Source organism: Hymenobacter daecheongensis DSM 21074, from assembly GCF_900141805.1.
Classification (GTDB): Bacteria; Bacteroidota; Bacteroidia; order Cytophagales; family Hymenobacteraceae; genus Hymenobacter; species Hymenobacter daecheongensis.
Map to the genome: position 1 here is coordinate 115,343 of NZ_FQYN01000008.1, position 55,628 is coordinate 170,970.

Consider the following 55,628-nt stretch of genomic DNA (forward strand, 5'->3'; position numbering starts at 1 on the left):
AGAATCCGCTGGGCTCGGGCGCAGGCTTCGGCTCGTCCTTCCCCATTGACAGGCAGATGACGACCCGGGAAATGGGGTTCGGCAGCCTGGCCGTGAGCAGCGTGGGGGCCCAGATGCTGCGCGGCAAAACCGAAAAAACCGTGGCCTTCGCCCTGGCCGGGGCCGCCGGTACGCTGGGCAAAATGGCCTACGACCTGGTGATGTACAACTCCCAGGATATGGCCTTCGTGGAGCTGCCCAAGGGGTTTACCACCGGCTCCAGCATTATGCCCCACAAGAAAAACCCCGACGTATTTGAGCTGATCCGGGCCCGCTGCAACACGCTCCAGGCGCTGCCCAACACGCTCATCTTGGCTACCAGCAACCTGCCCAGCGGCTACCACCGCGACTTTCAGATTCTGAAGGAGATGCTCTTCGAGCCCCTGGCCCAGTTTCTCGACATTCTGGACATGCTGCTTTTCGCCCTGCCCCAGCTGCGCATCAAGCCCGATCTGCTCAACCAGGCCAAGTACGACGCGGTGTTTTCGGTGGAGAATATCAACCAGCTCATCCAGACCGGCACGCCGTTTCGCACGGCGTATGTGGTAGTCGGGAAGGCGGTGGAAAATGGCTCCTACGTGCCTCACCGCGAGTTTTACACCACGCATTTGGGCAGCGTGCACAACCTGGGGCTGGCGGAGATTGAAGCCAAGATTCAGCGGCTGCGCGCGGCGGGTGGCGTGGTAAAGTAAACGGCGGCAACGCGTTCCGTCTGTCATCCTGAGCTTGCGAAGGACCTTCCTCTTCGCCACTGAAAAACGCCTTTCAATGCACAAAGCCCTTTACCAAGCGGATGGTAAAGGGCTTTGCTCATTTCAAAAGGCTTGTCACTTATTGGAGGAAGGTCCTTCGCTTTGCTCAGGATGACAGATGGAGGATGACAGACGGTTAGGTTCGCCCTCTCTACTTATTCTGCGCGCCCTGCTCAATCCAGCAGCGGATCAAGTCCCGCTCCTCCTGGGTCATGTTGGTTTTGTTGTTCTGGGGCATCGTTTTGGTCACCACCACGCGCTGCATGATCTTGTCTTTGAGGCGAATGATGTCTTCGGGCGTGTCATACTTCACGCCGTTGGGCGCTACTTTGAACACGTCGTCGGTGGGGCTGGAAGAGTGGCACTGCACGCACCGGCTTTGCACGATGCCCTGCACCTGGGCGATGCTCACGGGCTGGCAGGCGGCCGCGCCGGCGGCTTCGTTTTTCGGAGCCGTTACGAAGGCGACGGCCAGCAGAAACAGCGCCGAGGCGGGTAGCACCAGCGCGGTGGCCTGCTTCTTTTCGCGCAGGTTCATCCAGTGCTTCACCCCGGCCGTGCCCACCGAAATAGCCACCAGCACCAGCCACGGATAGGCGTGGCCGAAGGTGCTGGGAAAGTGGTTGCTGACCATCACGAACAGCACCGGCAAAGTAAAGTAGTTGTTGTGCAGGGAGCGGTTCAGGGCGTTTTTGGCCAGCTGCGGATTCAGCGGCTGGCCTTCGGTGGCGGCCTTCACCATGGCCTTCTGGGCCGGGATGATGACGAAAAACACGTTGGCCACCATGATGGTACCCAACATGGCCCCGAAATGAATGTAGGCCGCCCGCGCGCTGAACACGTGGCAGTAGAAGAACGCAAAAGCCGTCAGCAGCAAAGCGCCTACCACCATAAACCACCGCATTTTGGTCACGAGCGGGGTTTTGCACAGTCCGTCGTACACCAGCCAGGCGGCTACGAACGAGCCGATACCCAGGGCCACGCCGGCCAGCGGACTGAGGTCCAGAATCTGCGGGTCAATCAGCATGGAGCCCGCGTTGAAGTAGTACACCACGAACAGCAGGCTGAAGCCCGATAGCCAGGTGAAATAGGCCTCGTACTTGAACCAGTGCAGGTCGCGGGGAATCTGCTGGGGGGCCAACTTATACTTTTCGAGGTAATAGAAGCCGCCGCCGTGCACGGCCCAGAGGTTGCCGGCCAGCTCCTCGCGCACGTTGTGGGTGCGGTTCAGGGCATTTTCGAGAAACACGAAGTAGAACGAGGCCCCGATCCAGGCGATGCCGAAGGTGATGTGCATCAGGCGCACCACAATGTTCATCCACTCCAGCAGATGGCCTTCCCAGGGCGTGCCGCGCACCAGCACGTACGTCAGGCCCAGCAGGTAGGCCACGGCCAGCAAGATCAGGGCGTAGGAAAAGCCTTGCAGGGTGAGGCCGTTTTCGCCTACTTTGCCGCCCCCTTCGCGGGTTTTGGCCACGTGCTGCAGGGCATAGATAATGCCGAGCAGGAACAGGAATACCAGAAAAGCGGCACCAATGGTAAGCAGTCGAATCATGCGGAACGCGGGCAAAAGAGCGGCGCTAACCAGCGCGGACTCCGGGTTGGAAGAAAGTGGGTTTGCCGCAATTTATCCACCTTACCGCCGGAAGGTCGCCGGGCGCATCGGCGCGGGGCGGCTTTCCACTTTGCCCGGTCAGCCCGCGGCAACGAGCTTCCGTTGAGGAAAAAATCCGGGCGGCAACCACCCGAATCAGCCCCCAATTTACAGAGAAAAATGACAGACTTCGCCCTAAAAAGTCAGCGCGTTGTGACGCCCGACGGCACCCGCCCCGCCCTCGTGCTCATCGAAAACGGCCAAATCACCGACCTGCGCCCCATCGACGCGGCCGTGGAGTGCCCGGTTACCGACCTGGGAAATAAGGCCTTGCTGCCCGGCGTCATCGACCCGCACGTGCACATCAACGAGCCCGGCCGCACCAACTGGGAAGGCTTCGACACGGCCACCCGCGCCGCGCTGGCCGGCGGCCTCACCACCCTCGTGGACATGCCCCTGAACTCGGCCCCCGTGACAACTTCGGTGGCGAATTTTGAGCAGAAGCTGGCGGCCACCAAAGGCCAGCTGCACACCAACGTGGGCTTCTGGGGCGGCATCGTGCCCGGCAACGCGGCCGAAGTGGAGGGCCTGATTGGGCGCGGCGTGCTGGGCTTCAAAGCCTTTCTGACCCACTCCGGCATCGACGATTTTCCCAACGCCACGGAGGCCGACCTGCGGCAAATAATGCCCATTCTGGCCCGCCACGGCCTGCCGCTGCTGGTGCATTGCGAACTGACCACCGACGACGCCGAGTGGAAGCAGCGCGACCACCGCTCTTACCAAAACTATTTGGCCTCGCGCCCCAAACGCTGGGAAGACGACGCGGTGGCGCTGATGATCCGGCTCTGCGCCGAAACCAAGTGCCGCACCCATATCGTGCACCTTTCCTCCGCCGACTCGCTGGCCCAGATTGCCGCCGCCAAGGCCCAAGGCCTGCCGCTGACGGTGGAAACCGGCCAGCACTATCTGTTCTTCAATGCTGAGGATATTCGAGATGGCCAGACGCAGTTCAAGTGCGCCCCGCCCATCCGTGAGAAGACCAACAACGACCAGCTCTGGGCGGCGCTGCAATCCGGCCTCATCGACTTCGTGGCCACCGACCACTCCCCCGCCCCGCCCGCGCTCAAGCAGATTGAAAGCGGCGACTTCACCACCGCCTGGGGCGGCATTGCCTCGCTGCAGCTGGCCCTGCCCGTGCTCTGGACGGCCGCCGAAAAGCGCGGCGCTACGCTGAATGATTTGGCCAGATGGCTGAGCGAAAACCCGGCGAAGCTGGCCGGCCAAAGCCACCGCAAAGGCCGCATTGCCAAGGGCTACGATGCCGATTTGCTGGTGCTGGATCCGGAAAACAGTTTTCGCGTCACGGAAAGCCTGCTGCACCACAAACACAAAGTGTCGCCTTATCTTGGGCTCGAATTGCGGGGCGTGGTGGAGCAGACCTTCCTCGGCGGCCAGCTGGTGTATCAGCGCCCGGAATTCGTCCAACTCAATCAAGGCCAACTTTTAACCCGCTAACTGGGTGGAAAACTACATTGCCCGCGCCGAAAAAACTCTGGCCCGCATTCACGAATTAGCCGCCATCAGCGAAGATGCCGACGGTATCACGCGCACCTTCGGCACGCCGGCTTTTCTGCGCGGCAGCGCCTTGGTGCGCGGCTGGTTCGAGCAGGCCGGCCTCAGCACCCGCCTCGACAGCATCGGCAACGTGCGCGGCCGACTGGTGAGCCCCAATCCGGCGGCCAAAACCTTCGTCATTGCCTCCCACATCGATACGGTGGTGAATGCCGGCCGCTTCGACGGGCCGCTGGGCGTGCTGCTGGGGCTGGACCTGCTGGAAAACCTGCGCGAAGACCAGGCCGTGCTGCCGTTTCACGTCGAGCTGATTGCGTTCAGCGACGAGGAAGGCGTGCGGTTTCATACCACGTACCTGGGCAGCAAAGTCGTGGCCGGCTCCTTCGACCCCGACCTGCTGCCCAAAACCGATGCCGCCGGTATTTCCCTCGCTGAGGCCATAAAGACGATGGGCGGCAACCCCGCCACGCTGGCCGACGATGCTATTCCCGCCGACCAGTGGCTGGGCTACTTTGAGGCCCACATTGAGCAGGGGCCGGTGCTGTGGGAGCAGAATATTCCGGTGGCCCTGGTCACGGCCATTGCCGGGCAGCGCCGGGTCGAACTGACGTTCAAAGGCATGGCCGGCCACGCCGGCACCGTGCCGATGGACATGCGCCAGGATGCGCTGGCCGGGGCCGCCGAACTGGTGCTGGCCGTGGAAAAATTCGGCCTGACGCACAAGGCCGGGCTCGTGGCCACTGTGGGCAAGCTCGACGTGCGCCACGCGGCCAGCAACGTCATTGCCGGCGAAGTAACCTGCAGCCTCGACCTGCGCAGCGCCGACGCCACCCGCCTCGACGCAGCCTACGAAGCCCTCTACGCCCAGGCCGATGCCATTGCCACCCGCCGCCAGCTCAGCCTGCACTGGCACCTGGTGCAGCACACCGCGCCCGTGCTCTGCGACGCGGGCCTGAACGCGCTGCTCACTACCGCCATTGCCGACTGCGGCTACCCGGTGGTGCCGCTGGTGAGCGGCGCGGGCCACGATGCGGTGCCCGTTTCGACGGTGGCACCGGCCACTATGCTGTTTGTGCGCTGCTTTAAAGGCATCAGTCACAACCCCTTGGAAAACGCGGAGCTGCCCGACATTGCCGCCGCGCTGCAGGTGTCCGAGTGCTTTCTGAGCCTTCTTTTCAACCAGTACCAATCTTCTCTCTCCCGCCCGTAGCTTCATGGAAATATCTGCCCTTACCCGCTCTGTCGTCAAGCGCAACCACGCCATCATTGCCCCCGATGGCTATATCAACAGCAACGTGCCGGGCTGGACCAACTGCACGGTCAACGTCATTATCAACGAGCAGATGGGTGCGCGCCTGTGCCAGACGCTCGTGACGCTGCGGGCCGGCGGCCGGCTGGAAGGCCGCACCCAGGCCTCCCAGATCTTTTTTTACGTAGTGGAAGGCGAGTGCGAAGTCACCATCGGCGGAGTGCAGCAGAAACTGCTCACCCAGGGTCAGTTCGTGTACGTGCCCATCGAGCAGGAATATCAGTTCCGCAACCATTTCGAGGGCACCCGCATCCTGACCTTCCACAAGGTGTATGAGCCGCTGGCCGGCCAGGCGGTGCCCAACGTCATTTTCGGGGAGCGGGACCTTGCCAAAGCGCCCGTGTACATGAACGACGAGGCCCTGCGCATTCAGGAGCTGCTGCCCAATGAGTTGGGCTTCGATATGGCCGTCAACATCTTCACCTACAGCACCGGCGGCCACCTGCCGATGGTCGAGACCCACATCATGGAGCACGGCCTGATGTATCTGCAGGGCCAGGCCATCTACATGCTCGATAACGAGTGGTACCCCGTCAAGCAGGGCGACTCCATCTGGATGGCGCCCTACTGCCAGCAGTGGGCCACCGCCATGGGCCAGGAAAACTCGGTGTACATCTACTACAAAAACGTCAACCGCTTCCCGACGGCGATTTAATCACCTGTCATCCTGAGCTTGCGAAGGACCTTATGCCGGTTGAACGGATCGTTGGGACGAGTATGGTTCTCATCCCATAAGGTCCTTCGCTTTGCTCAGGATGACAGGCGTTTTTTTGATTCCCCATGACCCTCGACGAACTCAACCACCTCCCGCCCGCCGCCCGCGCCGAGGAGCTGCGCAAATGCTGCGGCGCCAGCGCCTGGGTGGCCGGCCTGAACGAAGTCTTTCCCGTCACGGACGTGGAAACGCTGCTGGATCAGGCCGACACCATCTGGAACCAGCTCTCGGAAGCTGATTGGAAGGAAGCCTTCACCCACCACCCCAAAATCGGGGGCAACGTGGCGGCGCTGCGCGAGAAGTTCGCCAGCACCAGTGCCTGGGCCGAGGGCGAGCAAGCCGGCGTGCGCGACACGTCGGAAGCCGTGCTCCAGGCCCTTTCCGACGGCAACGAGACCTACGAGCGGAAATTCGGCAACATTTTCATCGTGTTTGCCACCGGCAAAACCGCCGAGCAGATGCTGGCCTTGCTCGAAGCCCGCCTCCATAATACCCCCGAGGACGAAATCAAGCTGGCCGCCGCCGAGCAAAGTAAAATCACCCGCATCCGCCTGGAAAAGCTGCTGTCCCCCACCGCATGAGCCAAATCACGACCCACATTCTCGATACCACCCTGGGCAAACCCGCCGCCGGCGTCACCATCGTGCTTTCCGCCCAGCAGGGCGAAAACTGGACGGAGCTGGCCCGCGGCGTCACCAACGCCGACGGCCGCATTGCCAACCTGCTGCCCACCGACGAGCCGCTGCCGCTGGGCATCTACAAGATGAAATTCTTTACCAAAGAATACTTCGAGCAGCAGAGCACGCCCAATTTCTACCCCTTCGTGGAAATCGTATTCGACGTGGCTACTACCGCGCATTACCATGTGCCGCTGCTGCTGAACCCCTTCGGCTACAGTACCTATCGGGGCTCGTAAAACAGCTACGGCTAAAAAACCAAGATTAGAAAACTAGCTCCCCTCCTTTTTTCAAGGAGGGGTTAGGGGTGGTTACTAGAGCTAGAAAATCGTCCAACGACAACTAGTTCTAGCTACCACCCCTACCCCTCCTTGAAAAAAGGAGGGGAGCTAGTTTTAGTTTCGCAGCCTGCTTTCCAGTAGCTTGTTCGCCTTTCCCCTCTCAAATCCCGCCTCCTCCTTACCTTTCTCGATGAAACTCAGCATTCAGGACGCCGACAAAACCGCCCTGCTCGACCAGCTCGGCGCGGCCAACCTCAAATTTCAGCACACCTACCCCGGCGACAAGCCCGACCGCCAGCCGGTGCACACCGTGTACGGCGGGGCCAACCTATTCAAGGCCGATACCTGCGTACGCATGGGCGACATTGCCCTGAACAACCTGCGCACCTACGCCCCCAACTTCGTGGAGCTGGCCCGCGTGCTCCAGCTCAAAGGCCACGAGCACCTGCCCACCACCGAAAAGGACATTGCCGACCTCACCGCCCGCCTCGACGCCATGAGCCCCCAGGAGCGCAAGCAGGAACACGCCTGGCTGGCCTACTCGGTCTATAATAAGATTATCAAAAAGCTGGAGCGCGAGGCCGTGGAAGACTTCCGCATCGACTTCGAAGACGGCTTCGGCAACCGCCCCAACGACGAGGAGGACGCCACCGCCGTACAGGCCGCCCACGAGCTGGCCAAGGGCATGGCCGCCGGCACCATCTCGCCCTTCATCGGCATCCGCATCAAGCCTTTCACCGAGGATCTGAAAGCCCGCGGCGTACGCACCCTCGACATCTTCCTGACGGCCCTGCTGGAAAAAACCGGCGGCCGGCTGCCCGAAAACTTCGTGGTGATGCTGCCCAAAGTGACCATCCCGGAGCAAATGACCACAATGGTGCGCCTGTTTGAGTTGCTGGAAAAGGCCAACAACCTGGCCCCCGGCACGCTCAAGATGGAAACGATGGTGGAAGCCACCCAGATCATTATGGACGAGGACGGCCGCAACCCCTTGATGCGCATCATCCGCGCCAGCGAGGGCCGTTGCGTGGCCGCCCACTTCGGCACCTACGACTACACCGCCTCTGCTGGCATCACGGCCAAGTATCAGACCATGGCCCACCCCGTCTGCGACTTCGCCCACCACATGACCAAAGTGGCCCTCGGTGGCACCGGCATATTTCTTTCGGATGGTGCCACCAACGTAATGCCCATCGGCCCCCACCGCGGCGACAACCTCACGTTTGAGCAGCTGCGCGAAAACCGCGAGTCGGTGCACAACGCCTGGCGGCAGGGCTTCCACCACACCACCCACTCGCTCATCAACGGCCTCTACCAGGGCTGGGACCTGAACCCGGCCCAGCTGCCGATGCGCTACGCGGCCACCTACAGCTTCTTCCTAAGCAGCTACGACGACGCCCTGTTCCGTCTGAAAACCTTCGTGGAGCGCGCCGCCATCAGCACCCTCACCGGCGACATCTTCGACGACGCCGCCACCGGCCAGGGCCTGCTCAACTTCTTCCTCAAAGCCCTGAACTGCGGTGCCATCACCGAAGAAGAAGTGCTGGCTACTGGCCTCACGCAGGACGAAATCCAGAGCCGCTCGTTCTTCCGCATTCTGGAAGGCCGCCGCAAGCAGAAAGCATAGCGTATTGACTTGAGTTTGCCGCCGGAACGGTGTAGAGACGCGTCTTCGCGTCTCGTCGTTGAACAGCAATCGTTGTCACGGTTCCCACGATTGAGACGCAAGTATGCGTCTCTACACCGTTCAGACTTACCCCAACAAAGCGCGCCGCAACAGCCTCACAGCAGCTGTTGCGGCGCGCTTTGCTGTATTATTTTTTGTCGTGATTATAGCTTTAGCGGCGTCAGAACAAGCTTATTGCGCTCAATTAGTTGCGTCAATCAGTACCTTTAGCCCATGAACCGCAAACCGCACATCGCGCTTACTGCCTTGCAGCTTTTTGCTGAGAAAGGCTTTGAAAATACCTCCACCCAACTCATTGCCAAAGAAGCCGAAGTTTCGGAGGCCCTTATCTTCAAGTATTTCGGCAGCAAGGAACGCCTGCTCGATCATATCATCAAAAGCGGCTACAAGCGCGTAATTGAGCAAAACCGGGGCCGGCTGCTGAACAGCTCACCACTGGAGTTGGTCTACAAAATCATTGACCTGCCCTACGAGCTGGTGCGCGAGGAGCCGCACTTCTGGAAGCTGCAGTCGCGGCTGATTGACGTGGAAACGGCCCGCAAGCAGCACGAGCAGTTCCTGCAGCCCATGCCCGGCCTGCTCATCGAGTCCTTTCGCCAGTTGGGCTACGCGCAGCCGGAAATGGAAACGCGCTTCCTGCTGGGCTTAGTAGATGCACTCTGGAAAGGCCTGGCCAACCTGCGCCCTGAGTACACCCCGGAGATGCGCGACTTCATCAAAACCAAGTACCGGCAGCAATCCTGACAGGCCGTTTGCTGGCCGCCCAACGCAAAAGCCCGCCCCACCGAGCAGATCGGCGGGGCGGGCTTTTGCAGTCGGAAACCTCGCAGTTTTCGCCTGATTCTGCCGGCTGGGGTGGGAGCAACACCCGGCAGAGTAGATCGTGGGAATTGGCCTGGGGCAAAACCGGGGGGCTTTTTGCCGGGGCAGGTCAAAATTACCAAAAGATTCGCAGAGACTGGTAAGTGTTAGCTAACTTTTAGTAAGTGTACGCTCACCAATACCATTCAACTTCCATGTTATCAAAATATTACCAACTAAAGCCAGCAAAAATAAATTGAAGCCGTCATGGAATACGCCTGCCTTTAGTGTCTTGGATCTGGAGTCGGATACGCAGGTAAACTAACATTTGTTAGTATATTTAACCTGTTCATCCAGCCCTTGGCCCTACTTACTTTCGGCTACCCGGCGCATTCATGGCTAAAAAAACAAAGAGCAACAAGCGGCAGCTGATTCTGGAGGAAGCAGCTAAGCTATTTAAGGCCAGAGGATTTGGTGGCACCTCCATGCGCGATTTGGGCGCGCAGGTGGGCATGGAAGCGGCCAGCATGTACAACCACATCAACTCCAAAGACGAGATTCTGGAAATAATCTGCTTTCAGATTTCGGACACCTACATTTCGCAACTGGCTGAGATTGAGCAGACGGCTACGAGCTACGTGGAGAAAATCAAAGCCCTGATCCGGCTGCACATCCGGCTCATGATTGAGGATGGGGCGGCCGTATCGGTAGCCAACAACGACTGGAAATACCTGACCAACGACAAGCTCGAAGCCTTTAAGCAGGCCCGCAAAAACTACGAAAAGGGCTTTGCGGCCCTGATTGAGCAGGGCATTGCGGCCGGCGAATTGCAGCCCGTGAATGCCTCCGTGGCGCTGTTCACCATCTTGTCGGCGGTGCGGTGGGTGGAGCTGTGGTATCGGCCGGGCCGGGGCATCACGGCCGAGGAGCTGGAAGAAAACATCATCACCTTACTTCTGAATGGCCTGGCTAAGTGAGTTATCAGTTGTTCGTTGTCAGTTGTCAGTTTTTTCATTCATTGATAAAATAGCCAACAGCCGACTAACAACTGCCAACGAACAACCGACAACTAAAAACCATGAGATTTCATAAAGTCAAAATCAAGCGTATTCAGCGCGAGACGCCCGATGCGGTGGTCGTATCGCTGGAGGTGCCGGAGGCGCTGCGCGACACGTTCCGGTTCACGCAGGGGCAATACCTTACATTTCGGCGCGAGCATGATGGCGAGGAGCTGCGCCGCTCCTATTCCATCTGCAGCAGCCCTTTAGATAATGAGTGGCAGGTAGCCATCAAGAAGGTGCCGGAAGGGCGATTCTCGAGCCTGGCGGTGGACCGGCTGCGCGTGGGCGAAGAGCTGGACGTGATGCCGCCGGCCGGCCGCTTCTTCACGCCGCTCGACCCCGCCCACGCCAAGCACTACGTGGCTTTCGCGGCGGGCAGCGGCATCACGCCAGTGTTCAGCATCATCAAAACGGTGCTCATGACCGAGCCGCACAGCCAGGTAACGCTGATTTATGGCAACCGGGGCCGCAATTCCATCATTTTCAAGGAAGGCTTGGAGGCGCTCAAGAATAAGTTTCTGGACCGCCTGAGCGTGTACCACATTCTGAGCCGCGAGCAGGGCGACACCGATTTGCTTTTCGGCCGCATTGATGAGCAGAAAACCCGCCTTTTCCTGGATAAGCTTTTGCCCGCCAGCCAGATTGACGAGTGCTTTATCTGCGGGCCGGAGGAGATGATAAACGGCGTGAAATCGGCCCTAACCAGCGCCGGCGTGGCCCCGGAAAAGATTCACTTCGAGATGTTCACCTCGGCCGGCAGCGGGGCCAAGCCGGCCGGCCCGGCCAAAACCCACGTAATCGGCGAAGACGACAAGCACAGCCAGGTGACGGTGCAGCTGGACGGCACCACGCGCCTGCTGGAGATGTCGTATTATGGCAATACGATTCTGGATGCGCTGCTGGAAACCGGCGTGGATGCGCCCTATTCGTGCAAAAACGGCATGTGCAGCACCTGCCGCGCCCGCGTGACCGATGGCCAGGCGGAAATGGACGTGAACTACTCTCTCTCCGATGCCGAAGTGGCCAAAGGCTACGTGCTGACCTGCCAGGCCCGCCCCGTGACGGAGAAGGTGAAGGTGGATTTTGATCAGTAAAGCGGCGCGCGGGGCCGCTAAACCTTCGTCGGGGGCAGCGGGAGCAAAATTGCTCCAACCCTGCGCCCGGTTCCGTAGTTTAGGCAACTATGCTCGCCATTACCTCCGTGCTCAGCCCGCACTACGCGGCTCGCATCAACCGCCTAATCAAGAGCCTGGAAACGAAGTTCGGGCTCAACGACGTGCAGGCCACGCCCGAGCCGCACATCACCTACCAGCTGGCGGGGGTGCGCAAGCTTTCGGCCCTGCACGCGGCGCTGCGCCAGGTGGCGGCGGCTACCCCGCCGTTTGCGGTGCATACTACCGGCCTGGGCGTGTTTCCGGGTCCTAATCCGACCATCTATATTCCGGTGCTGCGCACTAATGAACTGAACCAGCTGCATCAACGCATTCTGGCCGCCACGGCCCCACTGGCTCTGCGCACCGACCGGTTCAGCGGGCCCGAGTGCTGGCTGCCGCACATTTCGCTGGCCCTGCACGACACCACGCCCGCGCTGCTGGGGCCGGTGCTGCAATACCTGAATCAACAGACCTTCAACCTAAAGCTGCCCGTGGACAACCTCACCATTCTGCGCCAGCAGGGCGACCTGTTTCTGCGCGAGGAAGTATTCGCCTTCCAGGGCGTAGCGGGGCCGGTGTAGCGGCGGGCCACCCCTATTTTGCGGGCCGTGCGGCAATGTGGCGGCCGCCTCCGACCTTTGCGCCTCAACCACCAACCTCTTTTCTGCTTATGTATTCCATCGTACTCGCTCTGCATTCCTGGTCGCGCTGGCTGGTGCTGATTTTCGGGCTCATTGCCGTTTTCCGCGCCTTCAGCGGCTGGCAGGGCCGCAAGCCCTTCGTGGGGGCCGATAATGGCATGGGTGCCTCCTTCGTGGGCTCCATGCACCTGCAGTTGCTGCTGGGCCTGATTTTGTATTTTGGGCTGAGTCCCTTTGGCGTGAAAGCCTTCGAGACGGCCGGCGCCGCGGTGATGAAGGACCCCATCGGGCGCTTCTGGGGCGTAGAGCATATTGCCATGATGGTGCTGGCCGTGGTGGCCGCGCAGGTAGGCCGCACGCTCTCCAAGAAGGCCACCGACCCAGTGTTGAAGCACAAAAAGGCCTTCACCTGGTTCGTGGTGGCCCTGGTGCTGGTGCTGCTCATGATTCCGTGGGGCATCTGGAACCCGGCCCGGCCGCTTTTCCGTTTCTAGCGCAGCTGGCCGCCGGGCGGCGGCCCTGGTCCTCACATAATAAGGGGAGGCCAGGGCCGCCTGCCGGCTGTGGGGGCGGCATTTGCGGAGCAACGCGCGGACGCGCGGCGGGATGCGTCGCTTTTTCGCCAAAACCTGCGTAGTATTAGCCCCCCGAACTGCCTTTTCACCCGCCCTCACCTTTTCGCAACGTGTCCAAACCGCTAGCCAAACCGCGCTTCTCCAGGGAAGAGTTCTGTGAGCTGATTGATGCGCGCCTGCACCAATTGGAAACCCATACCGAGGCCAAGCGGCGCTACGCCGCCGTGCTGGCCGCCATCCGCCAAAACCTTGATACGTACAAGCAAACCCGCAAAATGGCCTGAGCCGGCCCTGCCGCCCGCCTTTTCCGACTGCCGGCCCCGCGTGGGGCCGGCAGTCGGCGTTTTGAGTGGCAGTGCCCGGCTACAGCGAGTAGCCGCCCGAGGCCTCGATGCGTTGGGCATTCACCCAGCGGGCGGCCTCGGAGCACAGAAAGGCCACCACACCCCCAATATCGTCGGGCTCGCCGATGCGGCCCAGGGCCGTATTGCCCGCCATGTACTGCTCCAGCTGCGGGTGCGCCGTGCGGGCCGCGGCGGTAAAGTCGGTTTTGATGATGCCCGGCGCCACCACGTTGGCCCGGATGCCGCGGCCGCCCAGCTCCTTGGCCATGTACTTGGTCAGGGTTTCCACGGCTCCCTTCATGCTGGCGTAGGCCGCGTAGCCGGGCGTGGTGAAGCGGGCCAAGCCGGTAGAGAAGTTCACGATGCCGCCGCCGTCGGCCAGCAGGGGCAGCAGCTTCTGGGTGAGGAAGTATACGCCCTTGAAATGCACGTTCAGCAGGTTGTCGAAGTCCTCCTCGGTGGTCTGGGCGAAGGGCGAGGGCGCATCAATTCCGGCGTTGTTGATCAGGAAGTCGAAGGAGGCGCGGTTCCAGTGCTGCTCTAGGTGCTGGGCCAGGGTTTCGGCGAAGGCGGGGAACGACGCGCTGCGGCCCACATCCAGCGGCAGGGCCACCGCTTTGCGCCCCAGGGCTTCGATCTGGGCAACGACGGCCCGGGCTTCGGCCTCCTGCTGGCGGTAGGTGATGATGAGGTCGTGGCCGGCCTGGGCCAGGTGCAGGGCGCTGTTTTTGCCCAGTCCGCGGCTGCCGCCCGTCACGAGGGCTATCTTGTTTGTGGTCATAGTTTTCAGAAAGTGAAATGGATGACACAAAGGTGCCCGTTTGGGCGGGCCGGCGTATGGTGACTGGTTCAGTTTAAATGGTGACAGTTTCCGTTTTTTGCAGTCGGCGGGTTTCCCACTCCTGCTCCCGGTACTGCTTGGGGGTGCAGCCGGCAAAGCGCTTGAAGAACTTGGTGAAGTTGGAGGGGTCGAAGGTGAGGCCGGCGGCAATGGCCGCCACGGGCTGGGTGGAGTCGCGCAGCTGCTCGCGGGCCACCTCCATGATGCGGGCCTCGAAGAAATAGCAGGGCGAGTGTCCGGTGGTGAGCTTGAGCGTGTTGCTCAGGTGCGTGGGATGGATATGCAGTTGGTCGGCAAAATCCCGGATTTCGAGCATTTCGGTAGCGCGGCCGGCCACGATATCGGCCAGATGCTCGCTGACGAGCCGCAGGAAGTCGGCGGTAATTTCGTGCTGGCGGGCCAGGATTTTCTTGGGAATGGGCGTCGTTGGCATCGGGTAAATAAGCAGAAAGCCCGGGAATAGTTGGGGATGCGGACCGGGAATTTACGCCCGCCGGGTTTGGCACCGAAAACTGCTCGCCGGGAAAAGCTACCTTCGTAACACTGTTCTCCTCTCCCACCCAACCCCCTTTTCCCATGACGAATCCGCACGACCACGCCCACATTGGCGGCCAGCCGCTGCAGCCCGAAAGCCTGATGATGAGCTACGGCTACACCCCCGCCTGGAGCGAGGGCGCCATCAAGCCCCCGATTTTTCAGACCTCCACCTTCGTGTTTAAGAATGCTGAGGAAGGCAAGGCGTTCTTCGAGCTGGCCTACGGGCTGCGCCAGGCCAACCCCGACGAGGAAATGGGCCTGATCTACTCCCGCCTCAACAACCCCAGCCTCGAAATTCTGGAGCACCGCCTCACCCTTTGGGATGGGGCCGAGGAAGCCGCCAGCTTCGCCTCGGGCATGGCCGCCATCAGTACCACGCTGCTGGCCCTGCTGCAGCCCGGCGACGTGGTGCTGCACTCCGAGCCCGTGTACGGCGGCTCCGATTTCTTCCTGAAAAACGTGCTGCGCAAGTTCGGCATCGAGGCTCGGGGCTTTTTGCCCACCGCCACGCCCGCGGAGCTGCAGGCCCAGGCCGCGGCCATCGAGCCCGGCCGCCTGGCTATGATTTTTGTGGAAACGCCCGCCAACCCCACCAACCACCTCGTGGATCTGGAAGCCTGCGCCGCCCTGGCCCGCCAGTACGGCACCGCCGACAAGCCCGTGCGCCTGGTGGTCGACAATACCTTCCTGGGCCCCGTGTTCCAGCACCCGCTCAAGCACGGTGCCGATGTGGTGCTGTACTCGGCCACCAAGTTTCTGGGCGGCCACTCCGACCTGATTGCGGGCGCGGCCCTGGCCAGCAAGCCGCTGATGAAGGAAATCAAGGCCATGCGCACCTTCATGGGCACCATGTGCGACCCCAACACCGGCTGGATGCTGATGCGCAGCCTCGAAACCCTGAAGCTGCGCATGGAGCGCGCCGCCCACTCAGCCCAGATCATTGCCGACTGGCTGCGGGCGCACCCGCTGGTGGCGCGCACTTACTACCTCACCCACCTGGAGCACTCCCCCGCCCAGCAGGACATCTACCGCCGCCACTGCCTCTCGCCCGGCTCCATGATTTCGTTCGACATCAAGGGCGGCGAGGCCGAAGCCTTCCGCTTCCTCAACGCCCTCAAGCTAATAAAGCTGGCCGTAAGCCTGGGCGGCACCGAAAGCCTGGCCGAGCACCCCGGCACCATGACCCACTCCGACATCACCGTGGAAGACCAGCGCGAAATGGGCATCACGCCCCAAATGGTGCGCCTGAGCATCGGCGTGGAAGACCCACAGGATCTGATGCTGGATCTGGGGCAGGCATTTGAGGCGGTAGGGATGGTGAAGGAGAAGCGGCAGCCGGAAATGGCGTAGATATTATTTAATTTACAAGCCCTTTCGTCTATTAAATTTTCTCCTTCAATTCATCGTACAAGCAAATCGACCACAATCTTATTTCCCACATTTCTTTAATAATTTATGAAAATTTTGCTTTTAACTTTAGCATGGTCTTTCACATCCATATCACTCTGCTTTAGTCAAGACACAGATGTTACAGTCGCCCGTTCCTCAAAAGGCATGTTTATAGAAACCGAATACTATGGCAATGACATATCTTTTAGATTAGGGCCAACAGCTGCCACACAGCTCATTAAAGGCATGAAAAAGGCAAAAGAATGGAGTGCCATTAATCAACAATACAAAAAAGAATTCCGAAAGGAAATTGTCCGTTTCTGGGTTATGGATAAAAGCACTTTCCAATTTCATGGCTACATGCAACAATTCGCTAACACAGCTAAACTTATCTTTACTGGTCGTACTGACGGCACAAGTTCTTGTCTCATCAAAATCGAAGGATCGGTAATGGTTTCTAACTTTTTAGAATTCAATTCTTATGATGAAATGAACAATTTTCTTAAAATTTTGGAGGGCAAATCTGCCCAAAAAGAAGTTGACTCAATTTTCAAATAGTTTCCCTGCTGGCACGCATTTCTAACTTACGCCATCAGGTATGGAATCTCCCCAGTCGCTCGGCTATGCCGAGTGACCTCTACGCCGGAGCGGCTGTGTCGCGAGTTTCCCGCGCCGAGTAGCTGTTCTGGCAGCGTGGTGCAATTCGCAGCATAGCTGCTCAAAGCGTAGTCGTCACTCGGCCTAGCCGAGCGACTGCGCGGGGCAGTCACTAGGTCGCTAAACAGTTTCGGCCTAAACAATTTGAAATTGTTTAGGCCGAAACTGTTTAGCTTTCCTAAACCGCCTTACTCAAACAGCATGGATACCCGCGACCTCCGCACTCACTTCGGGCTTAGTCAGGAAATGATGGCTGAATGGCTGGGCGTGGCCCGGTCGAGCCTGGCCCTGACGGAGCGGGGCTACCAATCGACGGCACCGGCTACGGGGGTGCAGCAAGCGCGCCTAGAGCTGGCGGCTAAAGGGCTGGTGTACGACGGCGCGGGCGGCACTTTCCCGGCCCCGCCGCCGCTGCCCGAGCCCTCACCCGACGCGGAGGAGCTGGGGTTCCACCTGCGCATATGCCAGGGCCGGATTCTGGGCCTGGAGCTGCAGCTGGAAACGCTGCGCCGCCGGGCGACTCCGTACGCGGCGCGGCTGGCGGCCGCGCCGGCTCTGCGGGCCTACCCCGGCCCCGTCGAAAATCCGGAGGACGAGCAGAACTGGCTTACGCTGTTTGAGCGGGAAGCCCGCAAGCAGCTACGCACCACCTGCGGAGCCACCGCGAAACGGCTGCTGGAAGCGCGTTTGGCCGGGCTTCGGTGCGAGGCTGAACTGCTGGCTGAAGGGCTGGAAGAGTCCATGCTACCGCTCGACACAGTCGAGCGACTACAGGAAGAAAAGTAAGCGGCGTGCAGTAAGTTGGCTACCTTGTCGCACTAATCATCTAACCCAAATCACTCATGTATACATTTGAACGAACCGATGCTTTCGAAATCATTTTAGCTGAAGTGTACGAAGACGTATTTGTCCCGTTGGCAGTTAGTGTTGCCGAAAAAAACCCGAATATCTCCCTTCACTCGCATATCCTGACTGGCCCCGGTGTCCAGTCTTCTGCTACGGGAGATGATACGCAGATGGAGAAAAGCTCTATTGAACTGGAAGTATTCCGACATGGCAAACAGATATTGCAGTACAGCCTGACATATTCGGACACCTACATGGATGCTGATGAGGTATCCATCAACGCTGCTTTCTTCCGCAGCATCATAACCCATTTTTACGACACACAAGAAGCTGCTACTGCCGCTGCTCAAGAAGCTCTAATAAATTTTGACTTTGACGCTCCTGTTACAGCTGAGGACGAAGCAGCCTGGAACGCGTTGCGAGAATTTCCGATTGAGCCGCAGATTCTGAAAGCGGCAGTGCGCGAAGACCTCGTGGAACTGCTAGCTGAAGCCATATAAACGCATCTATCATACACAAACAGGCCCGCCGCTGACTATCAGCGGCGGGCCTGTTTGTGTTACACTTGCTCAATCAAGGCGGCCAGTTCTTTGTCTGAAATACTGGCAGTATCGGACTTATCGTAGATGTGAATCAATGCTGGCACAAACCTAGCTCTCATCCAAAAACGCCTGCAACGACTGCAGCGGCTCGTTTCGCTCCCCGGCGGCCTTCACTTCGCGCAGGCCATTGCGAATCCCTTGCAGCACCCGCACCTTCTGTTGCAGGCGGCTCAGCTTCTGTCGCATCTTCTCCCACTCCGCATAAGACACCACTACCGCCGTACGCTGCCCGGCTTCGTTGGCAATGTATTCAACCGTGTTTTTCATACTTGAAAAATAGCGCATCTACCCCGATAGTTCATCATGGCCCCATAATCTCCGGCTGCGGTCAGTTTTTTTGTACCCGCCAGCCCCGGCAGCATATCGTTTTTAAGGTATATTTCCGAAGCACTTTTAGCTCTCTTTCCCATGACTCGCTGCCGTCAATTCCTGCTGGCGCTGCTGCTGGCGGGCCTGCGCCTGAATATGGCCGGGGCCCAAACTCCGCAGCCGCCCGCGAAAATACCGGCGCAGCTGCTGGCCTACAATGCGGCCGCGCCGCTGGGCGTTACCCGGCTGAGCCGGCAGCGGGAAGGCGGGGTCGTCGTCGAGGACATCCGTTTTGCCAGCGTGGCCGGCAATCCGCCCATTGCGGCCTACGTGGTGCGGCCCGATACCAGCGCCGGGCCATTGGCCGGCGTGCTGTTCGTGCATTGGTTCGAGCCCTCGTCGCCGACCTCGAACCGCACCCAGTTTCTGGACGAGGCGCGGGCGCTGGCCCGACGGGGCACGGTAGCGGTGCTGGTGTCCACGTTCTGGTCCGATACGGTGCGCTACCGCAGCCGTCGCTGGCAGGACGACTACCGGAACACCATCCGCCAGGGCCAGGATTTGCGCCGGGCCCTCGACGTGCTGCTGGCCCAGCCCCAGGTAGATGCCAAGCGCATTGGCTACGTGGGCCACGACTACGGGGCCATGTTTGGGGCCCTGGTGGCGGGGGCCGACCCGCGCATCAAGGCTGGTGTGTTCATTGCCGGCACCGCCCGCTTCGCCGACTGGTATCTGTTCGGCTCGGCCAGCGGCAGGCCTACCGGCGCGGCCCTGCCCGCCTTCAAAAGTCAGCTGGCCCCGCTCGACCCGATTCAGGCGCTGAAGCACACGAAAGCGGCCCTGTTCTTCCAGTTTGGCGAGCTGGACGGCTACACGCCACGGCCCGATTTTCTGGCGCTGTACCAGGCCGCGCCTTCCCCCAAGCGCATTGCCACCTACCCCGCCCGGCACGCCATGGCGCTGCCCATCATCCGCTACGACCGCACCGACTGGCTGGCCGAGCAGCTGGGGCTGCCCGCGCCGCGGTAGTGGCCGCCGCTGCCCGCCGGGTGTCAGGGTCAGCAAGCGGCACGCGCTAAGCAGTAGACTTTTGGCCGGTATTTACTATTTTAAAGCCGGCTTCTTCACCTGGTCTCTCCCCCTGACGCACGCCTATATGCAATCTGCCTCTACCCTCACTCCCCCTGCTTCGGTGCCGGCTCCCGCCCCGCACGATACGCCTACGCCGGCGCTAACGCCGGCTCACCCCGCGGCGGCGGCGTGCCTGAACTGCGGCCACGCCGTGCCCGACCGGTTCTGCGGACGGTGCGGGCAAAATGCCCACCACACGCACCGCCTCACGCTAAGGGACATGCCCCACGACGTGATGCACTCCATCTGGCACGTCGATAAGGGCATTCTGTATACACTGAAAACGATGGTCTTCCGGCCCGGCCCCACCATCCGAGCCTACCTGGCCGGCCAGCGCGTCGACCATTTCCGGCCGCTGTCCTTGCTGTTTCTTATCACGGGGTTGTACGCTTTGCTGCACTCGCTCCTACACATCGACATCACGCCACCCCGGGAACCCAACATACCCGAGGCCGTGTGGCAGATGCAGGTAATCTCCATGCGCTTTATGATGAAGTACCTGAGCTGGTTCTACGTGGCTACGGTACCGGTGTGGGCGCTGTTTGCACGCTGGTTTTTGCGGCGCGGCGGCTACAACTACGCCGAGTGCCTGATTGTTGCGGCCTTCATTACGGCTATCTGCAACTTCTTCGCTGTGCTGTACCTACCGGTTCTGTACAAATTCAGCGGCACGCCCCAGATTGGTACCGTCAGCCTGTGGTTTATGGTGCCAGTCGTCGCTTATGCCACCTGGGCCTACGGCAGCCTGCTCGCGCCCACTACCTTCGGTCTGGCCCGCCGGCTGTGGTGCGGCTTCATGACCTACATGTTGGGCTACGTGGTTTCCATTGTGCTTTTCACCACGCTCATGTACGCCCTGAACTGGTCGACGTTCAAGGCCGCCATGAAGCAGGAGGATCAGCTACGGAAGCAGCAGGCCCGCAGCGCCCCAGCCCCCGCGAGGCGGTAGCCGCCGCTTGCCCACCGGGGCCGCGCCGCTCGCCGGCGGCTACAAATCAAAAGCCCGCCGCTGAAGCTTCAGCGGCGGGCTTTTTTTTAAGCGTTAGGCAACACTTACTGCCCGAGCACGATGGCGAAAATCAGCGGGGCGACAATCGTGGCGTCCGATTCGATGATGAACTTGGGCGTGTCCTGGCCCAGCTTGCCCCAGGTGATTTTCTCGTTGGGCACGGCACCCGAGTAGCTGCCGTAGCTGGTGGTGGAATCCGAAATCTGGCAGAAGTAGCCCCACAGCGGCACCGAGGTGCGGCCCAGGTCCTGGTGCAGCATGGGCACCACGCAGATGGGGAAGTCGCCGGCAATGCCGCCGCCAATCTGGAAGAAGCCGACTTTGCTCTCGTCGGTGGCCTGCTGGGTGTACCAGTCGGCCAGATAAATCATGTACTCGATGCCGGTGCGCACGGTGTGCACGTTCTTGATGTCGCCCGAGATGACGTGGCCGGCGAAGATGTTGCCCAGTGTGGAGTCTTCCCAGCCGGGGCAGATGATGGGCAGGTTTTTCTCGGCGGCGGCCAGCATCCAGCTGTTCTTGGGGTCAATCTGGTAGTACTGCTCCAGCTCGCCCGATTTCAGGATCTGGTAGAAGAACTCGTGGGGGAAGTACTGCTCGCCGGCCTTATCGGCTTTCTCCCAGAACTTGAGCACCGAGTGCTCCAATCGGCGCATGGCCTCTTCCTCCGGGATACAGGTATCCGTCACGCGGTTCATGTGGCGCTCCAGCAGGGCCTGCTCGTCGGCGGGGGTCAGGTCGCGGTAGTTGGGCACCCGCTCGTAGAAGTCGTGGGCCACGAGGTTGAAGATGTCTTCCTCCAGGTTGGCCCCCGTGCAGCTGATGATCTGCACCTTGTCCTGGCGGATCAATTCGGCCAGCTGGATGCCCATTTCGGCGGTGCTCATGGCGCCGGCCAGCGTAATCATCATCTTGCCACCTTCGGCCAGGTGCTTGTTGTAGCCTTCGGCGGCATCAATCAGGGCAGCGGCGTTGAAGTGGCGGTAGTGGTGCTTGAGGAAGTTGGTGATTTGCATGAGTTGGGGGGTTGTTTGTTGCTTTTACTGACCGTCATGCTGAGCGAAGTCGAAGCATCTCGCGTGGTGTCGCCTGATTAGTATTCAGACATCAGCACGCGAGATGCTTCGACAAGCTCAGCATGACGTTCTTTTTGGTTTACTGCCCACAAACCTATACCGGCTCCTCAATCATGAGGTTGTGGTTGGTGTAGATGCAGATGTCGGCGGCGATGTGCAGGGCCTCTTCTACCATCTGGCGGGCGGTGAGGTGGGGTGCGTGCTTTTTCAGGGCCAGGGCGGCGGCTTGGGCGTACATAGCCCCCGAGCCGATGGCGGCCACGTCGGAGTCGGGCTCCAGCACGTCGCCGGTGCCGGCGATGATGAGTAGCTCGTCCTTGTCGCAGACCACCATCATGGCTTCGAGCTTGCGCAGGTACTGGTCCTTGCGCCACTCCTTGGCCAGCTCGATGGCGGCGCGGCGCAGCTGCCCGCCGTAGCCGCCGAGCTTTTCCTCAAACTTGTCGAGCAGCATAAACGCGTCGGCAGTGGAGCCGGCGAAGCCGGTGACGACTTTGCCGTCGTGAAGCTTGCGCACCTTGCGCACATTGCTTTTGGCTACGTGCTTGTCCATGGTGGCCTGGCCGTCGGCTCCCAGGGCAATCTGGCCGTTGTGGCGCACGCCGAGCACGGTTGTGGAGCGGATTTTCATGAGGTAGTTGTCAGTTGCTGGTTGTCAGTTGTCAGAAGCGCGGATAACAAAGAAGTCAGCCGCTGGTGCGCTAAACACCTACGGCTGACTCCCAATTTCGTACTCTCAAACAGGCATCAGCTGACAACGAGCAACTGACAGCTGACAACTCGTATCAGAATCGGGCCTGCAATTTAGCAAAGTAAAACCGCCCGTTCGAACCCATCTGCACCGGGTCCCAGGCGCCGCCGGTTTCCGTCACCTGCGGATCGAACAGCGTGGGGTAGCGGTTGAAGAGGTTGGTGCTGCCCACCGAGAGCTGCAGGTGCTCGGTGAGGGCGTAGCTCAGCGTCAGGTCGGTGGTGACGCGGGCGGCGTAGTTCATGGGCTTGTCGTCGTAGCCGATCAGCTTCACCTTATCGAAGCGCACCAGGCGCAGCAGCGTGCTGAAGCGGCCCACCTGGTAGTCGAGGGTGAGGTTGATTTTGGACGGCGGCGCGGAAGCTTTCACGAAGGCCTGCTCGCGGGGGCCAAAGAAATCATCTTCGCGGCCGGTGAGGCGGCCGCTGGTTTTCACCCGGTCAATTTTCAGATGGTTGAAATTCGCGGCTACCGACGAGGTAAGCCGCCCCGTGCCTACCGTGGCCGTGTGGTTCAGCACCACATCCAGGCCCAGTGAGCGGGTGTCGGCGGCGTTGGCGAAAAACTGCGCCTGCCCCACCCCCGCGGCTTCCAGCTCAGCCCCGATGACGGGGTCCAGAATGGTGTTATCCTCGTCGTTGGGGTCCGGGTTGCGGGCTTTGAAAGGGCTGGTGAGCACCACCCGGTCCTTCACCTTGATGTAGTAGCCATCCACGGTCAAGCTCAGCGAGGATCCGATGCGGCTGGTCAGGCCCACATTGGCGCTGTTGGAGGTTTCCTGCCGCAGCGCCGGAATGCCCAGCTTCTGCGTGATGGGGTTGTTGTTGCGGGCCAGCAGCACTTCCACCGCCTGCCCGTTGATGAAGTTGGTGAAGGTGGAGTTGAAGTTGATCTGGGCCAGGGATGGGGCCCGGAAGCCGGTGCTGTAGGTGCCGCGCAGCGTCAGAAACTCGGTCAGGTTGTAGCGCGTCGAAACCTTGTAGTTGAGCGTGCTGCCGAAGTCGGTGTAGTGCTCGTAGCGCAGGGCCGCGGCCACCAGCCACGGGGTCGTCACGCTCAGCTCGGCATCCGCGTAAGCCCCGAAATTGTCGCGCTGAGCCTTGATTTCATCCTTGGGCTGATAGCCGGGAAAGCCCTGGGAGCCGGGCGTCGCGTCGGGGTTCACGCCGAATGTATCCCAGGAGTTGCGCTCGCCGGCAAACAGCGAATACCACTCGCGCCGAAACTCGGCCCCGGCCGCCAGGTTGAGGCCCTGCAGCACGGTTTTGTAATTGCGCGTCAGTCCCAGGCTCACTACGTCCTGCTGCAGCTGAAAGCCGCCTGCATCGAAGGAAGTAGGTGAGCTGGCACCCAGCGTGGCGTTCAGCGAGTTTTTCACGCCGTACTCGAAGCGGTTGGAGCCGAAGTTGTTGCTCACGTCCAGGTCCCACTCGCCCAGCTTGGTGCGCACGCCTGCCACCACCGACACGTCCACGATGTCGCTGGTGATAATGGGGTCGAAACCGTTGGGGTAAATGGCGGGCACGTTGCGGTCGTCGTCGGCGAAGCGCGTCCAGGCGTAGGCATCGCCGCGGCGCTTGTTGGCCCCGCCAAATACGTACACGTGCGCCTTGTCGCTGAGGGCAAACTTGGAGTTGACGTAGGCCGCGAGGTTCGACACTTTCGGGTCGCCGTACTCGCGGCGGGCCAGACCGTCGGGGCCCACCGGCACTGCCGCGCGCTGGGTGTGCTGGCGCTGGTTGAAGTCCAGGGTGCCGTTGATGAAGCTGCCCTTCTCGCCCAGCCCCACGCCGTAGTTTACGTTGGCGTTGAAGTTGCCGCCGTCGAATTTCTCGCTGTCGCGGCGGTATTTGGCATCGTAAGCCCCGTAATTGGCGCTGGCCGTCAGTTCCTTCACGCTGGTTTTGAGCACGATGTTAATCACGCCGGCAATGGCATCGGAGCCGTACTGCGCCGCCGCGCCGTCGCGCAGAATTTCAATCCGCTCGATGCTGGCGGCCGGCAGCACGTTCAGGTCGGTGCCGGTGTTGCCCCGGCCCCGCGAGCCAAATAGGTTCACCAGCGCCGACTGGTGCTGGCGCTTGCCGTTCACCAGCACCAGCGTCTGGTCGGGGCCCAGGCCGCGCAGCGAGGCCGGGTCCACGTGGTCGGCCCCGTCGGAGCCGGTCTGCCGGTTCGAGTTGAACGAGGGCGCCACGAACTGCAGCAGCTGGTTCACGTCGAGCTGGCCGGTTTTGGTGGTTACCTCGCGCAGGTCGATGATATCAACGGGCGAGGGCGAGTCGGTGACGGAGCGGTTCTGGCTGCGCGAGCCCACCACCTGCACGTCGCTCAGGCTGGTGCTCGATTCGGCCAACTGCACGCGCAGCCCGCTGCCGCCGCTCACTTCCTGGACCGCAAACCCGATGGAGCTGACGACCAGCCGCGGGCTGGCCGTGCGCGCCGACAGCGTGAAGCGGCCGTCGTTGTTGGTGGCGGTGCCGTTGTTGGTGCCCTTTTCCACCACCGTGGCCCCGATTACGGGTTTGCCGTTGGCATCCAGCACCTGCCCCATCAGGGCTTGCCCCTGCCCGAAGGCCGCCACGCTCGCCACACAAAGCGTTATTGCCAGTAAATTTTGCTTCATACTCTCACCTGATTACGTGGTTTAACCATTTCACACGGGTGCCAACCCAGCGCCCATTTCCGGTAAGTATAGAGGTTTTGCAATAAAATCACCGCCCAGTATCATTCATTTCACACGATATTCGAGCCGGGCGACAACAAAAAAGCCAGCCCGAATGGGCTGGCTTTTTTGTTGTTTTTCAGGATGATTGCTAAGCCAAGCTGCGGAATAGAAGCCGTAGCCCCAGCGGGGCGAAATGTCGGTGGCAAGAAAAACCAGAAGCAATACCAAAGCCCCAGCGGGGCGACACCTCGTTCGACGAGCGGTGCCGCCCCGCTGGGGCTTTGGTTGCTGTGTGCCGGTTGCGACTACCGATATTTCGCCCCGCTGGGGCTTTTGCTCGATGCTTCGCTCCCTGCTTCCGTTATCATATCAGCATGCGCATCGGGTCTTCCAGCAGCGCTTTCAGAGTCTGCAGGAAGGCGGCACCCGTCGCGCCGTCCACCACGCGGTGGTCGCAGCTCAGCGTCACTTTCATAATATTGCCCACAGCCAGTTGGCCATCCTTCACCACGGCCGTTTGCTTGATGCCGCCTACGGCCAGAATGCAGGCATCCGGCGGGTTGATGATGGCGGTGAACTCCTCTATACCGAACATGCCCAGGTTGGAGATGGTGAAGGTGCTGCCCTCCCACTCGGCGGGCTGCAGCTTCTTGGTTTTGGCCTTTTCGGCCAGCGCCTTCACCTCGGTGGCAATGGTAGAAAGGCCCTTGCCGTCGGCGTTGCGCACCACGGGCACCAGCAGGCCTTCGTCCACGGCCACGGCCACACCGATGTTCACCACATGGTTCTGGCGGATTTTGTCGCCGAGCCACGAGGAATTCACCACTGGGTGCTGCTTCAGGGCCACGGCGGCGGCCTTGATAACCAGGTCGTTGAAGCTGAGCTTCACCGGCGAGAGGGTGTTGAGCTGGGTGCGCACTTCCATGGCCCGGTCCATGTTGATTTCCATCGTCAGATAGAAATGCGGGGCCGTGAACAGGCTTTCGGAAAGGCGGCGGGCAATGACCTTGCGCATCTGCGACACCGGCGTGTCGGTGTAGGTGCCGTCGGCCGGGGACTTTGAGTCCTGGGGACTTGAGGTCTTGGCTTCCGGAGCAGCGGCGGGGGCGGCAGTAGCGGCCTGCGGCGTGGCGGCCGGGGCAGCTACCGGAGCCGGAGCGGCAGCAGGCTGCGCGGCCGGCGCGGTGCCGGGCTGGGCCGTTTCCAGGTCGCGGGATACAATGCGGCCGTTTTCGCCCGAGCCTTTGATGCTGCTCAGATCAATGCCTTTGTCTTTGGCAATGCTCTTGGCCAGTGGCGAAGCGAAAATGCGCCCGCCCGGCTGCGAAACCGTAGCCGACTGCGGCGCACCGGCCACGGCTGGCGCGGCGGCGGGAGTAGCAGCGGCAGCGGCGGGAGCAGCAGCCGGAGCCACTTCAGCGGCCGGAGCCGGCGCGGCCGCGCTGCCGCCCGATTGCCCGCCGAGCAGCGCCTGCACGTCGGCTCCTTCTTCGCCGATGATGGCTAGAATGCCATCCACGGCCACGGCCTCGCCGTCTTTGGGTCCGATGTAGAGCAGCGTGCCGTCTTCGTAGTTTTCCAGCTCCATCGTGGCCTTATCGGTTTCGACTTCGGCCAGCACGTCGCCGGATTTCACTTTATCGCCCACTTTTTTAAGCCAGGAGGCAATGGTGCCTTCCGTCATCGTGTCGCTCATTTTGGGCATCCGGATGACGGTGGCTTTCTTGCCATTGCCGGCCGGCGCGGCTGCTACGGGCGCGGGCGTTGGTGCCGCGGCGGGAGCAGCTTCAGGTGCGGGAGCAACTGCGGCAGGTGCGGGGGCGGCTTCGGCAGCCGGCGCCGGAGCCGCGGCGGGTGCGGGGGCACCCTGCGCACCGCTCAGCAAAGCAGAAATATCTTCGCCTTCCTTGCCCACAATCGCCAATACGCCATCCACGGGCACGGCGTCGCCCTGCTTGGGGCCGATGTGCAGCAGCGTGCCGTCCTCATAGTTTTCCAGCTCCATGGTGGCTTTGTCGGTCTCGACTTCGGCCAGGATATCGCCGGATTTGACTTTATCACCCACCTTCTTGAGCCACGAGGCAATGACCCCTTCGGTCATCGTGTCGCTCATTTTGGGCATTCTTATGATTTCGGCCATCTGTGTCTCGCTTGTATTGTGTAGGGTCAAAATTAGCCCGAAAATCCGGGGGCGCAAACTATCCGGGACCTTCCGGCCGCCGCCGCTTGGCCAGCGAAAATTCGCCTTGTAGAAGCCGGCAGTCAGCGCGGCGCTGAAGCACCTGATTTGGCTGCCGGTGGCCGTAGCGCGAAAATCCGTTTCGCAACGAGCAGGGCGGGTAGTTCACGTAGGCACCAACTGCGCGGGGCCACATACTCGCGCTGCTCGTCGCGAAACGGATTTTCGCGCTACGGGCTAGGCCGGCTCCTGCAGGTGCTGTGTGTCCAGGAAGCTGCGCACGGAGAACAAGGAGCCGGTGTAGTGCACTTTATACAGGCACAGGTTGCGGTGCTCGAAGGCATCCATGTGGCTGAGCGGGTAGTGGAGCAGCTGACAGAGCAGTACGCGCATGGCGCGGCCGTGCATGCACACCAGGATGTTTTCTTCCTCGGGGCGGGTCGTAATCAGGTCGAGGAAGGGGCGCTGGCGGGCGGCTACTTCCTCCGGGCTTTCGCCGCCGGGCAGGCGGGCTGTGGTGTTGCCCTGGTGCCACTGGCGTAGCACGCCGTAGTATTCTTCGTCTTCTTCGGGCGTGATGCGGGTGCCTTCGCGCACGCCCCAGCTGATTTCATTCAGTCCGGCGTGTTGCTCGTGGGGCAGGCCCAGATCCAGAAAGCCCTGCACCGACTGCCGGGTGCGCTGCAGCGTGGAGGTATAGACTTTATCGAAGGGCAGGTGGCGGTAGGCCGCGAAGAAGCGGGCCGCCTGCCGGTGGCCGGCCTCGTTCAGGCTCGAATCGACGCCGCTGCCCTGCACGATGCCGGCCACGTTGAAGTCGGTCTGGCCGTGCCGGATGAGGTATATTTTTTTGACGCTCACTTTCCCGCTAGCTTTGTCGTTTCAGGCCCAAAAGTAGGAGTTTCGGCCCCTAAAAACCCTTTTTATTCTGGCTATTCGCATGGAACAACCTACCGCCGACCTCGACCAGCTGAACGCCTGGTGCCGCAACACGCTCGGGGCGCACCTGGGGATGGAAATAATCGAAGTCGGGGATAAGCTCCTGGTGGGTCGCATGCCCGTGGATCATCGCACGCATCAGCCCATGGGACTGCTGCACGGCGGTGCCTCGGTGGCCCTGGCCGAAACGCTGGGGAGCATCGGCGCGGCCCTTCAGGTTGACCTACGCAAAAAAGCCTGCGTGGGGCTGGAAATCAACGCAAATCATATCAAAGGAGTTCGTTCGGGCTACGTGGTGGGCCGCGCCACGGCCGTGCATGTGGGGCGCACCACGCAGGTGTGGGAAATCCGCATTACGCACGAAGAAACCGGGGCGCTGGTCTGCATCAGCCGCATCACGATGGCCGTAATCGACCTGCCGCCCACGCCTGCCCAGCCCGCATGAGCCGGCCGGAAGTGGAAAGTGTAGCTTGGCCGAATGCGCCTGAAAGCGCCTCGGAGCAGGCGCGGCAGCTGCTCACGTTTGCGCTGCTGCACAAGCTGCCCGTGGCGCTGTGGCGGCTGCCCGGCACCGAGCGGCCGCAGCTGTGCCTGAGCTTTTCGGCCGAGGCGGCCCTCACCGGCCTGCCCCCGGCCCTCACGCCCGAGGCCCCGGCCGGCTTCGCCTTTTTCCCCTTCCGCGACTCCGACCACAACCCGGCCCTGTTCCTGCCCGCCGACGTTTTTTGGGATGCCGACCGGCCCACGGAGCTGCAACTAAGTACCACCGCCAGCAGCGCGGTGGCACTGCGGGCTTTTCTGGCCAGCCCGGAGGAGCTGGCTGACGGTCAACTGCCCTGGCACCTAAGTTCGCAGCCATTGCCGCACACGGCCACCCAGTCGGAATATGCGGCGCTGGTCGAAACTGGGGTGGAAGCTATCCGGAGCGGCGAGGTGCTGAAAGTGGTATCGAGTAGGGCGGCGCGACGGCCGTTGCCGGCGGGGTTTGATGCGTTGCGGGCGTTTGAGAGCCTGTGTCAGCGGTATCCGCAGGCGTTTGTATCATTGGTGAGTGCGCCGGGCGCGGGCACCTGGCTGGGCGCGTCGCCGGAGGTGCTGGTCACGATTGACGAGGCCGGTATTTTCCGCACGATGGCGCTGGCCGGCACCCAACCGCTGACGCCCGGCATGCTGCCGAGCCAGGCCATCTGGCGGCAGAAGGAGATTGAGGAGCAGGCCCTGGTATCGCGCTACATCGTGAGTTGCTTCAAGCAATTGCGGCTGCGCGAATACGACGAAACCGGGCCGCGCACCGCCGTGGCGGGCGAGCTGCTGCACCTGCGCACCGATTTCGCCGTGAACCTGCGCACGGTGCCCTTCCCCACGCTGGGCACTGATATGCTGCGCCTGCTGCACCCCACTTCGGCCGTGGGCGGCATGCCCCGGCAGGCGGCGCTGGAGTTTCTGCACCGCCACGAAGGCTATGACCGGGCCTACTACAGTGGCTTCCTGGGCCCCGTGAACTTGCCCCAGCGCGGCGTGGCCCGTCTGTTCGTGAACCTGCGCTGCCTGCAACTTCGCCCCCCGGAAGCCGTTCTGTACGCCGGCACCGGCCTCACCGCCGACTCTGATCCGGCCCGCGAATGGAGCGAAACGGAAATGAAGCTGAGCACGGTGGCCGCTGCGCTGCGGTGAGCTGTCATTGCGAGGACGAAGGACGAAGCAATCCGTCCCGGACAACGAGCAACGCCTTATTAACCTGGAATCCCTTCCGTATGCATCACCAGTAGGTTTTTTGTGGGTTAACAAAGCTTTTCACATTTCAGAGGACGGATTGCTTCGTCGTTCCTCCTCGCAATGACACGTTTCACCAATGCAAGCCATCCACAATATCGCCGAAATCTGCGCTCAGCATGGCATTACGGATGTGGTGCTGTCGCCGGGGAGCCGGTGCGCGCCGCTGACTATTGCCTTTGCCCGGCACCCGCATATTACGGTGCGCACGGTGCCCGATGAGCGGGCGGCGGCCTTCATCGGGCTGGGACTGGCGCAGAGCCAGCGGCGGGCGGTGGCGCTGGTGTGCACCTCCGGCACGGCGGGCCTGAACTACGCGCCGGCCGTGGCCGAGGCCTTTTTCCAGCAGATTCCGCTCGTCATTTTTACCGCCGACCGCCCCCCGGAATGGATTGACCAGCTAGACGGCCAGACCATCCGCCAAACCGACCTCTACGGCGCCCACGCCAAAGGCACGTTCACGTTTCCTGCCGACACCAGCCACACCGACGCCAAGTGGCACGCGGCCCGGTTAGTGTCGGAGGCCATCAATCTGGCGCAGCAGTTTCCGGCCGGGCCGGTGCAGGTGAATGTGCCGCTGCGGGAGCCGTTTTATCCGAAGCAAGGCGAGGAAATTCGGTTCGAGAAAGTCCGCATCATCCGGGAAATAACCGGCCCGCCGCGCCTGCCCGGCCCCGAGTTCGTGGCGCTGCGCCGCACCATCCGCACCACGCCGCGGGTGCTGGTGGTAGCCGGCCAGCACCACCCCGATACCGCGCTGCTGCTGGCGCTGCGCCAGTTTCAGGGTGCGTACCAGGTACCGGTGGTGGGCGACGTTATTGCCAATCTGCACCAGCCCGTGGGGGCCAACTACGACCTGCGCACGGCCCCCATCAGCCACCAGGACGTGTTTCTGGCCGTACCGGAGCCGGGGTTGAAGGCGGCTTTGCGGCCCGATCTGCTCATCACCTTCGGCCAGTCGCTCATCTCCAAAGCGCTGAAGCTGTACCTGCGCGAGTCGGCCCCGGCGGAGCACTGGCACATCCAGGCCGCCGGCCCGGTGGCCGATACGTTCAAGTCGCTCACACGCATCATTCGGCTGGAGCCGGTCGATTTTTTCCGGCAGCTGGTGGCTACGGATTACTCGATGTTCGGCGGGCTGGTGTCGGCCGAGGACACAGCCGAGGCCCAAGGCATCGCGCCTGATTCCGTGGAATCTCCGGCTGCTACGACAGCCGCTGGTTCGATTCCTAGCGAAACCACCGAACGCCTCACCTGGCCGAAAGCCGGCTGGGCTTTGCCCGAAAAGGATGCTGCCGCCAAAGCCGACTTCGCCACGCCCTGGCGCAAAGCCGACCGCTGGGCCAAAGGCTTCCTGACCGATTTCCTGGCGCAGCACGACCAGCCGTTCAACGAATTCACGGCCTTCCACCACACGCTGCGTCACCTTACCGACGGCACCGCACTGCACCTAGCCAACAGCATGGCCGTGCGCTACGCCAATATTCTGGGCATACCCGATACCAAAAGCATCGAGGTATTTGCCAACCGCGGCACCAGCGGCATCGATGGCTGCACCAGCACGGCCGTGGGCGCGGCCCTGGCCCAGCCGGAGCGCCGCGTAGTGCTGCTCACCGGCGACGTGGCGTTCTTTTATGACCGCAACGCTTTCTGGCAGAACTACCCCACGCCCAACCTGCGCGTGGTGCTGTTCAACAACCACGGCGGCGGCATCTTCCGCCTCATTGATGGCCCGCGCCAGCAGCCCGAGCTGGCAGAGTTTTTTGAAACCCGCCAGCCGCTTACGGCCGAGCACACGGCCCGCGATTTTGGCCTGCGCTACTTCACGGCCGCCAACTTCGCTGAACTCAAAACGGCTTTATCGGTTTTCTTTGCACCCGGAAGCAGCGCGGCGCTCTTGGAAATCACCACCGACAGCGCCACCAACGCCGCTTTCTTCGAACACTACCGGGCCACGGTCCGCACATCTTTTTCCTGAACGATCTGCGTCCTCTGCGCAATCCTCTGCGTCCTCTGCGGGCTAAGTCGTTGTTACGATTTGAGCCCGCAGAGGACGCAGAAGAGCCGCAGAGGACGCAGAGCTCAACTTTCCTCCTCATGTCAATTACCTGGACTCCAATTAAGGAATTCCGCGAAATCCTCTTCACCTTCCACGAGGGCATCGCCAAAATCAGCATCAACCGCCCGCAGGTGCACAATGCCTTCACGCCCCTCACGGTGCAGGAAATGATTGAGGCAATGGACATCTGCCGCATGCGCACCGATATCGGCGTGGTCATCCTCACCGGCGAGGGCGGCAAAGCCTTCTGCTCGGGTGGCGACCAGAGCGTGCGGGGCCACGGCGGCTACGTGGGCGAAGACACCGTGCCCCGCCTGAACGTGCTGGACCTGCAGAAGCAGATTCGCTCCATCCCGAAGCCCGTCATTGCGATGGTGGCCGGCTGGGCCATCGGCGGCGGCCACGTGCTGCACGTGGTCTGCGACCTGAGCATTGCTGCCGAAAATGCCCGCTTCGGCCAGACCGGCCCCAAAGTCGGCTCCTTCGATGGCGGCTTTGGGGCCTCGTACCTGGCCCGCGTGGTGGGGCAGAAAAAGGCCCGCGAAATCTGGTTCCTCTGCGACCAGTACGACGCTCAGGAGGCCCTCGACATGGGCCTGGTAAACAAGGTAGTGCCGCTCGATAAGCTGGAAGAAACCACCGTGGCCTGGTGCAAAAAGATTCAGGAGAAAAGCCCGCTGGCGCTGCGGATGCTCAAGTCGGCCTTCAACGCTGAGCTGGACGGGCAGGCGGGTATTCAGGAGCTGGCCGGCAACGCCACGCTGCTCTACTACCTGAGTGAGGAAGCCAAGGAGGGCCGCAACGCCTTCATCGAGAAGCGCACCCCCGACTTTTCGAAGTACCCGAAGTTCCCGTGAGGAAATGACTTCGGCATTTTGAAAAAAGACCCGCACCACGCCGTGCGGGTCTTTTTTTGGGCCGGCAATCCGGGGTGGGCAAACCGGCTTTGCGGCAGTACGTTAGCATTTCTTTGGACGCTTTTAGGTAAAGCAGCCTATTTGCGTCTCCTTGCTGAACATCCGGAGCGGCATCATTAACTCGACCTCAGCAATGATTGAGACGCAAGGATGCGTCTCTACGCCGTTTTGATGACTGCCAAATTCGTGTAAACTGACCCAACCCATGCCTGCTTCCCTGCAACGCTTCCTCGACGCCCAAGAACACGACTACGCCACGGCCCTGGCCGAAATTCAGGCTGGGCGCAAGCTTAGCCATTGGATATGGTACATCTTCCCCCAGATTCAGGGGCTGGGCTTCAGCGAAACGTCGCGGTTTTACGCCATCCAGGGTCGGGCCGAGGCGGAGGCGTATCTGGCGCATCCGGTGCTGGGCCCGCGCCTGCTGCGCATCAGCGAGGCACTGCTGGCCCTCAGCTCCAGCAATGCCACCCAGGTTTTGGGCCAGCCCGACGACCTGAAGCTACGCTCGTCCATGACCTTATTTGCGGCCCTGAACCGCAGCCCCGTCTTCCAGGCCGTGCTCGATAAGTTCTTTGGCGGCGCACCTGATGCCCGCACGCTCCAGCTGCTGGAGGGCCGGTAGCGCGGAAATCCGTTCCGCGCTATTCACTCAGAGCCTGCTGAACCAGTTTCACGTTTTAACCTAAACCTGCTACCTTCCCCGGCATATTTTTTCGCTGCGCCATGAAATTCCCGCTACTATTCACCCTGCTGGCCTTGGCCACCGGATCCGTCGCCCAGACCACGCCCGTTGCTTCGGCTCTGCCGGCCGCCACCCAGAAAACAATAATAGTGGAAGCCTCCTGCGGCCAGTGCCGCCTAGGCCTGCCCGGCAAAAGCTGCGACCTGGCCATCCGCCTGAACGGCCAGGCCTACTTCGTGGACGGCACCACCATCGACTCCCACGGCGACGCCCACGCGAAGGACGGCTTCTGCAGCGCCATCCGGCAGGCCGAAGTGCAGGGCGCGGTGGTAGATAATCGATTTAAGGCCACGTATTTCCGGCTGCTGCCGGAGGTGAAAAAAGAGAAGTGAGTGATAAATCTATGACCGGTGAGCTGCGGCAATTCAAACGTGGGCCCAAACTTTCGAAAACCAAAAAGCGCCACCCAAGTCAGGTGGCGCTTTTTATTGCCTGAAATTTCAACTCAAAATATCGACCCGTACGCCTCGCACCCGGCGCACCAGCCGTAGAAGTCGCGCAGCCGCTCACTTTTGGCTTCTTGCTTTTGTCGCTTGCGGGCGGCGCGGCGGATGGCCTTGGCGACCAGGACGGCCAGCGGCGCGGCGGTATAGTGGCGCAACATGAGGTAGCGCCGGAACACGCAGGTGCGGGCCAGGGTAAAGGGGCTGGAAGCGGGAGCATTCATGGCGCGGAGAGGTTGATACGGATGCTTAAGATACGACTTTAATCGCCTCTATGCCAAGGGCTGGCAACGAACTTGGCAGGCGGTTACTTGGGTGCCATGCCCGCGGGCTCTTCCGCGGCCGGCTTGGCCTGCCGGGGTCGTATTTTGCGCCTGTTCCTGTTAGGCTCCCGCATTGGGAAGCTTGTCCTTTCCGGTCTGCCGAAACCCTGCGCAAGCAAAGAGTGCCGTTCTTTGCACATCCATCCGGGCCCCGCGCGATAAGGGGCCCGAAAGGATCATTTTTCAGCAGCCGAGCAGCACGTGATAAACGCAACCGAACAAGAAGAGCGGGAATACCTGGAGCAGATAAAGGAGCAGCTGACCCTGGCCATCCGCCGCGTGGATGAGGCCGTGAAGCAGTTTTCCAGCGAGCTGCGGCAGAAGAAGGAATACCTCCACGAGCACCAGTCCGGCATGGACGACGCCGACATGGTGGCCGCCGGCCAGTCCATCGACCGCATGGCTTTTACAGGCGAGGCCAGCGTGGCCCGCAAGCGCCGCCTGCTCAAATTGATGCAGTCGCCCTACTTCGGCCGCGTCGACTTTACCACTCCCAACGGGGTAACCACGCCGGTGTACATCGGCGTGCACTCATTCGTGGACGAGCAGCGGCGCCACGGCCTCATTTACGACTGGCGCGCGCCCGTTTCCTCCCTGTTCTACGACTTCGAGCTGGGCGACGCTGCTTACACCACGCCATCGGGGGGGCTCGTGCGGGGCCGCATTGCGCTCAAGCGCCAGTACAAGATCCGCGACGGCCGCCTGGAGTTCGTGCTCGACAGCGCCGTGAGCATCCACGACGACGTGCTGCAGCGCGAGCTGGCCAAGTCCTCGGACGACAAGATGAAGAACATCGTGGCCACCATTCAGCGCGACCAGAACGCGGTGATTCGCAACGAAACGGCCCCGGTGATGATTATCCAGGGCGTGGCCGGGTCGGGCAAGACCAGCATTGCCCTGCACCGCATTGCCTTCCTGCTCTACCCCCACCGCGAAACCATCCGCGCCAAGGACGTGCTCATTATTTCGCCCAACAAGGTCTTCGCCGACTACATCTCCAACGTGCTGCCCGAGCTGGGCGAGGAGTACATTCCGGAGATGGTGATGGAGGAGCTGGCCGCCGACCTGCTCGAGAACCGCTACCCTTTCCAGACCTTTTTCGACCAGGTAGCCACGCTGCTGGAGCGGCCCGACCCGGCGTTTATTGAGCGGATTCAGTTTAAGTCATCGACGGAGTTTCTGAGCCGGCTGAACCAGTACCTGCTGCACGTCGAGAATACCTACTTCACCCTGACCGACCTACGGGTAGGCAGCACCGTGGTGCCCCGGGCCCTGATTCAGGAGAAGTTCCGGACCCTGCACCGGGTGCCGCTGCTGAAGCGGTTTGCGCTGGTGGCCGAGGCCGTGCGGGCTCACGTGCGCGACGCGGCCCGCCGCAAGCTGACCGGGACCGAGAAAGCCACCATCGGGGAGGCCATTCCGCGCATGTTCCGCTTCCACAACGTGCTGGACCTGTACCGCGACTTTTACCGCTGGCTGGGCCAACCCGGCTTGTTCCGGCACGACCACCGCGCGGGCCTGGAATACGCCGACGTGTTTCCGCTCATCTACCTGCGCCTGCGCCTGGAGGGCATCAGCGCCTACGACCACGTGAAGCACCTGCTAGTGGATGAGATGCAGGACTACACCCCGGTGCAGTATGCGGTGCTGGCGCGGCTGTTTCCGTGCCGCAAAACCATCCTGGGCGACGTGAGCCAGACGGTGAATCCGTACAGCGCGTCGTCGGCCGAATCCATCGAGCGGGTGTTTCCGCAGGCCGACGTGGTGAAGCTGCTGCGCAGCTACCGCTCCACGCTCGAAATCACGGCCTTCGCCCAGCGCATCACCCCCAACCCCGCCATCATCCCGATGGAGCGGCACGGCCGGGAGCCGCTGATCCTGCCCTGCGCCGGCAACGCCGAAGAGCTGGCCGCCATCCGGACGCTGGTGGCGGAGTTCCGGGACTCGGGCCGGCAGTCGCTGGGCATCATCTGCAAAACGCTCCGGCAGGCCACGCACGCGCACCAAGCGCTCCACGACCTGGGCAGCATCCACCTGCTCACGGCGGAATCGGCCACGTTCAAGGAAGGCGTCATCCTCACCACGGCGCACCTGGCCAAGGGCCTGGAGTTCGATGAGGTCATCGTGCCCTTCGTCTCGGCCCGCAGCTACCAGACCGAGGTAGACCGGAGTATGCTCTACGTGGCCTGCACCCGGGCCATGCACCAGCTCACGCTCACGTATTCGGGCGAACTGACGCCGTTTTTGGCGGATGCGCGGGAGGTGGTGACGGGGGACGCCGGGTAGTGGCGGCGGCTCCCGGGCGAGTTGCGTTAAGCAAGCTGTTTTGGTGGGTATCCTTAACTTGCTGGCGTACTGAGGACGGGTTGACGCAACTTGCAGTGGCTGCGGGTTGCGTTGAGCCGGATGTTACAGGGTATTTTAAGACGACAACCAAACAGACAGATACATAGACAATTGGACGCATTTTTACTAATAGGTCTTTACATACTTGTATTCGTTGGCCTTCCAATTGCAATTGGTTGTTTGATTTATTTTGCCCCAAAGAAACTTGGCTATCCAAAGACAGGAAAGTATCTAACTATAATCTTTGGACTATTTATTTTGGCGGCTATTTTATCAGCTGTTTTTGAAGACCAACTTTTCACAAATAACAATGCAAAAGAACTTGTGGAAGAATATGAAGTTTTGTTGACAGACAAATTTGATTTGAAAGAAAATAAATCAATGTCTGGCATCGGTGATTATTACCACACATTTACTTTAAAAATTTCAGAGCGTGACAAAAACAATGCAATTTTAAAGATTAAAGACTCTGACAACTTTAAAATAAACAATGCTTCAATAGAAAGCTTGCTTCATCAACAACAAGAAAGGTATTTCGGCCCAAGAGTTATTCAAAATTACGAAACTGAAAATTCATATATCAGAGAGTATTTTCAGCCAAGTGGGCGAAGAGGTTACGCGCCGACATTTAGAAGAATTTCAATAAGCAAGACAGAAAACGAACTAATATTTGAAGACATTAAAGAATAGAGAAACGCCTATAACATCAGATTTGCAATAGGCAGTGTTTCGTGCTCTGCAAAAAGCTTTGTGGTTAAATATAATTAATTCCTCCGCATGGACATTTGTTCTAAAAAAACACGCCCAGCCCAAACCCCCAAAAAAACCAAAAAAGCGCCACCCGAATCAGGTGGCGCTTCTCGTTCCCCGAAGTTTCAACGCAAGCGGCGGGCGGCTTTGGCTACCAGAGCGGCCAGGCGAAACGGCCTGAGACACTACTTTATTCGCCTGAAAGCCAGGCCGAAGCGGGCGGGGCCGGCTTTCAGGCGGGAGCTTCGTAGGCCGGGAAGGTTGTAATTCCGTTCATCTTTGTCGCCGGCTTTTCCCGCTTCGCTTATGTCTGCTACTCCGCTCCTGCCCGATTCCCTGCTGCTCAACGGCCGCGAATTCCGCTACGACGACATCCGCCAATACCCCGCCAACAGCCCCACCGACCTGAACGGCTACGAGGCCAAGGTGCTCGACTTCTGCCGTCAGTGGCTGAACGGGGCCCAGGAATTCGGGCTGCGCACCTCCGGCTCCACCGGCAAGCCCCAACTCGTGACCATGCGCCGCCGGCAGCTGGCCGCCTCCGCCCGCCGCACCGGCGAGTACTTCGGCCTGGGCCCCGGCGACCGGATGCTGGTGTGTCTGAACTGCGAGTTTGTGGGCGGCCTGATGATGCTGGTGCGCGGCCTGGAGCTAAACCTGCATATGACCATCGTGGAGCCCCAGGCCGACCCGCTGGCCCTGGTGCCCGCCACCGCGCGGTTCGACTTCGCCTCCTTCGTGCCCCTGCAGCTGCGCGAGGTGCTGGCCCACAACTACGCCGCCCGGCTCAACCGGCTGAAAGCCATATTGGTGGGCGGGGCCACGGTGGAAAGCAGCCTGGAAAAGCAATTGCAGCCGCTGAAAGTGCCCGTGTACCTCACCTATGGCATGACGGAAACGGCCTCCCACATTGCCCTGCGCCGCCTCAACGGCCCCACCGCCACGCCCTTCTACAAGGTGCTGCCCGGCATCCACATCGGCCAGGATGAGCGCGGCTGCCTGACGGTGCGCGCCGACGTGACCGACGACCGCCTGGTGACCACCAACGACCGGGTGCGCCTACTCGAAGATCACAGCTTCGAGTGGCTGGGCCGCGCCGACTTCGTGATAAACTCTGGAGGCGTGAAGGTGCAGGCCGAAAAGGTGGAGCAGGTGCTGGAAGTGGCCCTGGCCGAGCTGGGCCTGCCCCACCGCGCCTTCGTGGCCGGCCGCCCCGATGCCCGGCTGGGCGAGCAGGTGACGGCCTTCCTGGAAGGCCAGCCGCTGCCGGAGGCCCAGGCCAAGAAGCTGCTGGCGCTGCTAACGGAGCGGCTGGAGCGCTATGAGCGGCCCCGCGAGCTGGTGTACGTGCCGCAGTTTCGCACCACGGCCTCCGGCAAGCTGGATCGGCTGGGCACGGTGCGCAGCATTGCTACGGCACCGCGCAATCTGTCTTCGTGAGTTGTCGGCTGTCATTTCAACCATCTGTCATCCTGAGCGGCGCGAAGCAAAGCGAAGGACCTTCCTCCGTTAAGTGACAAGCCTTTTGAAATGAGCAACGCCCTTTCCCGTTAGCGCAGGAAAGGGCGTTGGGCGTTGAAAAACGTTTTCTAGTAGCTGAAGAGGAAGGTCCTTCGCTTTGCTCAGGATGACAGACGATATCAGGGTGGTCTTCGATACCAAACTCACCCCGCCACTTCCGCTTCTTAACTATGTGAAAAAAGCCTTTGCTTTGTACTACTTTCCCATTCTGCCTTTTTCGCAATGAAGCGTAACACAATTTCGGCGGCGGCGTTGCTGCTGGCGGCTCAGTTTGGCGGCGGTTGCGCCGGCACCACGGCCACAACCACCACTCCCACGGAAACAGCCGTAGCGGCGGCCACGGCGGAGGCCATAACGGACCTGGGCGCCCCCAAATCCACCCAGCCAGCCACGCCGGCCACCGACCAGCAGCCCGCCTTCCAGACCGTGACCGAGCAGGTGGCCGACCTGCGCTTGCTGCGCTACCAGGTGCCGGGCTTCGAGACGCTGGAGCCGCGCCAGAAGGAGCTGCTCTACTACATGTACGAGGCCGCGCTGAGCGGGCGCGAAATCACCTACGACCAGAACTATAAGCACAACCTGCGGGTGCGCCGCACGCTGGAAGCGCTGTGGGCCGCCAACCAGGAGCGCATTGCCAACACCTCGAACACGAACAACGTGGATCAGGCCAACAAGCTGAACATCTACACCAAGCGGGTATGGTTCAGCAATGGCATTCACCACCACTACTCCACCCGCAAGTTCGTGCCCGAATGCACGCCTGCTTATTTCGCCGGCCTGGTGAAAAGCGTGGATGCCGGTACGCTGCCGCTGGAAAAGGGCGAAACCGTGGACCAGTTTCTGGCTGCCATCACGCCCATCATCTTCGACCCGAACGTGGCCCCGAAGCGCGTGAATCAGGAGGCCGGCAAAGATCTGCTGACTACCTCGGCCACCAACTTCTACGAGAACGTGACGCAGAAGGAAGCGGAGGCTTACTACGCCAAAAAGATTGATAAGAAGAGCAAAACGCCCATTTCCTACGGCCTGAATTCCAAGCTGGTGAAGGACAAGCAGGGCCGCGTGTTTGAGCTGCCCTGGAAAGTGGGCGGCATGTACGGCGCGGCCCTCACCCAGGTGATTTACTGGCTGGGCAAAGCCGTGGACGTAGCCGATACGCCCGAGCAGAAGCTGGCTCTGCAGCGCCTGATCCAGTATTACCGCACCGGCGACCTGAAAACCTGGGACGACTACAACATTGCCTGGGTACGCGACACGAAGAGCCGCACCGACTTGGTGAATGGCTTCATCGAGGTGTACGGCGACCCGCTGGGCTACCGCGCCACCTACGAGTCGGTGGTGTCGTTTAAGGATCTGGAGGCCAGCAAGCGCATCAAGGCCATCGGCGACGAGGCCCAGTGGTTCGAGGACAACTCGCCGATTTTGCCCCAGCACAAAAAGAAAAACGTGGTGGGCATTACGGCCAAGGTGATTACGGTGGTGGTGGAAAGCGGCGACGCGGCCCCGGCCACGCCCATCGGCATCAACCTGCCCAACGCCAACTGGATCCGCAAGGAGCACGGCTCCAAGTCGGTGAACCTGGGCAATATCGTGGACGCCTACGCGCTGGCTGATGCCGGCGGCACGCTGGATGAGTTTGCTTACTCGGCCGAGGAAAAGGCCCGGGCGCGGCAGTACGCGGGCCTGGCCGGCAAGCTCCACACCGATATGCACGAGGTAATCGGGCACGCCTCGGGGCAGATCAACGCCAATGTGGGCACGCCCAAGGAAACCCTGAAAAGCTATGCCTCCGCCATTGAGGAGGGCCGCGCCGACCTGGTAGCGCTGTATTACCTGATGGACGAGAAGCTGGTCCAGCTGGGCGTGGTGCCGAGCCTGGAAGTGGGCAAGGCCGAGTACGACAACTACATCCGCAACGGCCTGATGGGCCAGCTGGTGCGCCTGCCCCTGGGCGAAACCGTGGAGGAAGCCCACATGTGCAACCGCCAGATGGTGGCCAAATGGGCCTTCGAAAAGGGCAAAAAGGACAACGTAATCGAGAAGGTGACCCGCGACGGCAAGACGTACTTCAGGATCAACGACTACCAGAAGCTGCGGGGCCTGTTTGGGCAGCTGTTGCGCGAGCTGCAGCGCCTGACCAGCGAAGGCGACTACGCGGCGGCCAAAAACCTGATTGAGACCTACGGCGTGAAAGTGGATCCCACCCTGCACAAGGAAGTGCTGGAGCGCTACGCCAGGCTCAACATCGCGCCCTACGCGGGCTTCATTCAGCCGCGCCTGGTGCCGGTGGAAGTGGGCGGCAAAATCACGGATGTGAAGGTGGAATACCCCGCCGACTTCGCCCAGCAGATGCTGGACTACAGCCGCAAGTACAAGTTTCTGCCGAACTACAATTAACTTGTTCAGACTCTGAAGAACGGGTCCTGCTGAGCGAAGCCGAAGCATCTCGCGTGCTTCGTTGCAACCTCACCCCCAACCCCTCTCCAAAAGAGAGGGGAGTCGGATGAAGCGGGCGAGATGCTTCGACCAGCGGACGCCAGATGACGCCTGACCCGTTCTTTTCTCTTCTGTTTTCCTGAATCAACACTTCCTGCCTTCATGAAACACTTTTTCCTTGCCACGCTCACGCTGCTGCTGTTTCTGAGCGCCACCGCGCCCTCGCAGGCCCAGACCACCAACGCCAACGCGGCCCGCTACGAGTATTGCGAGCTGCTGAAAACCGACTTTCTGACCACGCCCCGCAAGACCAAAGGCAGCGACATTTTCGTGGACTTCGGCTTTGGCTACGAGAAGCTGGGCGAGAGTGATTTCGCCAAGCGCGAGGTAGGCAAGATGGAAGTACTTTCGACCCCGCTAAGCACGCTCAACTACATGGGTAAGCTGGGCTGGGAGCTGGTGCAGGTGTATTCATTGCCCAACGGGCAGAAAAACCAGCAGTCAACGCACATGCTGTTGCGCCGCCTCACCACGGCTTCGGGGCCAAAGTAAATTGGTGATTTTCTGGGCAAAAAAGCCGGCTTCCTGCGCAGGAAGCCGGCTTTTTTTGGTTTATCAACCAAGTTGCCGCACAGCCGCAGCGCGGCGGCAGGTTTGTAGTAAGTCATCGAGCAAATAGAACCAAGCCGCGTAGCGGTGACAGAACCGCCCGAACGACTCTGTCACCGCTACGCGGCTTTGTCTTGCGTACTTTGCTCCTTATCTACAAACCTGCCGCCGCGCTGCGGCTACGCTGACGCCTAGTTTAATCGTCGGCGCGCAGGCCGGTCTGGCTGAAAAGGCGGCGCTTGAAGCGCAGGGTCTTATACAGGTCGCCGAGCGAGACTTTGGCGCGGCCGTAAAACACGGGGCCGTTCAGCTCGCGCTGCAGATTGCGCGGCACGAACACCGGCTGCCGCCAGCCTAGGCCCGTGCCCACCGAAAACCAGCGAAACACCCGCATCTGCCCTGCCACGGTAGGCTCGGCCAGCCAGATGGTTTCTTTGGGGGAGCGCAGAATGGTGCCGTCGGGCACGAAAAAGCGGGAGTAGGATTTGCCCACGCCCAGCTGCAGCTGGCTGCTCATTTCCCAGCGCCGGGTCCGGATGAGCACGTACTCGCCGTAGCCGGCCACGTAGCGAAAGCGCAGCTCGGAGCGGGTGGTGGCGGGCAGCTCGGCGGGCAGGGGCTGGCGCGAGGGAATAGGGCTACTAAGCAAGTACACGCCGATGCCCGTGCGCACGCGGCCGCGCCACTCCACGCCCAGCTTGAGGCCCAGCAGCGTCACGTAGCGGCGGTTGAGGATGGAGTTGCGCACATCGAGCTGAAACACCGGGCGGCGGTGCAGCTGGGCGCTGTCGGTGGCGTAGTCGGCACTTTGGGCCACGGCCGGGCCGGCCAGCAACACGCCGCCCAGGCTCCCCACCAGAATCTTTTTAGCCGCCTTATTCACGGCCCAAAGGTACGTACCCGGCCGGTAACTGGTCGTTTTTGGGCTGAATTTGCCCCCATTGGGCCACCGCCAGGACCGAACCGGAGCTTCACCCCCACCGATTCGCCGCTTCACCCGGCGCGGCGGCGGGTTCACCGGCTTGCGGCTTTTTTGCGGGGGCCGGGCCGGGTAGCTTTGATCTGTTCCTACCATCAAACGTCCCGCTTCCGATGCTCACGCCCGACCTGTTGTTTTCGTTGGCCAATGCTGCAGCCTTGCTGGGCTGGCTACTGCTGGGGGTGGCGCCGCGCTGGCGCGGCACCCAGGCAGTAGTGCATTCGGGGGCGCTGCCGCTGGGGCTGGCCGGGGCGTATGCGCTGCTGATCGGCGGGCACTACCTGGGGCCGCACGCCGGCACGGGCGGGTTTGGCTCCCTGGCCCAGGTAGCGGCGCTGTTTCAGGATCCGTGGGCGCTGCTGGCCGGCTGGGTGCACTACCTCTGCTTCGACCTGACCATTGGGGCCTGGCAGGCGCGCGATGCCCGGCGGCGCGGCCTGCCGCACTGGCTGCTGCTGCCCTGCCTGCTGCTCACGTTTCTGCTGGGGCCGGTGGGGCTGCTGCTCTACCACGCGCTGCGGCGCTTCTACCCTGCCCCTACACCGGTAGCAGACTGATTTCGTGCGTTTTCCTTTGGTCTTTTTTAGCTGATTCCGATGAAAGCTCTTGCCCTGCCTTCTTTTTTTGCCCCACCGGCTAATTCTGCCCCCACGCCCGCCCGGCCCGGTTCCGGGGTGCGCCACTTCCTGCGGGTGCTGCACGGCGTGAACCCGCTGCTCTCGGGGGCCGGGTGGCTGAACGTGCCGCTCATTGCCCTGGCCCTGCTCCTGCTGCCCTTCGACGAGCGCACGGTAACGGGTCTGAACGTGTGGTTTAAGCCCCTCAAATTTGCTCTTTCCGGCCTCCTTTACCTCTGGACGCTGGCCTGGCTGCTGGCCGACCTGCCTGCCCCCGCCCAGCGGGCCGTGCGCCGCCTCAGCGCGGGCGTGGCCCTGAGCCTGACGATCGAAATCCTGATTATCTACCTGCAGGCGGCCCGGGGCACCACCTCGCACTACAACGTGGGCTCGGCGCTGGATGGGGCATTGTTCGGGCTGATGGGCTTTTTCATCATGGTCAATACCACCTTGGTGGTCTGGGCCCTGATACTCACGCTGCGCCACCGGCCCTTCGGCCCGGCGGCCTATGTGTGGGGCATGCGCCTGGGGCTGCTGCTGTTTCTGGTGGGCAGCGCCTTGGGCGGGGCCATGATTCAGCATCTGGGCCACACCGTCGGCGCGGCCGACGGCGGGCCGGGGCTGCCGGTGCTGGGCTGGAGCACCCGCGCCGGCGACCTGCGGGCGGCCCACTTCCTGGGCCTGCACGCCCTGCAGGCCCTGCCGCTGGTGGGCTGGCTGCTCAGCCGCTCCGCGCCAAAGCTGAAGGTGCGTGGGCAGGTAGCGGGGCTGCTGGCCTTCACGCTGCTGTATTGCGGGGCCGTGGCCTGGCTGTATTGGCACGCTATGCAGGGGCTGCCTTTCTGGAAACTCCAGTAACTATACTACCGCCGTCGCTCGGCGGGGCCGGTTGACGGCGCGGCGACTTTCTACTTCGCCCCGCTACCTTTCCTTCAAATCTTTCTCTTTCCCGTACGCCATGCTCCGCTCCGCTCTTTCCCGCCTGCCGTTTGCTTTGCTGCTGTTGTCCCTGCTGCTGGTTTTCACTTTGGGCCAGGCCCGGCACCTTCCCAAGCATACCCTCACCAACGGCCCCACCACCCTGCTCACCTCCGATTCGGTGCGGCTGTATGTGCGGGTGGCCGGGCAGGGCACGCCCTGCGTGTTCGTTCACGGCGGACCGGGCGCGGGCAGCTACGCCTTCGAGCAGCTGGGTGGCCGGCCGCTCGAGCAGCAGCTGCACATGATTTACTTCGACCAGCGCGGCAGCGGCCGCTCAGCCAGCCCGGCGGGCAATGCATACTCGATGCCGCGCATGGTGCAGGATCTGGAGGAGCTGCGCCGGCAGCTGGGCCTGGAGCGCTGGGTGGTGATGGCCCACTCCTTCGGCGGAGCCATTGCCACGGCCTACGCGGCGCAGTATCCGCAGCGGGTGCAGGCCCTGATCTTGGTGAATGGGGTGCTGAACCCGCCGGCTTCGCTGGAAGCCATGCTCAGCTACGGCACCGCGCTGTTACCGGCCGAGGCCCGGCCCGACGCAGCCCTGTCCCCCATGCAGCGCTTCGGCCTGGTGATGGGCGCACTCCAGCAGCGCCAGCTGGGCTCCCGGCTGCAGTTTTCTTCCGATTCGCTGGCGGCCCGCACCGGCCGCGCCAGCCGGGGCAGCGGCCCCAACCACGACTTCGCCGCCCAGGTATTCGGCGGCCGGCTGCCCGACTACGGCCACGACTACGTGCCCGCCTCCGCCACCCTCACGATGCCCGTGCTCACCATCGTGGGGCAGGACGACCGCACTACCGGGGCCGAGGCGCACACGTTCCGGTTTCCGCGCCAGCAGGTGGTGGTAGTGCCGGGCAAGCATTACTCCTTCGTGGAGCAGCCGGCCACTTTCCGCCGGGCCGTGGTCAGCTTTGTGCAGAAGCTGCCCCGCAACTCCTAGCCGAAAGCTGCTGCTGATGTGAGCTTGGCCTGAGCCTGACCCCGCGCCGTCGCCCGGCTCTGCTGAGCGACGGCGCGTGCCGCCATCGACGAAGTCACGGATTCGATTTATTTTTTTTTGATTGCGTGACTCTTGCGCGGCAGGATGGCAAGCCACTCCCCGCCGTTGCCCGGCACCGCCGGGCGACGGCGCCAGAGATTCCGTAGTCTTTCCTTCCTTACCATTATGAATCAACCCCTTATCGTGGCCGTGGGCGTGCCCGCGGACAGCCGGCTCAGCCAGTATTTTCCTGAAGAGCGGTATGCCGATGCTTACGCCGTGCCCCTGGCGGCCCACCACCCGGCGCAGGCCCCGGCCGTGGCCCGGCTGCTACTGGGGCAGGGGCCAAACTGGGTGCGCCGCCTGCTGCGCCTGCGCGACTGGCTGGTGCGCCCCCTGGGCCTGGCCACCTTTCCGACCCAGGCGGCCCCCGCGCCCGAGCCGCCGCTGGTGGCCGGCGGGCAGCTGGGGCCGTTCCGGGTGTTCAGCGTGGAGCCCCAAGAAGTAGTACTGGGCCAGGACGACCACCACCTCGACTTTCGGGTGTCGGTGTGGGTGCCGGCCGGGGCAGAGCCGCGCCGGGCGGTGCTGAGCACGGCGGTGCGGTTTCACAACCGCCTGGGGCGCGTATATTTCGCCCTGATCCGGCCGTTTCATCACCTGGTGGTGAAGGCCCTGCTGCGGCACGCGCTACGGGCCGCGCCTGCCGCCTGAGCTGATTTCGACTCCTTTGCCTGCCGCGCCCTGCCCATGAACGACCGTCGCCTGCGCCTGCTGGGCATTCCCGCGCTGGCTATTCTTATTTCGCTGCTCACCCTGGACGACCTACCCCTGCGGTTTTCCTGGGGCCTGGTGGTGCTGCACCTGAGCATTTCGCTGCTGTTTACCGCCACGCTGTGGGTGGGCACGCTCAGCATCTGGGGCTGGCTGCTGCGGCGCTACCCGGCCGTGGGACAAACCCAGCGGCGGCTCTGGCTGCTGGCCGGAGCCAGCCTGCTCTACACGGCGGTGGCTACCACAGCCCTGATGGCGCTGCTGCACCAGCTGCTGCCGCCCTACTTTTCGCTCGCACCCCGGCCCCTGCTCACCCAGATCCTGTTCAACCTGATTCCGGGGGCCGGGGTGCTGCTGCTCTACGAAAGCCTGCACTTTTTCGGGCAGTGGGAGCTGAACGTGCGCCGCGCCGAGCAGCTCAGCCGGGCCGGCGTGCAGAGCCAGCTCGAAGCCCTGCAAAACCAGCTCGACCCGCACTTCCTGTTCAACTCGCTCAACACCCTGTCCGCCCTCATCGACGACGACAACGCACCCGCCCAGAACTTCGTGGAGCAGCTGGCCGACGTGTACCGCTACGTGCTGCTGGCCCGCGACAAAGCCACGGTGCCGCTACGCGAAGAGCTGGCCTTCGTGGATACGTACGTGGCGCTGCAGCAAACCCGCTTCCGCACCAACCTGCGGGTGTCGCGGCAGATTCCGCCCGTCCTGCTCGACCACCGCGTGGCTCCGCTGAGCGTGCAGCTGCTGGTCGAAAACGCGCTGAAGCACAACGTGGTGAGCCGGGAGCATCCGCTCGAAATCAGCATCGCGGCCGATGCCGGCACCGGCTACCTGCGGGTGCAGAACGCGCGGCGGCCGCGCGCCGCCGGCCTGGGCCCCGGCACCGGCCTGGGTCTGCAAAATACCGTGCACCGCTATGAGCTGCTCCAGGCCCCGCACCCAGTCCGCATCGAGCCCACGCCGGCTACCTTCACCGTGCGGCTTCCCTTGCTGCCGCCGCACTGATTTTCTTTTCAGCTGCTTATTTTTCCGTAGCCTATGAAGCCTTTGCTGGTATTGCTGACTGTATTTGTGGTGCTGGCGCTGGGCTCGTATCTGGTGGCGGATGGCCCCAACTATGTGCTGGCCGGGACCGGCGCTATGGCGGCCATGCTGCTATTTACGGGGGCCGGGCACTTTGCCTTCCGCCAGGGTATGGCCCGAATGGTGCCGTCCTTTCTGCCGGCCCCGGAAGCCTGGGTGCTGGCTACGGGCGGGCTGGAAATAGCGGCAGCCATCGGACTACTGGTTCCGGCATTGCGTGCCCCTACGGCCTGGCTGCTCATTGCTTTTTTCGTCCTGATCTTGCCCGCCAACATCCAGGCCGCCCGTCATCATCTCAACTACCAGACCGGCCAGCCCGACGGCCCCGGCCCGCCTTACCTCTGGTTCCGGATTCCGCTGCAGCTTTTCTTCATTGCCTGGACGTGGTATTTCGCCCTGGGCCTGCCGCTGGTGCAGGCGCTGCTACGGCCCTTTCTTGCCCCGCCCCACTAACTGATTCTGCTCCGTCTGCCATGACCGTTTTGCTGCTCGAAGACGAGTACCCCGCTGCCGAGCGGCTCCAGCGCCTGCTGCTTCAGGCCGCCCCCGACGCCCGCGTGCTGGCCGTGCTCGACAGCGTGGCCGACGCCGTGGCCTGGCTCACCCAAAACCCCGCCCCCGACCTGATCCTGTCCGATATCCAGCTCGCCGACGGCCTCAGCCTCGACGTGTTCGATCAGGTGCTCGTGCGCAGCCCGGTCATCTTCGCCACGGCGTATGATGCGTATGCGCTGCGGGCGTTCAAGGCCAACAGCATCGATTACCTGCTCAAGCCCATCAAGCTGGCCGAGCTGCAGGCGGCGCTGGCCAAGCTGCGCGAGTGGCAGCCGCACGCCCCGGCCCGCCAGCTCGAAACCCTGCGCGACAGTCTGCCGCGCCCGGCCCACGCCTACAAAACCCGCTTCCTGGTGCGCAGCGGCGAGCAGCTCTTGCCCCTGCCCGCCGCCGCCGTGGCCTGGTTCCAGAGCCGCCACGAAACCACCACCCTGGTCGCCGCCGACGGCCGCCGCTACGTGGTGGACTACACCCTGGAGCAGCTCGAAAAGCTCCTGGACCCCCAGCACTTCTTCCGCCTCAACCGCCAGCTCCTCACCCACCTGCAGGCCGTGCAGCGCCTGCACCCGCACTTCAATGGCAAGCTCAAGCTCGACCTGCAGCCCGCCCCGAGTGAGGAGGTGCTGGTGAGCCGGGAAAAGGCCGGCGCGTTTAAAAGCTGGCTGGAAGGGTAATGTCAGCTGTCATTGCGAGGAGGGACGACGAAGCAATCCGTCCCCTGAAATGTAGAAAGCTCTTTTTCACTAAGAAGCCCTGACGTAGCACGTACATCAGGGCTTTTCTATTTATGAAGCTTAGCTCATTGTTCAGGACGGATTGCTTCGTCGTGCCGCCTCGCAATGACAGTTTGGCCTCTCACCGCTCCAGCCACGCCCGAAACGCCGATACCCGCTCGCGGCTGACGAGCACGTCGCCGTCGGGGGCGGCGGGGACGAGCACGGTTTTCAGGCGGGAGTTGGTGTAGTGGATGATGTCGTGGATGGCGTCCTGGTGGGCGAAGTAGGCGCGGTTGAGGCGGAAGAATTGGCGCGGGTCGAGCAGCTTTTCGAGCTGCTCCAGGGTCTGATCGATGACGAAGCGGCGGTTTTCGCGGGTCTGCACGAAGGTGGCTTTTTCCAGGCTGAAGAAGTAGCTGATGTTTTCCACCGGAATCACCTTCAGATGCTCGCCTACCTTCACCACAAACTGCTTTTTGTACTGACTTTGCTGGGGCTGCAGCTGCTGCAATACCTGCGCCAGCAGGGCCGGATCGAGGGCCGGGGCGGGCGTGGCGCGGCCGCGCAGGTGGTGCAGCTTGGCCAGGGCCGCCTGCAGTTCTTCCTCGTCGATGGGCTTGAGCAGGTAGTCGATGCTGTTGACTTTGAAGGCCCGCAGCGCATACGCATCATACGCCGTGGTGAAGATGACGGGGCAACGCACGTCCAGCCGCTCGAACAGCTCGAAGCTCAGGCCGTCGGAGAGGTGAATGTCCAGGAACAGCACGTCGGGCGGCACGGGGGCGGTCTGGAGCAGCACCACGGCGGCTTCTACCGAGTCGGCGGTGCCGCGCACGTCCACGGGCGGGCTTTGGCGGCGCAGCAAATCGGTGAGGCGGCGGGCGGCCAGCGGCTCATCCTCGATGACGAAGGCAATCATACTTTTCTACTGGGAACAGTGGGGCTCAGGGAACAAAGGTGGAAAATATGCCGGTAAGCTAATCACTGGTCTGAAGCTGGCGCTGCAACGGAATTCACGAAGCTCCTACCTGGTTGGGTTGCGGGTATCCTGATTTGGGGAGCCAATTTTTTGAACCCGAACTGCCCCACTGTGGGCACGCCGCCCCCTAATAACGCGCAACTGCTTGCTGTTTACTCAAAGGAGAGGAAAGCTTCATGACAATGCGAATGCCGGCCTTTGGCCGCCTACAGCGCCTGTAGCACCTGCTTCACTGTGGCGCGCCGGCGGTAGTCGGGGTTGAAATAGACGAACCTGATCTTGCCATTCTGCCCGATGACGTAGGCGGCCGGCACGGGCAACACGCTCTGGTCGGAGCCGTTGGCCTGCTTCAGGTCCAGGCCGAAGCCCTTGTACTTATGCGCCGTGGCCTCGTCCACGCTGAAGGCGGTGTGGTAGGCCTTCATAATGGTGAAATTCTAATCGTGGATGATGGGGAAGGCCGCCGGATTCTACAGCGCGTCGGCGGGCTTGAGCAGTTGGGGGAAAGCTTTGCGGAATTTCTCCACTTTGGGCTGCGAAACGTGGGCAATGTAACCCTGGGTGGGGTGCAGGCGGTAGTAGCCCTGGTGGTAGGCCTCGGCGACCCAGAACTGCGTGAGCGGCACCACCTGCGTCACGATGGGCGCGGGGTAGTGATGCGCCGCGTCGAGCCGCCGGATGGTGGCCGCAATGAGCTGCTTTTCCTGGGGTGTGCGGTAGAAGGCCACCGAGCGGTACTCGGTGCCGGTGTCGGGGCCCTGGCGGTTCAGTTCCGTGGGGTTGTGGACCCCCAGAAAAAACACGTCGAGCAGCTGCTGGTAGCTCACTTGGCGGGCGTTGTAATACACCTGCACCGCTTCGGCGTGGCCGGTTTCCTCGCTGGCCACGGCTTCGTAGGTGGGGTTGGGGGTGGTGCCGCCGGCGTAGCCCGGCACGGCAGCCACCACGCCGCGCACTTCCTCAAAGGTTTCTTCGTGGCTCCAGAAGCAGCCGCCCGCGAAGGTGGCCACGGCCAGGCCGGTCAGGTTGCGGGGCGCGGGGCCGGCGGTGGAGCGGGTGGGCGCGGCCGGCGCATCAGACGACATCGGAACAAAGGCCAGGGAGGCCAGGCCCCCGCCAACCAGCAGCAGGGACAGAAAGAAATTGCGGGTTTCCATGAGGCAGCAGAAAAAAGCAGGCGAAGAAGGCAAGACTCGTTAGGCGGTTTTCCAGGCCCGGCGGGCCTCGGCGGCGGTGTAGAGGGCCGCGCCCAGCAAGGTCAGGTCTTTGATGAGGAAGCTGCCCGCGCCGCCCGGCACCCACAGCCCATCCACCTTCGCCAGGGCACCCGGCGTGGTGAACAGAAACGATACCGTGACGGCAAATATCAGCACCGCGCCCAGGCTGCCGACAAACGACCAGCGCGCCGCCACCGGCCGCAGGGCCAGCAGCACGGCCACCCCGATTTCCACGGCCCCCACCCCGTTGGACACGGCCCGCACGCTCAGCACCTGGTAGAGCCAGGCAAACAGCGGGCTACGAGCAAACAAGGGCTGGATGGCCGCGGCCTCGGTGGGCGTGAACTTGAACACGCCAAACCACAGCAGCACCAGCACCAGGCTGTAGCGCAGCAGCAGCGTGCCGGCGCTTTCGAGTGCGGTGGGCTCCGGCGGAGCTACCGGCCCCCGGGGGCCGGTAAGAGAATCAATGGCGGCGGCGGGCCGGTCTACGAGCAGGGAAGAAGGCATGGCGAAGGGGTGTAATGGGGTTGAGTTGCCCCGACAGACGCGGCCGGCACCGGGGCCTTACAGAGTTTTTCCGGATTATTTCCGCCCCCTGGAAACGGCTTGGTCCAACCGCTCCCGCCGCTTTAGTCCGGCACTACGGCTCCCCAGAACGCAACTACCCGGCAACAACGGTATCAACCGCTATTGCCGGGTAGGTATGCTTGGTGCTTTCGGCACCTACAAGCGCCATCCGCGGCGCAACCAGGCCACCCGCGCCGGCCGGAAGCGCCTTTCGGACTGCTTCTGACCAGCTGCGGGTGGCCTTTTACTAATGACTCATTTTGTCATCGGTCATTTTGCCTTTCTTGGCTTTTCTGGCAGGAGCCGTCATTTTCCCGTCCGTCATCTTGCCATCCGACATTTTTCCGTCGGCCATCTTACTATCCGACATCTTACCGTCCGACATCTTACCGTCGGTCATTTTGCCATCGGCCATCTTACCATCCGACATTTTCCCGTCCGACATTTTGCTGTCGGTCATCTTGCCATTCGACATTTTATCTGATTTGGCGGGGGGCTTTTGGGTGCCCTGGGCGAAAGCCGGGTTGGTGAGCGGAGCCGCCAGACAGGAGCCGGCAAACAGCAGGAACGCGAACAGGGCGGAGGTGGAAGCGGGTGAATTTTTCATGGGGGAGGGAAAAAGAGAAAAGTGAGATTGAGAAGTGGTTTCAGCGGGATGGACGCTGCCGGCAGCTGAACCTTACAGCCGTTCCCGAAAAAAACTCATCTTCTCTCTCCCTCCTCCAGCAGTTGCTGAAGCCGCTCCTTCGCCTCGTTCGACAGGCCGGGCTGGGCAGCACTGGCAGCAGCACGCACCGCGTTCCGGGCCAGCTCGCTCACCAAAACGGTTTGCTTGGCGTAGCGGCTGCAGTAGGGGCAATAGCGCAGGTGCAGCCAGAGGCTGTTGCGGGCGAGGGGGGCCAACGCCCCATCCGCCTGCTGTTCGACAAATAGGGTGGCCTGGCGGCAGGAAATGATTCGAAGCATGAAGGGGGGTGGTCAGTAGCCGACCAGAAAAAAAAGAAACTCAGGCGGCCCGGCCCAGGCCGTGCTTTTCCAGGCAGCGGCGCAGCTGCAGCTTGGCCCGATGGATAATTACCCAGTAGTTAGACGACGTCAGACTGAGTTCCTTACAAATCTCCTCCGCCGTCAGCTCTTCCACGAAGCGCAGCACAAATACGGCGGCGTGCTGACTGGGCAGCTTATCCTGGCAGGTGCGGAGCGTCTGTTGCAGCTCCTGCTGCTCCAGCGCGCCGTCGGCACTCTGCCAGCTGGTGGGGTATTGCTCGCGCCGCCAGTGCCCGTTGTCCTCCTGAAAAAAATCGGCCTCCGTGGGCCCATCGGGCGTGACGACTGCGAGCGATACTTCGGGGTGGCGGGCCTGACGGCGGTAGTGGTCGATGATCTTGCGGCGCAGAATCAGAAACAGCCAGGTGCGCTCCGAGGCCTCGCCCCGGAACGAGGCCAGCGCGTCCAGGGCGCTGAGCAGCGTGTCCTGCACCAGCTCCTCGGCGCACGCCTCATCCGACACCCGGCCCAGCGCGAAACGATACAGCTCATCGCCGAAGCGCGCTACCCACAGCGTCGGCTCAGGTTTGATCAGGGCAATTGACATGGGCAAAAAGGGGGATAACACCGGGAGTTACAGCAGCATAATCCGGTTGACAGATCAAGGTATTGACAATAAGGCGGTGAAGCATCCTTTTGCTGATCATTCTGCTTAGTGCAGATACCCAACGCACGCTACCCGGTTCGTCAGCAAACCCTTACGACGCACCGGCCGAGTGGGCAACCGGCGGGGGGCGCAGGCCGCGTTTACCCGGCGCTATTCCCCTGCCGGCTGCGGCGGAGCACGCCGGCAAACCGGCCCGCCGGGGAGCCCAGCCACCGGCTCAGCACCACCAGCGCGGCCGCCACGCAGGCCCCTGCTACCGGCATGAGCACCATGTGGCCGCCCAGCAGTAGGTAGCCAACCGGCACGCCCACAACCTGCGCCATTTTCAGCGCTAAAGAGGCCGTATGGGCCGTGGCCGGGCCCGCGCCCAGCAGCCGGAACCAGTGCCCCAGCGTGTTGCCGATGAGCCCGGCCAAGACGCCCAGCCCCAGGTCCAGCAGGTGCGGCATCATGCGCGCCAGCGACTCGGCCCGCACCCACGTCAGCGCCACGAAGGCCGCCACCGCCAGCAACGCCAGCGAGGTACGCAGTCCGGCCGGCCAGCGCGAGCTGTCCGCGAAGCGGGGCCGGGGCAGCGCGGGCAGGGAGGCAATAAGGCGGAAAGCAGGAGACGGACGCATAACAGGAGAAGCTTAGTTGCCCGGGTAGACGCGCCGGCACCCCACTCCTTACACGCACTTTCCGGCTTGGATACTGCCGACGACTGCCTACCTTACCACCCAACCGCTAACTACCTGCGTATGAAACGAATACTCCTGCCCCTACTACTGTTGCTGCTCGCCGCCACCGCCAGCCGCGCCCAGACGCCCGCCGCCCCGGCCCCTGCCGCCGCGGCCGCCCAGATGAAAGACGGCCGGATGCTGGCCCTGAAAAACGGCCAGCTGACGCCGCTGACGGCTGACCTGACCCTAGCCAACGGCGCTACCGTAAGTCCGGCCGGGGTGATGCGCCTGCCCACCGGCCAGACCATGCCCCTGCGGGAAGGCGAACAGGTGACCACCAGCGGCATGGTGGTGCCCGCCCCCATGCCAACGGCGCGCCGTATGTCGCGGGCCAACAAGCATGTGACCAAGGGCATGATGAAACCCATGCCGTAACGGCCACAGCCATTATCAGAAAGCCCGCCCAACGAAGCGTCACGGCTCGTAAGGCGGGCTTTCTGGTAGGCAAGCCGAGAACCTTCAGGGCTGGTCGGCCACCGCAGTTCGGGCCGCCAAGTGCCGGTCAAACCACGCCAGGGCCTGGGGCAAATGCCGCGTAATAGTCGTTTCGTCGTGCCCACCCCCGGGCATCACCACCAGCTCAGATGCCACCCCTGCCGCCTTCAGCTTAGCAGCCATACTTTCGGACTGTTGGGGCGGAATAAACGTATCCGCGTCGCCTACCACCAGCAGCGTGGGGGCATTATTCGGCCCGACATGGGAGATGGGTGATACATGCCGCCCAATGGCTTCCCGCTCTTTGGGGGCAGTAATGCGCTGAAAGGCGTTGGTTTCGGGGTTGAGGCGGGCGAAGTCAAACGCCCCTTCGAGGGAAACCAACGGGTGCTGCCCGAGCATGTGCTTGCCGGGCTTGCCCCAATTGAGAAAGTCAGTCGGGGGGTAAAAAGCCACCACGGCCTGCACCTGGCTGGATTCCGTGTCGACCGGGTCCGGTGCCTGCGGCTGGCCCGCACGACCCGCACAGCCCACCATTAAGGACAAGTGACCACCGGCCGAGTCGCCGGTGCTGCCGATACGGTTCGGGTCGATACCGTACGCCTGGGCGTGGTGCCGGATGAAGCGCACCGCCCGGTGCGCGTCCTCGATGTTTTCAGGCAGGGTAAACTTGGGGTTGCTGCCATGCACCACGGCAAATACGGTGTACCCCTTAACCAGCAGCGGCTCGATGTAGCGCGGAATATGCTCCTCGATCTTGGCGTGGTCGGAGTACCAGCCTTCGCTGATAAACAGAATAACACCTGCCCCATTGGCTTTCTTTTCGGGAGAAAACACGTCCATCGTCAGAGCGGTGCCGAACGAGCGGGCGTAAATAACTTCCCGGCGGGTGTAGGCGCTGGCGAAGCCGGCCGCAAGGGTCAGGTGAGGAGGCATAGGTTGCTGAGGCTGGTCGGTGGAAGATGATTCGGATTGGCAACCAGAAAGTCCGGTTATGGCACCCAGCAGCGTCAGGAGCACGGCCGCGACGCTCAGCAGCCTCCGCGCCGACGCCATTTGCCGCTTTGGCGCGGCCTGTTCTTGATAGAAGGCGGAACCCACGAGCAAAGCCTCGGCCCTAGTGGCCGGCGTGCCAGTCGTAGCCGCGGGCGGCCCAGTAGTCGGCCGGGCGCTTCTCCACGAAGGCAATGGTGCCGATGCGCTTGATCTGCTTGATGCCGTACTTGAGCGGCGTCACCAGCCGCAGCGGGGCCCCGTGCTCCAGGCTCAGCGGCTCGCCGTTCATCTCGTAGCAGAGCAGCGTTTGGGGGTG

The 55,628-nt window shown here is 62.0% G+C and carries 59 protein-coding genes (2 of these 59 running past the window's edge); 38 read left to right on the forward strand and 21 right to left on the reverse strand.

Going from position 1 to position 55,628, the window contains the following annotated elements; all coding sequences use genetic code 11:
* Positions 1–731: the 3' portion of an argininosuccinate lyase gene (gene argH / locus BUB62_RS15365; RefSeq protein WP_073111583.1), read on the forward strand. The gene continues 571 nt to the left of window position 1, outside the view; the window shows 731 of its 1,302 coding nt (coding positions 572–1,302); the start codon falls outside the window, past its left edge; the stop codon is at positions 729–731.
* A gap of 211 nt (positions 732–942) precedes the next feature.
* On the opposite strand, the gene BUB62_RS15370 is transcribed toward argH, so the two are convergent.
* A complete protein-coding gene (locus BUB62_RS15370; protein ID WP_200799939.1) occupies positions 943–2,346 on the reverse strand; it encodes a urate hydroxylase PuuD in 1,404 nt (467 codons plus the stop codon).
* A 219-nt stretch (positions 2,347–2,565) separates the two neighbouring features.
* On the opposite strand from BUB62_RS15370, the gene allB reads away from it, so the two are divergent.
* The 12 genes from allB to BUB62_RS19365 all read left to right on the forward strand — a co-directional run bounded on the left by allB (position 2,566) and on the right by BUB62_RS19365 (position 13,142).
* Entirely contained in the window at positions 2,566–3,900 is a 1,335-nt protein-coding gene (gene allB, locus BUB62_RS15375) for an allantoinase AllB (protein WP_073111585.1), read from the forward strand.
* Between the two features lie 4 nt (positions 3,901–3,904).
* Positions 3,905–5,167 carry an allantoate amidohydrolase gene (locus BUB62_RS15380; protein ID WP_073111587.1) on the forward strand — a complete coding sequence of 421 codons (1,263 nt, stop codon included), beginning with the start codon at positions 3,905–3,907 and terminating at the stop codon, positions 5,165–5,167.
* A 4-nt stretch (positions 5,168–5,171) separates the two neighbouring features.
* Complete coding sequence (allE, locus tag BUB62_RS15385; protein WP_073111589.1) at positions 5,172–5,921, forward strand: (S)-ureidoglycine aminohydrolase; 750 nt, start codon at positions 5,172–5,174, stop codon at positions 5,919–5,921.
* Positions 5,922–6,046: 125 nt separating this feature from the next.
* On the forward strand, positions 6,047–6,562 hold the full coding sequence (gene uraD, locus BUB62_RS15390) for a 2-oxo-4-hydroxy-4-carboxy-5-ureidoimidazoline decarboxylase (RefSeq protein WP_073111591.1): 516 nt from the start codon (positions 6,047–6,049) through the stop codon (positions 6,560–6,562).
* Positions 6,559–6,897: a hydroxyisourate hydrolase gene (uraH, locus tag BUB62_RS15395; RefSeq protein ID WP_073111593.1), complete on the forward strand. Its 339-nt coding sequence runs from the start codon at positions 6,559–6,561 to the stop codon at positions 6,895–6,897. Before uraD ends, uraH begins: the two co-directional genes overlap by 4 nt.
* A gap of 232 nt (positions 6,898–7,129) precedes the next feature.
* On the forward strand, positions 7,130–8,566 hold the full coding sequence (locus BUB62_RS15400; protein WP_073111595.1) for a DUF6986 family protein: 1,437 nt from the start codon (positions 7,130–7,132) through the stop codon (positions 8,564–8,566).
* A 273-nt stretch (positions 8,567–8,839) separates the two neighbouring features.
* A complete protein-coding gene (locus BUB62_RS15405) occupies positions 8,840–9,370 on the forward strand; it encodes a TetR/AcrR family transcriptional regulator (RefSeq protein ID WP_073111597.1) in 531 nt (176 codons plus the stop codon).
* 452 nt (positions 9,371–9,822) lie between these two features.
* On the forward strand, positions 9,823–10,404 hold the full coding sequence (locus tag BUB62_RS15410; RefSeq protein ID WP_073111599.1) for a TetR/AcrR family transcriptional regulator: 582 nt from the start codon (positions 9,823–9,825) through the stop codon (positions 10,402–10,404).
* 101 nt (positions 10,405–10,505) lie between these two features.
* On the forward strand, positions 10,506–11,582 hold the full coding sequence (paaE, locus tag BUB62_RS15415; RefSeq protein ID WP_073111601.1) for a 1,2-phenylacetyl-CoA epoxidase subunit PaaE: 1,077 nt from the start codon (positions 10,506–10,508) through the stop codon (positions 11,580–11,582).
* An 89-nt stretch (positions 11,583–11,671) separates the two neighbouring features.
* Positions 11,672–12,223, forward strand: a complete 552-nt coding sequence (locus BUB62_RS15420) for a 2'-5' RNA ligase family protein (RefSeq protein WP_073111603.1) — start codon at positions 11,672–11,674, stop codon at positions 12,221–12,223.
* A gap of 89 nt (positions 12,224–12,312) precedes the next feature.
* Positions 12,313–12,777 (forward strand): hypothetical protein, encoded by a 465-nt coding sequence (locus tag BUB62_RS15425; protein WP_073111605.1) that lies wholly within the window; start codon positions 12,313–12,315, stop codon positions 12,775–12,777.
* A 191-nt stretch (positions 12,778–12,968) separates the two neighbouring features.
* Positions 12,969–13,142 carry a hypothetical protein gene (locus tag BUB62_RS19365; protein ID WP_159437475.1) on the forward strand — a complete coding sequence of 58 codons (174 nt, stop codon included), beginning with the start codon at positions 12,969–12,971 and terminating at the stop codon, positions 13,140–13,142.
* Between the two features lie 79 nt (positions 13,143–13,221).
* Here BUB62_RS19365 and BUB62_RS15430 read toward each other — a convergent pair whose 3' ends face one another.
* Together BUB62_RS15430 and BUB62_RS15435 are read right to left on the reverse strand one after the other, a co-directional pair.
* On the reverse strand, positions 13,222–13,983 hold the full coding sequence (locus BUB62_RS15430; RefSeq protein WP_073111607.1) for an SDR family NAD(P)-dependent oxidoreductase: 762 nt from the start codon (positions 13,981–13,983) through the stop codon (positions 13,222–13,224).
* Positions 13,984–14,056: 73 nt separating this feature from the next.
* Positions 14,057–14,476: a helix-turn-helix domain-containing protein gene (locus BUB62_RS15435; protein WP_073111609.1), complete on the reverse strand. Its 420-nt coding sequence runs from the start codon at positions 14,474–14,476 to the stop codon at positions 14,057–14,059.
* Positions 14,477–14,619: 143 nt separating this feature from the next.
* Between BUB62_RS15435 and BUB62_RS15440 the strand changes: the two genes are divergently transcribed.
* From BUB62_RS15440 to BUB62_RS15455, 4 genes are all read left to right on the forward strand, one after another.
* A complete protein-coding gene (locus BUB62_RS15440; RefSeq protein WP_073111611.1) occupies positions 14,620–15,930 on the forward strand; it encodes a cystathionine gamma-synthase family protein in 1,311 nt (436 codons plus the stop codon).
* Between the two features lie 105 nt (positions 15,931–16,035).
* Positions 16,036–16,527, forward strand: a complete 492-nt coding sequence (locus BUB62_RS15445) for a hypothetical protein (protein ID WP_143164217.1) — start codon at positions 16,036–16,038, stop codon at positions 16,525–16,527.
* 300 nt (positions 16,528–16,827) lie between these two features.
* Positions 16,828–17,412 (forward strand): hypothetical protein, encoded by a 585-nt coding sequence (locus tag BUB62_RS15450; protein WP_143164218.1) that lies wholly within the window; start codon positions 16,828–16,830, stop codon positions 17,410–17,412.
* A 56-nt stretch (positions 17,413–17,468) separates the two neighbouring features.
* Positions 17,469–17,972 carry a hypothetical protein gene (locus tag BUB62_RS15455; RefSeq protein WP_073111617.1) on the forward strand — a complete coding sequence of 168 codons (504 nt, stop codon included), beginning with the start codon at positions 17,469–17,471 and terminating at the stop codon, positions 17,970–17,972.
* Positions 17,973–18,122: 150 nt separating this feature from the next.
* On the opposite strand, the gene BUB62_RS15460 is transcribed toward BUB62_RS15455, so the two are convergent.
* On the reverse strand, positions 18,123–18,341 hold the full coding sequence (locus BUB62_RS15460) for a hypothetical protein (protein ID WP_073111619.1): 219 nt from the start codon (positions 18,339–18,341) through the stop codon (positions 18,123–18,125).
* Between the two features lie 141 nt (positions 18,342–18,482).
* On the opposite strand from BUB62_RS15460, the gene BUB62_RS15465 reads away from it, so the two are divergent.
* Both BUB62_RS15465 and BUB62_RS15470 read left to right on the forward strand, forming a co-directional pair.
* On the forward strand, positions 18,483–19,412 hold the full coding sequence (locus BUB62_RS15465; RefSeq protein WP_073111621.1) for an alpha/beta hydrolase: 930 nt from the start codon (positions 18,483–18,485) through the stop codon (positions 19,410–19,412).
* Positions 19,413–19,539: 127 nt separating this feature from the next.
* Positions 19,540–20,463: a DUF3667 domain-containing protein gene (locus BUB62_RS15470; protein WP_143164219.1), complete on the forward strand. Its 924-nt coding sequence runs from the start codon at positions 19,540–19,542 to the stop codon at positions 20,461–20,463.
* 104 nt (positions 20,464–20,567) lie between these two features.
* Here BUB62_RS15470 and BUB62_RS15475 read toward each other — a convergent pair whose 3' ends face one another.
* The 5 genes from BUB62_RS15475 to BUB62_RS15495 form a co-directional block, all read right to left on the reverse strand.
* Positions 20,568–21,539: a deoxyhypusine synthase family protein gene (locus BUB62_RS15475; protein WP_073111625.1), complete on the reverse strand. Its 972-nt coding sequence runs from the start codon at positions 21,537–21,539 to the stop codon at positions 20,568–20,570.
* A gap of 154 nt (positions 21,540–21,693) precedes the next feature.
* Positions 21,694–22,230: an ATP-dependent protease subunit HslV gene (hslV, locus tag BUB62_RS15480; protein WP_073111626.1), complete on the reverse strand. Its 537-nt coding sequence runs from the start codon at positions 22,228–22,230 to the stop codon at positions 21,694–21,696.
* 154 nt (positions 22,231–22,384) lie between these two features.
* The gene (locus BUB62_RS15485) at positions 22,385–24,976 is read right to left on the reverse strand and encodes a TonB-dependent receptor (RefSeq protein WP_073111628.1); all 2,592 of its coding nucleotides are present in this window, start codon (positions 24,974–24,976) and stop codon (positions 22,385–22,387) included.
* A 406-nt stretch (positions 24,977–25,382) separates the two neighbouring features.
* Positions 25,383–27,158, reverse strand: coding sequence for a pyruvate dehydrogenase complex dihydrolipoamide acetyltransferase (locus BUB62_RS15490; RefSeq protein ID WP_073111629.1), 1,776 nt, complete (start codon positions 27,156–27,158; stop codon positions 25,383–25,385).
* A gap of 276 nt (positions 27,159–27,434) precedes the next feature.
* Entirely contained in the window at positions 27,435–28,058 is a 624-nt protein-coding gene (locus BUB62_RS15495; protein ID WP_073111630.1) for a histidine phosphatase family protein, read from the reverse strand.
* Positions 28,059–28,137: 79 nt separating this feature from the next.
* On the opposite strand from BUB62_RS15495, the gene BUB62_RS15500 reads away from it, so the two are divergent.
* The 6 genes from BUB62_RS15500 (at position 28,138) to BUB62_RS15525 (ending at position 33,962) form a co-directional block, all read left to right on the forward strand.
* On the forward strand, positions 28,138–28,581 hold the full coding sequence (locus tag BUB62_RS15500; RefSeq protein WP_073111631.1) for a hotdog fold thioesterase: 444 nt from the start codon (positions 28,138–28,140) through the stop codon (positions 28,579–28,581).
* The gene (locus BUB62_RS15505) at positions 28,578–29,810 is read left to right on the forward strand and encodes a chorismate-binding protein (RefSeq protein ID WP_073111633.1); all 1,233 of its coding nucleotides are present in this window, start codon (positions 28,578–28,580) and stop codon (positions 29,808–29,810) included. The genes BUB62_RS15500 and BUB62_RS15505 overlap by 4 nt, the downstream gene beginning before the upstream one ends.
* A 178-nt stretch (positions 29,811–29,988) precedes the next feature.
* Positions 29,989–31,887, forward strand: coding sequence for a 2-succinyl-5-enolpyruvyl-6-hydroxy-3-cyclohexene-1-carboxylic-acid synthase (gene menD / locus BUB62_RS15510; protein ID WP_073111635.1), 1,899 nt, complete (start codon positions 29,989–29,991; stop codon positions 31,885–31,887).
* A gap of 119 nt (positions 31,888–32,006) precedes the next feature.
* Positions 32,007–32,825 (forward strand): 1,4-dihydroxy-2-naphthoyl-CoA synthase, encoded by an 819-nt coding sequence (menB, locus tag BUB62_RS15515; protein ID WP_073111636.1) that lies wholly within the window; start codon positions 32,007–32,009, stop codon positions 32,823–32,825.
* Between the two features lie 265 nt (positions 32,826–33,090).
* Complete coding sequence (locus BUB62_RS15520) at positions 33,091–33,510, forward strand: DUF1810 domain-containing protein (protein ID WP_073111638.1); 420 nt, start codon at positions 33,091–33,093, stop codon at positions 33,508–33,510.
* A gap of 101 nt (positions 33,511–33,611) precedes the next feature.
* Entirely contained in the window at positions 33,612–33,962 is a 351-nt protein-coding gene (locus BUB62_RS15525) for a DUF6370 family protein (protein WP_073111640.1), read from the forward strand.
* A gap of 113 nt (positions 33,963–34,075) precedes the next feature.
* Here the strand turns inward: BUB62_RS15525 and BUB62_RS15530 are convergent, their stop codons facing one another.
* Positions 34,076–34,297, reverse strand: coding sequence for a hypothetical protein (locus BUB62_RS15530; RefSeq protein ID WP_073111642.1), 222 nt, complete (start codon positions 34,295–34,297; stop codon positions 34,076–34,078).
* A gap of 300 nt (positions 34,298–34,597) precedes the next feature.
* On the opposite strand from BUB62_RS15530, the gene BUB62_RS15535 reads away from it, so the two are divergent.
* The 5 genes from BUB62_RS15535 (at position 34,598) to BUB62_RS15555 (ending at position 42,001) form a co-directional block, all read left to right on the forward strand.
* The gene (locus tag BUB62_RS15535; protein WP_073111644.1) at positions 34,598–36,682 is read left to right on the forward strand and encodes a HelD family protein; all 2,085 of its coding nucleotides are present in this window, start codon (positions 34,598–34,600) and stop codon (positions 36,680–36,682) included.
* A gap of 171 nt (positions 36,683–36,853) precedes the next feature.
* On the forward strand, positions 36,854–37,432 hold the full coding sequence (locus BUB62_RS19140; RefSeq protein ID WP_073111645.1) for a hypothetical protein: 579 nt from the start codon (positions 36,854–36,856) through the stop codon (positions 37,430–37,432).
* 366 nt (positions 37,433–37,798) lie between these two features.
* Positions 37,799–38,932: an AMP-binding protein gene (locus tag BUB62_RS15545; RefSeq protein ID WP_084539113.1), complete on the forward strand. Its 1,134-nt coding sequence runs from the start codon at positions 37,799–37,801 to the stop codon at positions 38,930–38,932.
* A gap of 303 nt (positions 38,933–39,235) precedes the next feature.
* A complete protein-coding gene (locus BUB62_RS15550; RefSeq protein ID WP_084539114.1) occupies positions 39,236–41,410 on the forward strand; it encodes a dipeptidyl-peptidase 3 family protein in 2,175 nt (724 codons plus the stop codon).
* 201 nt (positions 41,411–41,611) lie between these two features.
* Positions 41,612–42,001, forward strand: a complete 390-nt coding sequence (locus BUB62_RS15555) for a hypothetical protein (protein ID WP_073111647.1) — start codon at positions 41,612–41,614, stop codon at positions 41,999–42,001.
* 253 nt (positions 42,002–42,254) lie between these two features.
* On the opposite strand, the gene BUB62_RS15560 is transcribed toward BUB62_RS15555, so the two are convergent.
* Positions 42,255–42,941: a hypothetical protein gene (locus tag BUB62_RS15560; protein ID WP_073111649.1), complete on the reverse strand. Its 687-nt coding sequence runs from the start codon at positions 42,939–42,941 to the stop codon at positions 42,255–42,257.
* 209 nt (positions 42,942–43,150) lie between these two features.
* Between BUB62_RS15560 and BUB62_RS15565 the strand changes: the two genes are divergently transcribed.
* From BUB62_RS15565 to BUB62_RS15595, 7 genes are all read left to right on the forward strand, one after another.
* A complete protein-coding gene (locus BUB62_RS15565; RefSeq protein ID WP_073111651.1) occupies positions 43,151–43,594 on the forward strand; it encodes an ABA4-like family protein in 444 nt (147 codons plus the stop codon).
* 39 nt (positions 43,595–43,633) lie between these two features.
* Positions 43,634–44,512, forward strand: a complete 879-nt coding sequence (locus BUB62_RS15570) for a hypothetical protein (RefSeq protein WP_073111653.1) — start codon at positions 43,634–43,636, stop codon at positions 44,510–44,512.
* A 100-nt stretch (positions 44,513–44,612) separates the two neighbouring features.
* Entirely contained in the window at positions 44,613–45,572 is a 960-nt protein-coding gene (locus BUB62_RS15575; RefSeq protein WP_073111655.1) for an alpha/beta fold hydrolase, read from the forward strand.
* Positions 45,573–45,797: 225 nt separating this feature from the next.
* Positions 45,798–46,325: a DUF2867 domain-containing protein gene (locus BUB62_RS15580; protein WP_073111656.1), complete on the forward strand. Its 528-nt coding sequence runs from the start codon at positions 45,798–45,800 to the stop codon at positions 46,323–46,325.
* A 36-nt stretch (positions 46,326–46,361) separates the two neighbouring features.
* Positions 46,362–47,390, forward strand: a complete 1,029-nt coding sequence (locus BUB62_RS15585) for a sensor histidine kinase (protein WP_073111658.1) — start codon at positions 46,362–46,364, stop codon at positions 47,388–47,390.
* Between the two features lie 33 nt (positions 47,391–47,423).
* Positions 47,424–47,921: a DoxX family protein gene (locus BUB62_RS15590; protein ID WP_073111660.1), complete on the forward strand. Its 498-nt coding sequence runs from the start codon at positions 47,424–47,426 to the stop codon at positions 47,919–47,921.
* Positions 47,922–47,941: 20 nt separating this feature from the next.
* Positions 47,942–48,697 carry a LytR/AlgR family response regulator transcription factor gene (locus BUB62_RS15595; protein ID WP_073111662.1) on the forward strand — a complete coding sequence of 252 codons (756 nt, stop codon included), beginning with the start codon at positions 47,942–47,944 and terminating at the stop codon, positions 48,695–48,697.
* A gap of 181 nt (positions 48,698–48,878) precedes the next feature.
* Here BUB62_RS15595 and BUB62_RS15600 read toward each other — a convergent pair whose 3' ends face one another.
* The 8 genes from BUB62_RS15600 to BUB62_RS15635 all read right to left on the reverse strand — a co-directional run bounded on the left by BUB62_RS15600 (position 48,879) and on the right by BUB62_RS15635 (position 53,779).
* A complete protein-coding gene (locus BUB62_RS15600) occupies positions 48,879–49,658 on the reverse strand; it encodes a LytR/AlgR family response regulator transcription factor (RefSeq protein WP_073111664.1) in 780 nt (259 codons plus the stop codon).
* 266 nt (positions 49,659–49,924) lie between these two features.
* Complete coding sequence (locus BUB62_RS15605) at positions 49,925–50,143, reverse strand: thioredoxin domain-containing protein (protein WP_073111666.1); 219 nt, start codon at positions 50,141–50,143, stop codon at positions 49,925–49,927.
* A 45-nt stretch (positions 50,144–50,188) separates the two neighbouring features.
* Positions 50,189–50,875: a peptide-methionine (S)-S-oxide reductase MsrA gene (gene msrA / locus BUB62_RS15610; RefSeq protein WP_073111668.1), complete on the reverse strand. Its 687-nt coding sequence runs from the start codon at positions 50,873–50,875 to the stop codon at positions 50,189–50,191.
* Between the two features lie 39 nt (positions 50,876–50,914).
* A complete protein-coding gene (locus tag BUB62_RS15615; RefSeq protein WP_084539116.1) occupies positions 50,915–51,445 on the reverse strand; it encodes a DUF417 family protein in 531 nt (176 codons plus the stop codon).
* A 307-nt stretch (positions 51,446–51,752) separates the two neighbouring features.
* Positions 51,753–52,112 carry a hypothetical protein gene (locus BUB62_RS19440; protein WP_200799940.1) on the reverse strand — a complete coding sequence of 120 codons (360 nt, stop codon included), beginning with the start codon at positions 52,110–52,112 and terminating at the stop codon, positions 51,753–51,755.
* Positions 52,113–52,207: 95 nt separating this feature from the next.
* Positions 52,208–52,471 (reverse strand): anti-sigma factor family protein, encoded by a 264-nt coding sequence (locus BUB62_RS15625; protein ID WP_073111670.1) that lies wholly within the window; start codon positions 52,469–52,471, stop codon positions 52,208–52,210.
* A gap of 40 nt (positions 52,472–52,511) precedes the next feature.
* A complete protein-coding gene (locus BUB62_RS15630) occupies positions 52,512–53,099 on the reverse strand; it encodes a sigma-70 family RNA polymerase sigma factor (RefSeq protein ID WP_073111672.1) in 588 nt (195 codons plus the stop codon).
* 200 nt (positions 53,100–53,299) lie between these two features.
* Positions 53,300–53,779, reverse strand: coding sequence for a hypothetical protein (locus BUB62_RS15635; RefSeq protein ID WP_073111674.1), 480 nt, complete (start codon positions 53,777–53,779; stop codon positions 53,300–53,302).
* 120 nt (positions 53,780–53,899) lie between these two features.
* Between BUB62_RS15635 and BUB62_RS15640 the strand changes: the two genes are divergently transcribed.
* Entirely contained in the window at positions 53,900–54,256 is a 357-nt protein-coding gene (locus tag BUB62_RS15640; protein WP_143164220.1) for a DUF6799 domain-containing protein, read from the forward strand.
* Positions 54,257–54,340: 84 nt separating this feature from the next.
* Here the strand turns inward: BUB62_RS15640 and BUB62_RS15645 are convergent, their stop codons facing one another.
* Entirely contained in the window at positions 54,341–55,252 is a 912-nt protein-coding gene (locus tag BUB62_RS15645; RefSeq protein WP_073111678.1) for an alpha/beta hydrolase, read from the reverse strand.
* Positions 55,253–55,433: 181 nt separating this feature from the next.
* Positions 55,434–55,628: the 3' portion of a molybdopterin-dependent oxidoreductase gene (locus BUB62_RS15650; RefSeq protein ID WP_073111680.1), read on the reverse strand. Its footprint extends 651 nt past the window's final position; the window shows 195 of its 846 coding nt (coding positions 652–846); its start codon lies off the right edge, out of view; it ends in the stop codon at positions 55,434–55,436.

Coding starts and splice junctions, on each gene's coding strand:
- BUB62_RS15370 (WP_200799939.1), bottom strand. CDS start 2,346: ATGATTCGACTGCTTACCATTGGTGCCGCTTTTCTGGTATTCCTGTTC.
- allB (WP_073111585.1), top strand. CDS start 2,566: ATGACAGACTTCGCCCTAAAAAGTCAGCGCGTTGTGACGCCCGACGGC.
- allE (WP_073111589.1), top strand. CDS start 5,172: ATGGAAATATCTGCCCTTACCCGCTCTGTCGTCAAGCGCAACCACGCC.
- uraD (WP_073111591.1), top strand. CDS start 6,047: ATGACCCTCGACGAACTCAACCACCTCCCGCCCGCCGCCCGCGCCGAG.
- uraH (WP_073111593.1), top strand. CDS start 6,559: ATGAGCCAAATCACGACCCACATTCTCGATACCACCCTGGGCAAACCC.
- BUB62_RS15400 (WP_073111595.1), top strand. CDS start 7,130: ATGAAACTCAGCATTCAGGACGCCGACAAAACCGCCCTGCTCGACCAG.
- BUB62_RS15405 (WP_073111597.1), top strand. CDS start 8,840: ATGAACCGCAAACCGCACATCGCGCTTACTGCCTTGCAGCTTTTTGCT.
- BUB62_RS15410 (WP_073111599.1), top strand. CDS start 9,823: ATGGCTAAAAAAACAAAGAGCAACAAGCGGCAGCTGATTCTGGAGGAA.
- paaE (WP_073111601.1), top strand. CDS start 10,506: ATGAGATTTCATAAAGTCAAAATCAAGCGTATTCAGCGCGAGACGCCC.
- BUB62_RS15420 (WP_073111603.1), top strand. CDS start 11,672: ATGCTCGCCATTACCTCCGTGCTCAGCCCGCACTACGCGGCTCGCATC.
- BUB62_RS15425 (WP_073111605.1), top strand. CDS start 12,313: ATGTATTCCATCGTACTCGCTCTGCATTCCTGGTCGCGCTGGCTGGTG.
- BUB62_RS15430 (WP_073111607.1), bottom strand. CDS start 13,983: ATGACCACAAACAAGATAGCCCTCGTGACGGGCGGCAGCCGCGGACTG.
- BUB62_RS15435 (WP_073111609.1), bottom strand. CDS start 14,476: ATGCCAACGACGCCCATTCCCAAGAAAATCCTGGCCCGCCAGCACGAA.
- BUB62_RS15440 (WP_073111611.1), top strand. CDS start 14,620: ATGACGAATCCGCACGACCACGCCCACATTGGCGGCCAGCCGCTGCAG.
- BUB62_RS15445 (WP_143164217.1), top strand. CDS start 16,036: ATGAAAATTTTGCTTTTAACTTTAGCATGGTCTTTCACATCCATATCA.
- BUB62_RS15450 (WP_143164218.1), top strand. CDS start 16,828: ATGGATACCCGCGACCTCCGCACTCACTTCGGGCTTAGTCAGGAAATG.
- BUB62_RS15455 (WP_073111617.1), top strand. CDS start 17,469: ATGTATACATTTGAACGAACCGATGCTTTCGAAATCATTTTAGCTGAA.
- BUB62_RS15460 (WP_073111619.1), bottom strand. CDS start 18,341: ATGAAAAACACGGTTGAATACATTGCCAACGAAGCCGGGCAGCGTACG.
- BUB62_RS15465 (WP_073111621.1), top strand. CDS start 18,483: ATGACTCGCTGCCGTCAATTCCTGCTGGCGCTGCTGCTGGCGGGCCTG.
- BUB62_RS15470 (WP_143164219.1), top strand. CDS start 19,540: ATGCAATCTGCCTCTACCCTCACTCCCCCTGCTTCGGTGCCGGCTCCC.
- BUB62_RS15475 (WP_073111625.1), bottom strand. CDS start 21,539: ATGCAAATCACCAACTTCCTCAAGCACCACTACCGCCACTTCAACGCC.
- hslV (WP_073111626.1), bottom strand. CDS start 22,230: ATGAAAATCCGCTCCACAACCGTGCTCGGCGTGCGCCACAACGGCCAG.
- BUB62_RS15485 (WP_073111628.1), bottom strand. CDS start 24,976: ATGAAGCAAAATTTACTGGCAATAACGCTTTGTGTGGCGAGCGTGGCG.
- BUB62_RS15490 (WP_073111629.1), bottom strand. CDS start 27,158: ATGGCCGAAATCATAAGAATGCCCAAAATGAGCGACACGATGACCGAA.
- BUB62_RS15500 (WP_073111631.1), top strand. CDS start 28,138: ATGGAACAACCTACCGCCGACCTCGACCAGCTGAACGCCTGGTGCCGC.
- BUB62_RS15505 (WP_073111633.1), top strand. CDS start 28,578: ATGAGCCGGCCGGAAGTGGAAAGTGTAGCTTGGCCGAATGCGCCTGAA.
- menD (WP_073111635.1), top strand. CDS start 29,989: ATGCAAGCCATCCACAATATCGCCGAAATCTGCGCTCAGCATGGCATT.
- menB (WP_073111636.1), top strand. CDS start 32,007: ATGTCAATTACCTGGACTCCAATTAAGGAATTCCGCGAAATCCTCTTC.
- BUB62_RS15520 (WP_073111638.1), top strand. CDS start 33,091: ATGCCTGCTTCCCTGCAACGCTTCCTCGACGCCCAAGAACACGACTAC.
- BUB62_RS15525 (WP_073111640.1), top strand. CDS start 33,612: ATGAAATTCCCGCTACTATTCACCCTGCTGGCCTTGGCCACCGGATCC.
- BUB62_RS15530 (WP_073111642.1), bottom strand. CDS start 34,297: ATGAATGCTCCCGCTTCCAGCCCCTTTACCCTGGCCCGCACCTGCGTG.
- BUB62_RS15545 (WP_084539113.1), top strand. CDS start 37,799: ATGTCTGCTACTCCGCTCCTGCCCGATTCCCTGCTGCTCAACGGCCGC.
- BUB62_RS15550 (WP_084539114.1), top strand. CDS start 39,236: ATGAAGCGTAACACAATTTCGGCGGCGGCGTTGCTGCTGGCGGCTCAG.
- BUB62_RS15555 (WP_073111647.1), top strand. CDS start 41,612: ATGAAACACTTTTTCCTTGCCACGCTCACGCTGCTGCTGTTTCTGAGC.
- BUB62_RS15565 (WP_073111651.1), top strand. CDS start 43,151: ATGCTCACGCCCGACCTGTTGTTTTCGTTGGCCAATGCTGCAGCCTTG.
- BUB62_RS15570 (WP_073111653.1), top strand. CDS start 43,634: ATGAAAGCTCTTGCCCTGCCTTCTTTTTTTGCCCCACCGGCTAATTCT.
- BUB62_RS15575 (WP_073111655.1), top strand. CDS start 44,613: ATGCTCCGCTCCGCTCTTTCCCGCCTGCCGTTTGCTTTGCTGCTGTTG.
- BUB62_RS15580 (WP_073111656.1), top strand. CDS start 45,798: ATGAATCAACCCCTTATCGTGGCCGTGGGCGTGCCCGCGGACAGCCGG.
- BUB62_RS15585 (WP_073111658.1), top strand. CDS start 46,362: ATGAACGACCGTCGCCTGCGCCTGCTGGGCATTCCCGCGCTGGCTATT.
- BUB62_RS15590 (WP_073111660.1), top strand. CDS start 47,424: ATGAAGCCTTTGCTGGTATTGCTGACTGTATTTGTGGTGCTGGCGCTG.
- BUB62_RS15595 (WP_073111662.1), top strand. CDS start 47,942: ATGACCGTTTTGCTGCTCGAAGACGAGTACCCCGCTGCCGAGCGGCTC.
- BUB62_RS15600 (WP_073111664.1), bottom strand. CDS start 49,658: ATGATTGCCTTCGTCATCGAGGATGAGCCGCTGGCCGCCCGCCGCCTC.
- BUB62_RS15605 (WP_073111666.1), bottom strand. CDS start 50,143: ATGAAGGCCTACCACACCGCCTTCAGCGTGGACGAGGCCACGGCGCAT.
- msrA (WP_073111668.1), bottom strand. CDS start 50,875: ATGGAAACCCGCAATTTCTTTCTGTCCCTGCTGCTGGTTGGCGGGGGC.
- BUB62_RS15615 (WP_084539116.1), bottom strand. CDS start 51,445: ATGCCTTCTTCCCTGCTCGTAGACCGGCCCGCCGCCGCCATTGATTCT.
- BUB62_RS19440 (WP_200799940.1), bottom strand. CDS start 52,112: ATGAAAAATTCACCCGCTTCCACCTCCGCCCTGTTCGCGTTCCTGCTG.
- BUB62_RS15625 (WP_073111670.1), bottom strand. CDS start 52,471: ATGCTTCGAATCATTTCCTGCCGCCAGGCCACCCTATTTGTCGAACAG.
- BUB62_RS15630 (WP_073111672.1), bottom strand. CDS start 53,099: ATGTCAATTGCCCTGATCAAACCTGAGCCGACGCTGTGGGTAGCGCGC.
- BUB62_RS15635 (WP_073111674.1), bottom strand. CDS start 53,779: ATGCGTCCGTCTCCTGCTTTCCGCCTTATTGCCTCCCTGCCCGCGCTG.
- BUB62_RS15640 (WP_143164220.1), top strand. CDS start 53,900: ATGAAACGAATACTCCTGCCCCTACTACTGTTGCTGCTCGCCGCCACC.
- BUB62_RS15645 (WP_073111678.1), bottom strand. CDS start 55,252: ATGCCTCCTCACCTGACCCTTGCGGCCGGCTTCGCCAGCGCCTACACC.